The sequence below is a fragment of the Pseudoclavibacter endophyticus genome (assembly GCF_008831085.1).
In the GTDB taxonomy this organism is placed as follows: Bacteria; Actinomycetota; Actinomycetes; order Actinomycetales; family Microbacteriaceae; genus Pseudoclavibacter; species Pseudoclavibacter endophyticus.
This window is the reverse complement of sequence record NZ_WBJY01000001.1, coordinates 115,344-172,326: the sequence shown is the minus strand read 5'-3', so window position 1 is coordinate 172,326 and position 56,983 is coordinate 115,344. Positions and strand designations below refer to the sequence as shown.

Annotated in this window: 56 protein-coding genes and 1 pseudogene (2 of these 57 only partly in view); 26 read left to right on the top strand and 31 right to left on the bottom strand. The window is 70.8% G+C overall.

Annotated elements, in window-relative coordinates; translation table 11 throughout:
• The 13 genes from F8O04_RS00770 to F8O04_RS00710 form a co-directional block, all read right to left on the bottom strand.
• A protein-coding gene (locus F8O04_RS00770) for a metal ABC transporter permease (RefSeq protein WP_225734964.1) crosses the window boundary here: on the bottom strand, positions 1-372 show its 5' end (the start). The gene continues 492 nt to the left of window position 1, outside the view; the window shows 372 of its 864 coding nt (coding positions 1-372); its start codon is at positions 370-372; its stop codon lies beyond the left edge, outside the window.
• Positions 373-374: 2 nt separating this feature from the next.
• Positions 375-1,301 (bottom strand): metal ABC transporter permease, encoded by a 927-nt coding sequence (locus F8O04_RS00765; protein WP_158027423.1) that lies wholly within the window; start codon positions 1,299-1,301, stop codon positions 375-377.
• Entirely contained in the window at positions 1,298-2,230 is a 933-nt protein-coding gene (locus F8O04_RS00760; RefSeq protein ID WP_158027422.1) for a metal ABC transporter ATP-binding protein, read from the bottom strand. Before F8O04_RS00760 ends, F8O04_RS00765 begins: the two co-directional genes overlap by 4 nt.
• A complete protein-coding gene (locus F8O04_RS00755) occupies positions 2,227-3,327 on the bottom strand; it encodes a metal ABC transporter substrate-binding protein (protein WP_225734786.1) in 1,101 nt (366 codons plus the stop codon). Before F8O04_RS00755 ends, F8O04_RS00760 begins: the two co-directional genes overlap by 4 nt.
• A 197-nt stretch (positions 3,328-3,524) precedes the next feature.
• On the bottom strand, positions 3,525-5,003 hold the full coding sequence (locus F8O04_RS00750) for an ABC transporter permease (RefSeq protein WP_158027420.1): 1,479 nt from the start codon (positions 5,001-5,003) through the stop codon (positions 3,525-3,527).
• Positions 5,000-5,791 carry an ABC transporter ATP-binding protein gene (locus F8O04_RS00745; RefSeq protein ID WP_158029022.1) on the bottom strand — a complete coding sequence of 264 codons (792 nt, stop codon included), beginning with the start codon at positions 5,789-5,791 and terminating at the stop codon, positions 5,000-5,002. Before F8O04_RS00745 ends, F8O04_RS00750 begins: the two co-directional genes overlap by 4 nt.
• A 122-nt stretch (positions 5,792-5,913) precedes the next feature.
• On the bottom strand, positions 5,914-6,651 hold the full coding sequence (locus F8O04_RS00740; RefSeq protein WP_158027419.1) for a response regulator transcription factor: 738 nt from the start codon (positions 6,649-6,651) through the stop codon (positions 5,914-5,916).
• Positions 6,648-7,934: a sensor histidine kinase gene (locus tag F8O04_RS00735; RefSeq protein ID WP_188726353.1), complete on the bottom strand. Its 1,287-nt coding sequence runs from the start codon at positions 7,932-7,934 to the stop codon at positions 6,648-6,650. The genes F8O04_RS00740 and F8O04_RS00735 overlap by 4 nt, the downstream gene beginning before the upstream one ends.
• 37 nt (positions 7,935-7,971) lie before the next feature.
• Positions 7,972-9,090, bottom strand: a complete 1,119-nt coding sequence (locus tag F8O04_RS00730) for a Glu/Leu/Phe/Val family dehydrogenase (RefSeq protein WP_158027417.1) — start codon at positions 9,088-9,090, stop codon at positions 7,972-7,974.
• 180 nt (positions 9,091-9,270) lie between these two features.
• The gene (locus tag F8O04_RS00725; protein WP_158027416.1) at positions 9,271-10,716 is read right to left on the bottom strand and encodes a dihydrolipoamide acetyltransferase family protein; all 1,446 of its coding nucleotides are present in this window, start codon (positions 10,714-10,716) and stop codon (positions 9,271-9,273) included.
• Between the two features lie 23 nt (positions 10,717-10,739).
• The gene (locus tag F8O04_RS00720; protein ID WP_158029021.1) at positions 10,740-11,705 is read right to left on the bottom strand and encodes an alpha-ketoacid dehydrogenase subunit beta; all 966 of its coding nucleotides are present in this window, start codon (positions 11,703-11,705) and stop codon (positions 10,740-10,742) included.
• Between the two features lie 113 nt (positions 11,706-11,818).
• The gene (locus F8O04_RS00715) at positions 11,819-12,946 is read right to left on the bottom strand and encodes a thiamine pyrophosphate-dependent dehydrogenase E1 component subunit alpha (RefSeq protein ID WP_158029020.1); all 1,128 of its coding nucleotides are present in this window, start codon (positions 12,944-12,946) and stop codon (positions 11,819-11,821) included.
• Between the two features lie 121 nt (positions 12,947-13,067).
• Entirely contained in the window at positions 13,068-14,177 is a 1,110-nt protein-coding gene (locus tag F8O04_RS00710) for a histidinol-phosphate transaminase (RefSeq protein WP_158027415.1), read from the bottom strand.
• A 133-nt stretch (positions 14,178-14,310) separates the two neighbouring features.
• Here F8O04_RS00710 and F8O04_RS00705 point away from each other — a divergent pair, with 133 nt between their 5' ends.
• Positions 14,311-14,730 (top strand): phage holin family protein, encoded by a 420-nt coding sequence (locus F8O04_RS00705; protein ID WP_158027414.1) that lies wholly within the window; start codon positions 14,311-14,313, stop codon positions 14,728-14,730.
• A gap of 117 nt (positions 14,731-14,847) precedes the next feature.
• Here the strand turns inward: F8O04_RS00705 and F8O04_RS00700 are convergent, their stop codons facing one another.
• The gene (locus F8O04_RS00700; protein WP_158027413.1) at positions 14,848-16,422 is read right to left on the bottom strand and encodes a hypothetical protein; all 1,575 of its coding nucleotides are present in this window, start codon (positions 16,420-16,422) and stop codon (positions 14,848-14,850) included.
• Positions 16,419-16,727, bottom strand: a complete 309-nt coding sequence (locus tag F8O04_RS00695; protein ID WP_158027412.1) for a hypothetical protein — start codon at positions 16,725-16,727, stop codon at positions 16,419-16,421. Before F8O04_RS00695 ends, F8O04_RS00700 begins: the two co-directional genes overlap by 4 nt.
• Before the next feature lie 191 nt (positions 16,728-16,918).
• Here F8O04_RS00695 and F8O04_RS00690 point away from each other — a divergent pair, with 191 nt between their 5' ends.
• The 19 genes from F8O04_RS00690 (at position 16,919) to moaA (ending at position 35,414) form a co-directional block, all read left to right on the top strand.
• Positions 16,919-17,479, top strand: coding sequence for a low molecular weight protein-tyrosine-phosphatase (locus F8O04_RS00690; RefSeq protein WP_158027411.1), 561 nt, complete (start codon positions 16,919-16,921; stop codon positions 17,477-17,479).
• 3 nt (positions 17,480-17,482) lie between these two features.
• Positions 17,483-18,874, top strand: a complete 1,392-nt coding sequence (gene purB, locus F8O04_RS00685; protein ID WP_158027410.1) for an adenylosuccinate lyase — start codon at positions 17,483-17,485, stop codon at positions 18,872-18,874.
• Between the two features lie 14 nt (positions 18,875-18,888).
• Positions 18,889-19,419 carry a hypothetical protein gene (locus tag F8O04_RS00680; protein WP_158027409.1) on the top strand — a complete coding sequence of 177 codons (531 nt, stop codon included), beginning with the start codon at positions 18,889-18,891 and terminating at the stop codon, positions 19,417-19,419.
• 647 nt (positions 19,420-20,066) lie between these two features.
• Complete coding sequence (locus tag F8O04_RS00675; protein WP_158027408.1) at positions 20,067-20,672, top strand: hypothetical protein; 606 nt, start codon at positions 20,067-20,069, stop codon at positions 20,670-20,672.
• A gap of 115 nt (positions 20,673-20,787) precedes the next feature.
• Entirely contained in the window at positions 20,788-21,573 is a 786-nt protein-coding gene (locus tag F8O04_RS00670) for an SAF domain-containing protein (RefSeq protein WP_158027407.1), read from the top strand.
• A gap of 3 nt (positions 21,574-21,576) precedes the next feature.
• Positions 21,577-22,491 carry a hypothetical protein gene (locus F8O04_RS00665; RefSeq protein ID WP_158027406.1) on the top strand — a complete coding sequence of 305 codons (915 nt, stop codon included), beginning with the start codon at positions 21,577-21,579 and terminating at the stop codon, positions 22,489-22,491.
• Complete coding sequence (locus tag F8O04_RS00660) at positions 22,488-24,245, top strand: CpaF family protein (RefSeq protein WP_188726354.1); 1,758 nt, start codon at positions 22,488-22,490, stop codon at positions 24,243-24,245. Before F8O04_RS00665 ends, F8O04_RS00660 begins: the two co-directional genes overlap by 4 nt.
• Position 24,246: 1 nt before the next feature.
• Positions 24,247-25,116 carry a type II secretion system F family protein gene (locus tag F8O04_RS00655; protein ID WP_188726355.1) on the top strand — a complete coding sequence of 290 codons (870 nt, stop codon included), beginning with the start codon at positions 24,247-24,249 and terminating at the stop codon, positions 25,114-25,116.
• The gene (locus F8O04_RS00650; protein ID WP_158027403.1) at positions 25,113-25,997 is read left to right on the top strand and encodes a type II secretion system F family protein; all 885 of its coding nucleotides are present in this window, start codon (positions 25,113-25,115) and stop codon (positions 25,995-25,997) included. Before F8O04_RS00655 ends, F8O04_RS00650 begins: the two co-directional genes overlap by 4 nt.
• Before the next feature lie 76 nt (positions 25,998-26,073).
• Positions 26,074-26,271, top strand: coding sequence for a hypothetical protein (locus F8O04_RS14705; protein ID WP_188726356.1), 198 nt, complete (start codon positions 26,074-26,076; stop codon positions 26,269-26,271).
• A complete protein-coding gene (locus tag F8O04_RS00645) occupies positions 26,271-26,702 on the top strand; it encodes a TadE/TadG family type IV pilus assembly protein (protein WP_188726357.1) in 432 nt (143 codons plus the stop codon). Before F8O04_RS14705 ends, F8O04_RS00645 begins: the two co-directional genes overlap by 1 nt.
• Positions 26,703-26,708: 6 nt before the next feature.
• A complete protein-coding gene (locus tag F8O04_RS00640) occupies positions 26,709-27,152 on the top strand; it encodes a TadE/TadG family type IV pilus assembly protein (protein WP_158027401.1) in 444 nt (147 codons plus the stop codon).
• Positions 27,153-27,156: 4 nt separating this feature from the next.
• Positions 27,157-30,813, top strand: coding sequence for a LysM peptidoglycan-binding domain-containing protein (locus tag F8O04_RS00635; RefSeq protein ID WP_158027400.1), 3,657 nt, complete (start codon positions 27,157-27,159; stop codon positions 30,811-30,813).
• Positions 30,810-31,373 carry a prepilin peptidase gene (locus tag F8O04_RS00630; protein WP_158027399.1) on the top strand — a complete coding sequence of 188 codons (564 nt, stop codon included), beginning with the start codon at positions 30,810-30,812 and terminating at the stop codon, positions 31,371-31,373. Before F8O04_RS00635 ends, F8O04_RS00630 begins: the two co-directional genes overlap by 4 nt.
• 94 nt (positions 31,374-31,467) lie before the next feature.
• Positions 31,468-32,133, top strand: coding sequence for a MogA/MoaB family molybdenum cofactor biosynthesis protein (locus F8O04_RS00625; protein WP_158027398.1), 666 nt, complete (start codon positions 31,468-31,470; stop codon positions 32,131-32,133).
• Positions 32,130-32,549, top strand: a complete 420-nt coding sequence (locus F8O04_RS00620) for a molybdenum cofactor biosynthesis protein MoaE (RefSeq protein ID WP_158027397.1) — start codon at positions 32,130-32,132, stop codon at positions 32,547-32,549. Before F8O04_RS00625 ends, F8O04_RS00620 begins: the two co-directional genes overlap by 4 nt.
• Before the next feature lie 374 nt (positions 32,550-32,923).
• Positions 32,924-33,892: a TIGR03885 family FMN-dependent LLM class oxidoreductase gene (locus F8O04_RS00615; RefSeq protein WP_158027396.1), complete on the top strand. Its 969-nt coding sequence runs from the start codon at positions 32,924-32,926 to the stop codon at positions 33,890-33,892.
• A 118-nt stretch (positions 33,893-34,010) separates the two neighbouring features.
• Complete coding sequence (locus F8O04_RS14700) at positions 34,011-34,160, top strand: hypothetical protein (RefSeq protein ID WP_188726358.1); 150 nt, start codon at positions 34,011-34,013, stop codon at positions 34,158-34,160.
• Between the two features lie 234 nt (positions 34,161-34,394).
• A complete protein-coding gene (moaA, locus tag F8O04_RS00610) occupies positions 34,395-35,414 on the top strand; it encodes a GTP 3',8-cyclase MoaA (RefSeq protein WP_225734962.1) in 1,020 nt (339 codons plus the stop codon).
• Between the two features lie 70 nt (positions 35,415-35,484).
• Here the strand turns inward: moaA and F8O04_RS00605 are convergent, their stop codons facing one another.
• From F8O04_RS00605 to F8O04_RS00560, 10 genes are all read right to left on the bottom strand, one after another.
• On the bottom strand, positions 35,485-36,219 hold the full coding sequence (locus F8O04_RS00605; RefSeq protein WP_158027394.1) for a hypothetical protein: 735 nt from the start codon (positions 36,217-36,219) through the stop codon (positions 35,485-35,487).
• A complete protein-coding gene (locus tag F8O04_RS00600; RefSeq protein ID WP_158027393.1) occupies positions 36,216-37,154 on the bottom strand; it encodes an ABC transporter ATP-binding protein in 939 nt (312 codons plus the stop codon). The genes F8O04_RS00605 and F8O04_RS00600 overlap by 4 nt, the downstream gene beginning before the upstream one ends.
• A gap of 10 nt (positions 37,155-37,164) precedes the next feature.
• Positions 37,165-37,551: a GntR family transcriptional regulator gene (locus tag F8O04_RS00595; RefSeq protein ID WP_158027392.1), complete on the bottom strand. Its 387-nt coding sequence runs from the start codon at positions 37,549-37,551 to the stop codon at positions 37,165-37,167.
• Between the two features lie 153 nt (positions 37,552-37,704).
• The gene (locus F8O04_RS00590) at positions 37,705-38,370 is read right to left on the bottom strand and encodes a hypothetical protein (RefSeq protein WP_158027391.1); all 666 of its coding nucleotides are present in this window, start codon (positions 38,368-38,370) and stop codon (positions 37,705-37,707) included.
• A 92-nt stretch (positions 38,371-38,462) separates the two neighbouring features.
• Positions 38,463-38,708, bottom strand: coding sequence for a MoaD/ThiS family protein (locus tag F8O04_RS00585; protein WP_158027390.1), 246 nt, complete (start codon positions 38,706-38,708; stop codon positions 38,463-38,465).
• Positions 38,705-39,232 carry a DUF6457 domain-containing protein gene (locus tag F8O04_RS00580; RefSeq protein ID WP_225734961.1) on the bottom strand — a complete coding sequence of 176 codons (528 nt, stop codon included), beginning with the start codon at positions 39,230-39,232 and terminating at the stop codon, positions 38,705-38,707. The genes F8O04_RS00585 and F8O04_RS00580 overlap by 4 nt, the downstream gene beginning before the upstream one ends.
• Positions 39,233-39,290: 58 nt before the next feature.
• Entirely contained in the window at positions 39,291-40,160 is an 870-nt protein-coding gene (locus F8O04_RS00575) for a nucleotidyltransferase family protein (protein WP_158027388.1), read from the bottom strand.
• Positions 40,157-40,630, bottom strand: coding sequence for a cyclic pyranopterin monophosphate synthase MoaC (gene moaC, locus F8O04_RS00570; RefSeq protein WP_158027387.1), 474 nt, complete (start codon positions 40,628-40,630; stop codon positions 40,157-40,159). Before moaC ends, F8O04_RS00575 begins: the two co-directional genes overlap by 4 nt.
• The gene (locus F8O04_RS00565) at positions 40,627-41,898 is read right to left on the bottom strand and encodes a molybdopterin molybdotransferase MoeA (protein WP_225734785.1); all 1,272 of its coding nucleotides are present in this window, start codon (positions 41,896-41,898) and stop codon (positions 40,627-40,629) included. The genes moaC and F8O04_RS00565 overlap by 4 nt, the downstream gene beginning before the upstream one ends.
• Positions 41,891-43,240, bottom strand: a complete 1,350-nt coding sequence (locus F8O04_RS00560; RefSeq protein WP_188726359.1) for a HesA/MoeB/ThiF family protein — start codon at positions 43,238-43,240, stop codon at positions 41,891-41,893. Before F8O04_RS00560 ends, F8O04_RS00565 begins: the two co-directional genes overlap by 8 nt.
• A gap of 128 nt (positions 43,241-43,368) precedes the next feature.
• Here F8O04_RS00560 and F8O04_RS00555 point away from each other — a divergent pair, with 128 nt between their 5' ends.
• From F8O04_RS00555 to F8O04_RS14930, 4 genes and pseudogenes are all read left to right on the top strand, one after another.
• Complete coding sequence (locus F8O04_RS00555; protein ID WP_158027385.1) at positions 43,369-43,773, top strand: TOBE domain-containing protein; 405 nt, start codon at positions 43,369-43,371, stop codon at positions 43,771-43,773.
• A 2-nt stretch (positions 43,774-43,775) separates the two neighbouring features.
• A complete protein-coding gene (gene modA, locus F8O04_RS00550; protein ID WP_158027384.1) occupies positions 43,776-44,603 on the top strand; it encodes a molybdate ABC transporter substrate-binding protein in 828 nt (275 codons plus the stop codon).
• 53 nt (positions 44,604-44,656) lie between these two features.
• Positions 44,657-45,484, top strand: a pseudogene (locus F8O04_RS14935) (ABC transporter permease); the annotation flags it as partial.
• A 6-nt stretch (positions 45,485-45,490) separates the two neighbouring features.
• A complete protein-coding gene (locus F8O04_RS14930) occupies positions 45,491-46,648 on the top strand; it encodes a sulfate/molybdate ABC transporter ATP-binding protein (RefSeq protein WP_308420213.1) in 1,158 nt (385 codons plus the stop codon).
• Here the strand turns inward: F8O04_RS14930 and F8O04_RS00540 are convergent, their stop codons facing one another.
• The 5 genes from F8O04_RS00540 to F8O04_RS00520 form a co-directional block, all read right to left on the bottom strand.
• A complete protein-coding gene (locus F8O04_RS00540; RefSeq protein WP_158027382.1) occupies positions 46,649-49,021 on the bottom strand; it encodes an FdhF/YdeP family oxidoreductase in 2,373 nt (790 codons plus the stop codon).
• Positions 49,022-49,120: 99 nt separating this feature from the next.
• Positions 49,121-50,038 (bottom strand): formate dehydrogenase accessory sulfurtransferase FdhD, encoded by a 918-nt coding sequence (fdhD, locus tag F8O04_RS00535; RefSeq protein WP_158027381.1) that lies wholly within the window; start codon positions 50,036-50,038, stop codon positions 49,121-49,123.
• A 118-nt stretch (positions 50,039-50,156) separates the two neighbouring features.
• Positions 50,157-51,272: a bifunctional 2-methylcitrate synthase/citrate synthase gene (locus F8O04_RS00530; RefSeq protein ID WP_158027380.1), complete on the bottom strand. Its 1,116-nt coding sequence runs from the start codon at positions 51,270-51,272 to the stop codon at positions 50,157-50,159.
• 86 nt (positions 51,273-51,358) lie between these two features.
• Complete coding sequence (gene prpB / locus F8O04_RS00525) at positions 51,359-52,258, bottom strand: methylisocitrate lyase (protein WP_158027379.1); 900 nt, start codon at positions 52,256-52,258, stop codon at positions 51,359-51,361.
• A gap of 8 nt (positions 52,259-52,266) precedes the next feature.
• On the bottom strand, positions 52,267-53,799 hold the full coding sequence (locus F8O04_RS00520; RefSeq protein ID WP_158027378.1) for an MmgE/PrpD family protein: 1,533 nt from the start codon (positions 53,797-53,799) through the stop codon (positions 52,267-52,269).
• A gap of 105 nt (positions 53,800-53,904) precedes the next feature.
• Between F8O04_RS00520 and F8O04_RS00515 the strand changes: the two genes are divergently transcribed.
• Both F8O04_RS00515 and F8O04_RS00510 read left to right on the top strand, forming a co-directional pair.
• Entirely contained in the window at positions 53,905-54,711 is an 807-nt protein-coding gene (locus tag F8O04_RS00515; RefSeq protein ID WP_188726360.1) for a PIG-L family deacetylase, read from the top strand.
• A 1,020-nt stretch (positions 54,712-55,731) separates the two neighbouring features.
• Positions 55,732-56,181, top strand: a complete 450-nt coding sequence (locus tag F8O04_RS00510; protein WP_158027376.1) for a hypothetical protein — start codon at positions 55,732-55,734, stop codon at positions 56,179-56,181.
• A 114-nt stretch (positions 56,182-56,295) separates the two neighbouring features.
• On the opposite strand, the gene F8O04_RS00505 is transcribed toward F8O04_RS00510, so the two are convergent.
• A protein-coding gene (locus F8O04_RS00505) for an NAD-dependent succinate-semialdehyde dehydrogenase (protein ID WP_158027375.1) crosses the window boundary here: on the bottom strand, positions 56,296-56,983 show its 3' portion. It continues 677 nt past the right edge of the window; the window shows 688 of its 1,365 coding nt (coding positions 678-1,365); its start codon lies off the right edge, out of view; its stop codon occupies positions 56,296-56,298.

Below are 56,983 nucleotides of genomic sequence, written 5' to 3'. Positions count from 1 at the left end.
CGATACCGGGATGGCGAGGATGTGACCGGCGAGGAACGAGTCGACCTTCACCGGGAGCCACGGGTTGAGCGACAGCAACAGCATGCCGAGCGCGTAGCCGAGGCTGAGCACGACCCCGGCGGCGACCTGCGAGCCCTGCCGGTGGATGCGCGAGAGCCACACCATGAGTGCCATGAGCGCGAGACCCATGACCCCGGCGCCGAGCACGACGTTGACCCCGAGGATGGCCGCGAGCACGCCGCCCGGGAACGTGGCGTGTGTGAGCGCGACCGTGAAGAAGGCGCGGCGCCGAAGTACGACAAGCACGCCGACGAGGCCGCACAGCACGCCGATCAGCACGCCGCAGACCATGGCGGTCGTGAAGTAGTCCATCGTCACACCGCCTCCCGCAGCGGGCCGACGGCGTCGTCGCGAACCGGCTCGACGTTGTGCGGGTCCCGACGCGCGTCGAGATCGCGGCTCCCCCGTGCCCGGCGGACGCGCATGGCCGTCTTCGCGACCACGACGGCGAGCAGGTACATCGCGACGAACACGAGCACGATCACCGACGTCGGGGACGACGTCAGGCCGAGCGTCAGCGAGAGCTCGAACGCCAGCAACAGCCCGATGACCGAGCCGACGAGCGAGACCGCGAGGGCGACGAGGACGATCACGGAAACGCGCCGCGAAAGCAGGCGACCGACGGCGGCCGGAATGATGAGGATCGCCAGCACCATGAGGTTGCCGACGGCGCGGGCGGCAGCCACCACGACGAGCGCGATGGCGAGGTTGAGCGCGAGTTCGTAGAGCAGGGTCCGGTAGCCGGACGCCCGGGCGCCCCGAAGGTCGAACGACAGGAACAGCTGCTCCTTCCACGTCCCCAGCACGAGGACGAGCGCGAGGCCGCCGAGCACGCCGATGGCCACGAGATCCGCCGCGTGAACCGTCAGCGGTTGGCCGAAGAGCAGGTGCTCGAGGCCTGTCGTGTAGGTCGTGGTGCGCGAGACGATCACGATGCCGATGGCGAACGTGCCGGCCAGGACCACGGCGGTCGTCGCATCCGTGCCCGCCCCTCGCCGTGCAGCCCAGGTGAGCGCGCCGGTCGCGATGAGCGACGCGATGACCGCGCCGACGTAGACGCCGTCCATGCCGTTCACGACGAAGCCGATGACGACGCCGGGGAACACGGCGTGCACGAGCCCGTCGCTGATGAACTCGAGACCTCGCAGGTTGAGTTGCACGCCCACGATCGAGCTCACGACCGCCAGCATGATGAGCGCGAGCAGCGCGTGCTGCATGAACGGCAGGTCGAGGGGGTTCACCGCACGGGCTCCGAGCTCCGGCTGGGGTCGCCGCTCGCCTCCGGCTCGACCTCGCGGGGCGGCACTGACGCGACGTCGTGACCGGGTCGGGGAACGCCGCGGAACCCGGTGTCGTGATAGTGCCGGTGACCGACGTTGAAGTGGCCGTGGCTCTCGTCGTCTGCGGTCGCGTGGCCAAACGTGCGGTCGAGCACCTCTGGCGTCATGGTCGATTCCACCGGCCCGGCGGCGATCAGGCAGCGGTTGAGCAGGAGCACGTGCGAGCACGCCGCGCTCGCGATCTCGAAGTCGTGCGTCGAAACGATGATGCCCACCCCGCTCTCGCGCAGGTCCCGCATGAGGCCGAGCACGGCCGCCCGGTTGTGCCGATCGAGGCCGTTGAAGGGCTCGTCGAGCAGCACGAGACGAGGGTTGGCTACGAGCGCGCGCGCGAGCACGCCACGCTGCTGCTGCCCGCCCGACAGGGAGCCGAAATGATGGTCGGCGAGGTCCGTGAGACCGACGCGGGCGAGCGCGGCCTCGACGGCATCGCGATCCGTTCGGCGGGGGAACCGGAACATGCCGATGCCGCGGTAGCGGCCCATCATGACGACCTGTCGCAGCGTGACCGGGAACTCGGGGTCGAGCTCGTCAGTCTGCGGCATGTAGCCGATGCTGCGCGCGGCACGGCGTGGCTCGGCGCCCAGCACGTCGAGCCGCCCGCCGATCACCGGCACGAGGCCGAGCAGGCCCTTCAGCAGCGTCGACTTGCCGGCACCGTTCGGGCCGATGAGTGCGTGCGCCTCCCCCGGCCGGATGCGCATGGTCACGTGCTCGAGCGCCGGCGTGTGCCGGTCGTATGCGAAAGTTGCGTCGTCGATCACCACGAGCGGCGCCGGGGCGCCTCCCGTGGTTAGTCCGTCGTCGCGGCGCTCAGCGGTTTCGGTCATGCGCCCTGAAGCTCCGTCGGCAGTTCGCTGGCGGCCGCGCCCCACGAGTCGAGGATCTGGACCGTGTTGTGCACGGTCGCGCCGATGTAGGTCGCGGCGTCGGTGCCGGGCTCGCCGAGCGAGTCGGTCAGCAGCGCCTCATCGCCCGAGTACACCTTGACGCCGGTCTCGGTCGCGATGCGCTCAGCCGTTGCGGGCGAGAGCTGCGACTCGCTGAACACGGCAGGGACCCCCGACGCCGTGATCGCGGTGATGAGCGTGTCGAGCTCGGCGGCGCTGGGCTCGGCGTTGTCGTCCCAGCTCGGCATGATCGATCCGATGACCGTGATGCGGTAGCCGTCCGTGTAGTAGGTGAGGGCCTCGTGGTTCGTGACGAGGAGGCGGTCCTCCTCGGCGACCTGAGCGACGTTCTGCCCGATCCAGAGGTCGAGCTCCTCGAGTTGCGCCTGATAAGCCCCGGCGTTGGCCCGGTAGGCATCAGCGTTGTCGGGGTCGGCCTCGGCGAGCGCATCAGCGATGACGCCGACCATGAACGAGGCCCCGAGCGGCGCGGTCCACACGTGCGGGTCGGCACCACCGTGGTCGTGGCCGTCCGCCTCGTCACCGTGGTCGTGACCGTCCGCCTCGTCACCGTGGTCGTGACCGTCCGCCTCGTCACCGTGGTCGTGATCTGACTTCCCCGCGCCGCCGGTTGCCGCGGCATGGCCGGCGCCCTCTTGCAGCATGGCGGGATCGAAGCCGTCGCCCGCGTTCACCGTCGCCCCCGTGTAGCCGCCGGCCTCGAGCACCGGCGGAAGCCACGCCTCCTCGAGACCGAAACCGCTCGCGACCACGAGGTCGGCGCCTCCGACCGCGACGAGGTCCGCGGGGTCGGCCTCGAACGAATGCGCGCTTTCGCCAGGCAGGAGGAGCGAGCTGACGGTCGCGTCGGTGCCGTCGACGAGGCGCTCGACGAAGTCGGTGACCTGCGTCGTCGTCGTCACGATCGAAAGGCCGTCGCCACCAGCTTCTCCGGGCGATGCCGAGCATCCCGCCAGCGTGAGCGTCGCGGCCGCGGCAATGCCGAGGGTCGCGGTGAAGGTCGAGCGAAGCTTCACGATGTTCCTGTTCCACCGGGCCGATCAGCGCCTAGGCAATGCGGCGCCACGTGGCGCGATGGCTCGCGTGGGTGCGCCGGGCCCGGCCGACGCACCCAGCGAACGTACCCGAAATGAGAATCAACGTCAATTAGCGGGCTCCGCTCGCACTCTCGGCGCGGGCCGCGCGGCATCGCCGCGGTCCGCGCGGTCGCCGGCTACTCCACCGCGAGCGCCTGGATAGGCGTCACACGCGTCGCGCGGATCGCAGGGGCGAGCGCCGTGATCGCCGCCAGCAGCACGGCCGCGGCGGCGATGATCGCCACGAGCCACCACGGAACCACGAGCGGCACGAGCCCGCCCGTCTCGCCGACGAGCGCGCCGAGCGTCGACTGGGCGCCGGCCCAGCCGTACCCGATACCGAAGACCGCTCCGGCCCCGATCGCAACGATGCTCGTGATGACCGCCTCGAGCGCGATGGATGCTCGCACCTGCCCGCCGGTGGCGCCGACCGCGCGGAGTAGGCCGAGCTCGCGCTGCCGCTGCAGCACGCCGAGCGACAGGTTGGCGACCATGCCGGTCGCGCCGATGATGGCGCTCACGCCGACGAGCGCGACCGTGATCCACGTCAGCACGTCAAGCATCATGTTGGTCATCGCGATGAACGTGGGGTCGTTTCCCTCCCCGAGGCTCGCGGCGTAGTCGAGCGTGACGACGCGGGTGATGGCGATCGCCACGACGAACATGACGGTGAGCGTCACGCCCACGATCATGCCGATCGTGCCTCGCGTCGCCGCCCGCGGCGAGCGGACCGCGTTCGACGCGGCGAGCCGTGCGGCGACCCCGCCGCCCATCGCGCGACCGACGGCGCTGAGGAGGGCAGGGACGAACATCCGGGCGCCGATCACGATGCCGCTGAACGACGCGACGCCGCCGAAGAACGCGATCGGCAAGCCGAACGGCGAGACCGCGCCGATGGCGCTACCGCCCACGAGCAGCAGGCCCCCGCCCGCGAGCGCCACGATCGTGACTACGCGCTGGGCGATGGGCGTGCGGCTGAGGTCGAGGGGCGCCTCGACGCTCTGCGAGAGCGCCTGCACCGGGGAGACGCGGCCGACGGGACGCGTGCCGACCCAGGCGGCGATCGCGACCGTCGCGATGACGATGAACGCGGGCACGATCGTCCGCCCCGAGAACAGCACGTAGTCCATTGGCGGCAGGTCGCCCACAGCGACGAGCCGGTCGATCACGATCGCATAGGCGGCCGTGCCGGCCACGAGGCCGACGATGGTGCCCACGACGCCCGCGACCACCCCCTCGAGCGCGAGCTTGCCGCGCAACGACCTCGCGGTCGCGCCGAGCAGGCGGTACTGGGCGATCTGTCGCACCCGCCCCGCGACGATGGTCGAGAAACTGTTCACGGTGACCACCGCGGCCGAGTACGCGCCGAGCGCGAGGAAGACCAGCGCCGTGATGAAGACGATCAGGCCGGACATGCCGCCGTCGGCGGGGACGAGATCGCTCATCAACTGCGAGCCCTGCACGAGCGCGACCCCGTAGACGGCGATGATGAACGCGACGACCGTCGTGACGATGTGGTCGCGCCAGCGACCCCGGCCGGCACTGCCCCTGCCGGTACGTTTCGCGGTCGCCACGGCGACGGGTCGTTGCTCGGTCACCGCTGCGCCGGCGCTCACTGCACCGCTCCCTCGGCCTCGAGCATGACCTCGGAGATCTCGCGGGCGCTGAGGCCGCGCGCGACGCGGGTGATGCGGCCGTCCTCGAGGAAGACGGTGCGATCGGCGACCTCGGCGGCGAGGGGGTCGTGCGTGACCATGACGATCGTCTGGCCGGCCGTGGCGGCGGCGTCGCGCAAGAGGCGTAGCACCTCGGTGCCGCTGCGCCGGTCGAGGTTTCCCGTCGGTTCATCGGCGATCACGATGCGGGGGCGCGTGCCGAGCGCGCGTGCGATCGCGACGCGCTGCTGCTGGCCGCCCGACAGCTCATGCGGGCGGTGATCGAGGCGCTGGCCGAGGCCGAGGCGCTCGACGAGGCTCGTGACGTGGGCGAGCTCCTCGGCCGTTGGACGGCGCCCGTCGAGCCGGAACGGCAGCAGGATGTTGTCGTACGCCGACAGCGTCGGGATCAGATTGAAGGCCTGGAACACGAAGCCGATCTCTCGACGGCGGAGCGTGGTGAGGTCGCCGTCGCCGAGCCGGGAGATCTCGCGGTCGCCGACGTAGACCTCGCCCGCCGTCGGACGGTCGAGGCCCGCGAGGCAGTGCAGGAGGGTCGACTTGCCGGAACCGGACGGCCCCATGACGGCGGTGAACTCTCCGCGCGTCACATCGAGGTCGACGCCGCGAAGGGCCATGACCTCTGCCGCGCCGGGGCGGCCGTAGCGGCGGGCGAGGCCTCGGATACGAGCGGCGGCGGGAACCGCGCCGGTCTCTGGCAGCGCGTGCGGGTTGCCGTTGGAAACCATGGGTGTCGATGTCATACCTGCAGGCTAGAAACCGGTGTGCTCGAGGTCGTCTGCCGTGCGGGGTGCAGGGCTCTGCCGCGCGACGGATTCTGCACGGCGGATTCCGCGCGTGGGGTGCTCGCTCAGCCCGTGCGCGGTGGGAGGAGCCCGTGCTCGTAGCCGTACACGACGAGCTGGATGCGGTCGCGCAGGCCGAGCTTGTGGAGAATGTGGCTGATGTGCGTCTTGACGGTGCCGGCCGACACGTACGCGACCTCGCCGATCTCGGCGTTCGAAAGGCCCCGTGCCGCGAGCACGAAGATCTCGCGCTCGCGCTCGCTCAGCGTCTCCCAGGCCGGTGGCGGCTCGTGCCGCGCTCCGGGCGCGCGGTCGGCGGCGGCGCCGCGCCTCGCGCCCCCGCGAGCGCGCCCGTCACCCACTGATGCCCCGTGGTACTTCGCGATGAGCTCGGCCGTCGCGTTGGCGGCGAAGAGCTGGTTGCCGGCGTGCACGGTGCGGATCGCGCCGACGAGCAGCGACGGGTCGGTCGCCTTCAGCACGAATCCGCTTGCCCCAGCGGCGACCGACCTCGCGACCGCCTCATCGAGGTCGAAGGTGGTCAGCACGATGATCTTGGGCGCCGCTTCGCCGAACTCGGCGACGATGCGTGTCGTCGCCTCGATCCCGTCCATGCCTCCCATCCGTACGTCCATGAGCACGACGTCGGGGCTCGACTCGCGCACGAGGTCGAGCACACCCTCGCCCGATTCGGCCTCGCCGACGACCTCGAGGTCGGGCTCGGCGCCGATCACGAGCGCGGCGCCCCGCCGGAACAGGGCGTGGTCGTCGCAGAGGACGACTCGGATGCTCGCGTCGCTCATTCAGCGTCCTTTCGCCTCGTGTGGGTGACCGCGCCGACGCCGGCGCTCGTTGCGATGCCGACGCCAGTGCCGGTGGGCACGCCAGTGCCGGTGGGCACGACGACGTCGACCACGAACTCGCGATGCCCGTCGCGCTCGTCGTTGGGCCGGACGTCGATCGTGCCCGCCTCGAGCAGCACCCGCTCGCGGATGCCGATGAGCCCATGCCCGCCCGAGGGGATGGGCGAGGGGTCGGCCTCACCGAACCTCCCGGGCAGGCGATTGCGCACGGTCACCCGCAACGAGTCTCCGCGCCACGTCAGCTCCAGCCGGGCGCCCTTGGTGACATCGCCGTGGCGCAGCGCATTGGTCAAGCACTCGCTCACCACGCGGTACACGGCGAGCGACGCACCCGGCGTGAGCGGGCGCGGCTCGCCGCGGTCAACCCGGTCGACGCTCAGACCGAGCGATTCGACCCGGCTGATCACCGTGGGGAGTTCGGCGATGGTCGGCGCCGCCGTGTCGCTCTGCCCGTGGCGCAGTTCGGCGAGCAGGCGCCGCACATCGGCGACCGACTCCCGGGCGATGTCGCCGATGGTCGTGGCGAGGTCTTCCGCCTCGTCCGGGTCGCTTCGCACCGAGACGCGCGTGCCGTCGGCGAGCATGGCAATCGACACGAGGGAGTGGGCGAGCACGTCGTGCATCTCGCGTGCGACGCGACCGCGCTCGTGCTCGACGGCGACGCGCTCCCGCTCAGCCTCCGCCTGCACCTCGGCGATGCGCTGGGCGACGCTCGCGCGCTGCGCGCGGAGCACGAGGTAACGGGCGAATCCGAGCAGCCACGCGCACATGAGCACGACGAGCATGAACGCGAAGATGAACGCGATCCCGATGACGATCGAAGGGTTGTCGATCTCGACCAGCAGGCCGAGCTGCACGATCGAGATGTGCGTCGCCGCCACGAGCGCCCCGGCGATGGCGGCCCCGAACGAGACGCGCCGCATCCGTCTGGAGCCGAAGGCCGCACACGCGTAGAGCACGAGCAACTGGCCGAGGTTGACGGCTCCGGCGATCCCGCCGGTCGCCATCTGCACGATGGCGCCGAGGCTCACCGCGATGAGGGCGAGCGGTGGCGAGGCGCGGCGCAGCGCGACCCCGCCCGCTGTGAGGATGATGACGACGAAGACCGCGACGACGTGGCTGCCGACCGGCGTCGCAGCGCTCCAGCCGGTCGCGAAGAGGGCGACGCCGACGGCGAGTGCGACGTCGAACGCCCACTCGGTCGCCCGCAATCGCTGGAACATGCGAGCCACCATACGCGGCGGGCGATCTCCCGGGCGGCTACTCCGCGAGGGCCGGGGCAGCACGTCCCGTGGACGCCGAGGGCGCGGCGGGCGCCGCAATCGGCGCCTCGAACCGTTGCTGCGCGAGCATCCGGGCCGCGCGCTCCGTGCTGACCCCGTCGTGCCGTGCGAGCTCGAACACCTCGGAGAGCGTCGTGCCGATGCCCTCCACGTGGGCAGCGACCTCGTCGGGGCTCCAGCCGAGCACCTCACGACCCACCAGGTGGATGCCCCCGCCGCCGTTCGCGACGAAATCGGGGGCGAACACGATACGCCTGCGCGCGAGCGCGTCGGCGGTGCTCGGCGCATCGAGCACGTTGTTCGCGGCGCCCGCGATGACTCGCGCCGGAAGCTCCGCGGCGACGCCCGCGGTGATGACGCCGCCCGTCGCGCACGGGGCGAACACGTCGCACGGGGTCGCGAGCACGGCATCGCCCTCGATGATCTCGGCCCCGAGCTCGCGGCGCGCCCGCTCACACCGCGCCGCGTCGAGATCGGTGGCGATGACGCGGGCCCCGTCGGCCGCGACGCGCGCCGCGAGGTCGTAGCCGACAGCGCCGAGCCCCTGCACGAGCACCCGGCGGCCTTCGAGGTCGTCGAACCCGGCCTCGCGGATCGCGGCGTGGATCGCCACATGCACGCCGTGCGCGGTCTCGGGCGCGCTCGACCCCGGCCCTCCGGCCGCCTCGGTGCGACCGAACGCGAAACCGCCGCTCCGCTCGTGGAGCACGTCCATGTCGGCGGCCGAGGTCCCGACGTCGGGGCCGGTCCAGTACTGGCCCGCGAGGGTCGCGAGATTCTCGGCGTGCACCTCGAGGATGCGCCGCCACGTCGCCTCCGAGAGCTCGTTCCGAGGCGCCGGCAGGGCGATGACCGACTTGCCGCCGCCCATCGGCAGCCCGGCGATCGCCATCTTCAGGGTCATCGCGCCAGCGAGCCTGGTCGCGTCACGGAGCGCCTCGTCGAACCCCGCATACCGCATCGCGCGTGTGCCGCCCGCGGCGGGGCCGAGCGCTCGCGAGTGGATGGCGATGCTGAAGAACGCCCCGGTCTCGTGGTCGAAGCCGACGCAGCCGACCTGGCCCTCCCACTCGCTGATGACCTGTTCGATGCTCACCGCAACAATCCCTCCGACCGACCTTGTCCTGGAGGCATCTTGACGCCGCCGGAACGGGCCCGTCCATCGCCCCGGGAATTTCGGGACGACGCTGCGGATATCGCCGTCCGGCACGGCCATTCGTCTGTCGCGGCGCGGCGGAACGGGGCAGAACGACCGGAGCGAGGGTGCCGCCCCGGGTCAGTCGAGCAGCAGGGCTGGCTCCTCGATGATCGTCGCGACGTCGGCGAGAAAGCGCGAGGCGACGTCACCATCGACGAGCCGGTGGTCGAACGAGGCGGTGAGCGTCGTGACCCGACGCACCTGCACCTCGTCGTCGACGACCCACGGCTTCGGCTTGATCGTGCCGAGGGCGAGGATGCCGACCTCGCCCGGGTTGAGGATGGGCGTTCCCGAGTCCATGCCGAACACGCCGATGTTGGTGATGGTGAACGTGCCGCCCTGCTGCTCGGCCGGTGGCGTCTTGCCGTCCCGAGCGCGGAGGGTGAGCTGCTCGATGGCCTGCGCGAGCTGGTGCAGGGACATGCCGTGCGCATCCTTGATGTTCGGCACGATGAGGCCGCGCGGCGTCGCCGCGGCGATGCCGAGGTTCACGAAGTGCTTGACCGTGTACTCCTCGTCGGTCCACGCCGCGTTCGTCGTCGGATTCCGGCGGATCGCCCACATGACCGCCTTGGCGACGATGAGGAGCGGTGACACCTTCACGCCCGCGAAGTCCGGTGACGTCTTGAGCCGCTTCACGAACTCCATGGTTCGCGTCGCGTCGACATCGACGAACAGCGTCACGTGCGGTGCCGTGAACATCGACGTCGACATGGCGTTGGCGATCGCCTTGCGCACACCCTTCACGGCGTGGCGCTCCTCGCGTACGTCGCCCCAGGCGGGCGTTTCGAGGTTCTTGAACAGGCTCGCCTGCTGGGCGTGGCGAATCACGTCGTCGCGGGTGATCTCGCCGACGAGCCCGGTCGGCTCGACCGTCTGCAGATCGACCTCGAGGTCGCGGGCGAGCTTGCGGATCGGCGGTTTCGCGATGATCGGTGTGGCGGATGCTGCCGGCACGCTGGTCAGTCGCTTCGGTCCTGCGCTCGCCGGCTCGGTCGCGGTCGCGGCGGCCTGCTCCGCCAGCGCCGACTTCGCCGCCTGTGCGCCGGCGTTCTGTGCAGCACCGTCGGCACCTGCGGGGCCCTGCCCGGGGGCTCGCCGGGCGCCACGCCGGCCGCGACGCGAGGAGGGGGCATCGCCGAGACCGTAGCCGACGAGCACGCTCCCGGATGATTCGCCCTCGTGCTGGATCGTCGACGCCGTGTCGGCCCTCGCCTCTTCGAACTCGCGATCGGCCTCCGCGGCGCTGACCTGCTCTCCAGCATCCGCCCCGCGGCCGTCGGCTGCGATCGACACGGTGAGGATGACGCTGCCAACGTCGACCGTGGTGCCCTCGCTCACGAGAACCTCGCTGACGGTCCCCTCGAAGGGGCTCGGCAGCTCCACGAGCGATTTCGCCGTCTCGATCTCGACGAGTGTCTGATTGAGTTCGATCCGGTCTCCGGGGCGGACGTGCCACTGCACGATCTCCGCCTCGGTGAGGCCCTCTCCGACGTCGGGCAGTTCGAAGTTCGTGGTGCTCATGTGTGCTCCTCAGTACTCGGCTGCTAGTACTCGAGCGCGCGGTCGACGGCTTCGAGGATCCGGTCGGGGTCGGGGAGGTAGTGCGACTCGACCTTCGACGGCGGGAACGGGGTGTTGTAGCCGGTGACGCGCAGCACTGGCGCCTCGAGCGAGTAGAACGCACGCTCGGCGATCGTCGCGGCCACCTCGCTCGCGACGGACACGTTCCCCGGCGCCTCCTGCGCCACCACGAGGCGGCCGGTCTTGCGGACCGACTCGAGCACGGGCCCGTAGTCGATCGGCGAGATCGAACGGAGATCGACGATTTCGAGGCTCGTTCCCTCGGTCTCGGCGAGCGCGGCGGTCTGCAGCAGCACGGTGGTCATGCCGCCCCAGCCGACGACCGTGACGTCCGTTCCCGTGCGCGCGACCCGCGAGGCGTGGAGCGGCGCCGCCGGTTCATCAAGGTGGACCTCACCCTTGTGCCAGTAGCGGCTCTTGGGCTCGAAGAACAGCAGCGGGTCGTTCTGCGCGACGGCCTGACGGATCATCCAGTAGGCGTCGTTCGGGGTCGACGGGGCGACGACGCGGAGGCCCGGGGTGTGGGCGAAATAGGCCTCCGGGCTCTCTTCGTGGTGCTCGATCGAGCCGATGTGGCCGCCGTACGGCACCCGGATCACGACGGGCACCGGCTGGCGGCCCTCGTGGCGTCGCGTGACTCGCGACAGCTGCGTCGTGATCTGGTCGAAGGCGGGGAAGATGAATCCATCGAACTGGATCTCGCACACGGAGCGGTAGCCGCGATACGCGAGGCCGATCGCCGTGCCGATGATGCCCGACTCGGCGAGTGGGGTGTCGCGTACGCGATCGCTGCCGAAATCGCGCTGCAAATGCTCGGTAACGCGGAACACGCCGCCGAGAGGTCCGATGTCCTCGCCCATGACGAGCACCTTCGGGTCGTCTTCGAGCGCGTGTCGCAGGCCGAGGTTGATGGCCCGGCCGAACGGCAGCGTGACCGTTCCGGTCCGCTCCTTTTTGGCCTCCGGCCGGTTCGACTCCGCCGATTGCGTCGCGCCCGAGACGTCGGTGGTCGTCGCCCCGGTCGGCTGCTGTTCGATCGCGGTCACTGCGCGGCCTCCTCGGTGAACGATGCCTCGTAGCGGTCGGCCCAGGCCCGCTCCTCGTCGACGAGCGGGTGGGGCTCGCTGTAGATGTGCTCGAAGATGACGGTGCGCGGCGGCGATTGAAGCGCGAGGGTGCCGTCGCGGATCTCGAGGGCGTACGCCTTGGCGGCCTGCTCGACGGCATCGAAGAAGTCGTCTCCGGTGCCCTGGGCTCGCAGGTAGCGCTCGAGTCGGTCGATCGGGTCGCGCTGCCTCCAGTACGCCTCTTCCTCGCTCGTGCGGTATTTGGTCGGGTCGTCTGCCGTCGTGTGCGCCCCCATGCGGTAGGTCATCGCTTCGATGAAGGCGGGGCCGCCGCCCTGTCTGATGCGCTCGAGGTGCGTCCGTGAGGCGGCGTACGCGGCCATGACATCGTTCCCATCGATGCGCACCGACGGCATGCCGAATCCGGCCGCCCGGTGCGCGAAGGGCGTGCGTGACTGCACCGAGCTCGGCACCGAGATGGCCCATTGGTTGTTCTGCAGGAAGAACAGCACCGGCGCACGGTTGCTGGCCGCGAACACGAGCGCCTCGTTGGTGTCGCCCTGGCTCGTCGCGCCGTCGCCGAAGTACACCACGGTGGCCTCGTCGCGCTCGGGGTCGCCCGTGTTGGTGGCGCCGTCGAACTGCTGGCCCATGGCGTAGCCGGTGGCCTGCAACGTCTGCGAGCCGATGACGAAGGTGTAAAGACGGAACCCGGTCTCTTCCGGATCCCATCCGCCCTGCGTCTCGCCGCGCATGACCGAGAGCACGCGGGTGAGGTCGATGCCTCGCACGAGGCCGACACCGTGTTCGCGGTACGAGGGGAACACGGCATCCTGCGGCCGCATGGCGTAGGCCGAGCCGATCTGCGCGGCCTCTTGCCCCTCGAGCGGGGCGTACAGGGCGAGATGACCCTGCCGCTGGAGGTTGGTGGCCTCGTTGTCGAAGGCCCGAACGAGTCGCATGTCGCGGTACGCGGCCCGGTAGTCGTCGAGCGTCAGCTCGTCGAGTGCCGGGAGGTACGTGCGGGCGGCATCATTCGGCCTGACCTCGCCGTCCGGGGTCAGGATCTGCACGGTCTGGTCGTCCAGCACATCGAATCGCATCGACTGGTCGTCCAACGTCACGGGCGGGGCCCTCCTTCACATCGCGCCTCAGCGCGCCTCGTCAGTGTAAGTCGTGCCGGTGATCGGGACGGGTGGGAACCGGTCGGCGGCACCGCCGCACTCAGGCGTACTCGGGCAGGCCGCTCTGGTCGCGGCGCAGGTAGGGGTAGCGGTCGATGACGGCCGCGGTGGCGGTGAGGATGCGCACGACCGAGGCGTCGTCGCCGATCGTGACACGGATGCCGACGCTCTCGTAGGGGCGGGCGATGATCCCGTGCTCGCGCAGGATGCTGTCGGCCTCGGCCGTTCGCTCGCGCGTGGCGAGCCAGACGAAGTTCGCCTGCGAGTCGGGAATGTCCCATCCCTGGTCGCGGAGCGCGCGCGAGAGTTCATTGCGGCGGACGGTGACCTCGGTCACGCGCCTCGCGGCCTCGTCGCTCGCCTCGAGTGCGGCGAGCGCGGCAGCTTCGGCCTGGCCCGTGGTGCTGAGGGGGATCGTGGCCGACCGGATGCCGCGGATGACCTGGGCGTCGCCGATCAGGTAGCCGACCCGAAGGCCCGCGAGGCCCCACGCCTTCGAGAACGTGCGCGCCATGATCATGTTCCGGTACGTGCCGAGCAGCTTCGACGCATCCGCCGCGCCGCGGTCGGTGACGAACTCGACATAGGCCTCGTCGACGAGCACGAGCAGGTCGTCGCGCACCCGATCGAGGAACGCCACAAGATCGTCGTGGGCGATGACGGGACCTGTCGGGTTGTTGGGCGTGCAGAGGATGACGAGGCGAGTCCGGTCGGTGATCGCCTCGGCCATCGCGTCGAGGTCGTGGGTCGCGTCGGGGCGCAGCGGGACCTGCACGCTCGTCGCGCCCGTGACGGTGACCATGCCCGGATAGGCCTCGAAGCTGTTCCAGGCGTAGACGATCTCGTCGCCGGGGCCGGCCGCGGCGAGCGCTGCGGCGTACAGGAGTGCGACCGACCCCGCACCGACGAGGACCTGGTCTGCGGCAACGTCGAATCGGGTCGCGAGCGCACCCCTCAGTCGAGCGGCGGTCGCATCGGGGTATCGGTTCAGCGCGTCGGCGGCGCGCACAGCGGCGAGCACCGAGGGCAGCGGGGCGAACGGCAATTCGTTCGACGAGAGCTTGACGTCGTTCGGCCCGGCGGGTTTCCCCTGCTGGTAGGCGGCCTGCGCCAGGATCGCGGGGCGCAGCACGACTGGGGTTTCGGTCATTGCCTCATCTTACGGGCGCGCGCGGACACGGCCACGCGCGCGGCCCCCTCGGCGACGGGGCCCGTCCGAGCGGCATCGGCGACTTCCGCGCGTCGTCCAGCGGTGATTCACTCATCGCCGAGATGATGTGCGCATGCGCTTTCTGTTGAGCATCGTGGTCAATGCTGTCGCCCTGTGGCTGACGACGCTGATTCTCGGCGGTGTTCGCGTCGAGCCGTACGCCGACACCGTCGTCGCGCTCGTGGTGACGTACGTACTCCTCGGCGTCATCTGGGGTGTTGTGAACGCCACGATCGGTTCGTTGATCCGTCTTGTCGGCTTCTGCTTCTACGTCATCACGCTCGGGCTCATCGCGCTCGTCGTGAACGGATTCTTGTTCTGGATCGTCGCCTGGGTGAGCGAGCTGATGGGCTTCGGACTCGCCGTCGACAACTTCTGGTGGGCGATCGGCGCCGCTATCGTCATGTCGATCCTCACGGCGATCCTCGGCGGCATCGCGAAACGCCTGACCGACCGCCGTTCGAGTGCGGACCGATCCTCCAAGGAACGGTAAGCCCGGCCGTCCGATCGGCGGTACCGTCCCGACATCGGCGCCATCCCGACACCGACGCCGTCTCGATATCGACGCCGTCCGCGCGGCGCGCTCTGCGCCACGCGTGCGGACGATGATCTAGGCCCGCCCGCCCCCGGCGATGCCGTCGCCGGTGCTCGTGACGGCCTCGACGAGACCGTCGCCGTACTGGTCGACAGTGTCGTTCACGCCCTCGACCGCCCACGGCACGGTTCCCGCGACGGGTGGGGCATCGGCTCGCTCGACCGTGATGAGCTGGGTGGTCTCGGCCTCGTACCCCTCGAAGATCGCGGCGAGTTCGGCGTGTGCCGCCTGCACCTGCGGATCTGTCGACGTCGCCAGCGCGTCGGCGCTCGCCTGATATGCGGAGAGCGAGTGGTTGCCCATCGGGCCCTGGTGGGCGGGCTCGGCGGGGTCGAGCACCGGATCGGTCGTCACGACGACGGCGCCGTCATGATCGCCCGGCCGCGGGCCTTGCAGGCCGACGATGGGGTCGGCGCCGTGCTCGACTTCGACCACGGTGAGCCCGTCGGGTACGCCGATCGGGCGAGCCGGGGTACCGATCGTCGAGAGGAACTCGACGTTGTACAGGCCGGAAGCGGCGATCGCCTGCGCCACCATGGCGCCCTGCGAGTAACCGGCCAGGACGACGGTGGCTCCTTCGGGCACCCCCGCCGCCTGAATGGCGGCGAGTGCCGCCGCGACGGATTCCGCGTCACTGCCCGCGTAGGTGCCGACGTTGCCCTGGTTGTCGAGCGGCTGCCCGTCGGTGCCGAACCCCTGGTTGGATGTGCCGGTGATGGCGATCTCGTGGATCTTCTCCCCCGCACGGTTCCCGTGGGTCGTCACCGAGACCTGCGCTTCGCCGTCGCTCGAGGGCGGGATGCCCGAGACCAGCGACCCGATGGTCGGCGGCGTCGTGACACCGGGGGACGGCCCGACCCGGAAGCCTGGCGCGGGGTCGGCGCGGTTGGCGTGCGTCGTCACGTGATCGATCACCGAGTACGTTCCTGGCCGCAGGACACCGAGCTGCACGGCGACCGCATAGGCGATTGCGGCGACGCCGACCGCACCGTTCACGTCGATGAGGGGCTGCAACGCGGGCGGGATGGCGGCGAACGGCAGGCGGCCGGCCGTGCCGACCACGAAACGGATCACGTCTTGCCAGTTGACCTCGTCGACGAGCTCGTCGAGCAGGCTGGGCGCGTGCTGCCCGTGCGTCCCGTAGACGAACCACGCGAGCCCCTGGGTCAGCGAGATGCCGGCCGCGGCCCAGGCGACGAACAGGATCGTCAGAGATTGCCCGGCCGGCGTCAACAGGAGGAACGCGAGCGCCTGCGCGGCGAGCCACGTTGCCATGGCCTCGGCGGCTTCGGCCGCCGCCTCGACGGCAGCCTGGGCGGCGGCCTCGGCCGTCTCGTAGAGCGCGACGGCGGCGCGGAACTGGCCCGCGAGCATCCTGAACTGCGTCGCGTACAGGGTCAGACCCGGCACGATGAGCGCCACTGCGACCGAGCCGGCGGTGATGTCGGGAAGCGAGATGTGGAGCGCTGACTCGGCGGGCAGCCAGGTCACGCCCGCCATGAGCCGCAGCTGTTCGTCGAGCTCGTCGGCGACGACCTCGAGGTGCGCCGCGACGACGAGGATCGCGTCGGTGTCGACCTGCACGCTCACGCCGTCGCCTGAAGCTTCATCGAGGCGCTGCGGTATTGGCTGAGCGCCGCACTCACGCCGTCGACGAGCACCGCCCGCGCGAACTCCGAGCCTTCTGCGATGAGCTCGACGCCGACGGCCGCCGGGCCGCGCCATTCCACCGAGCGCGTTGCGGCCATGCCGGCCGGTGCGTCGGCGGAAAGCACGCGCAGGAGGTCGTCGAGGCGCAGCAGGCACGCCTCCACCTGCATCCGCAGCACGACGTGCTGATCGGCGAACGGCCCCCCAGCATGAACGGAACCGGTTGCCGGTGGCGCGTCGTTCACGGGGTGGCCCCTCTCGTCATCGCACCACCGAAGTGGGCTCGTTGCTGTGCGACGCCATGGTGCACCGTGCGATGCCGTGCGGCTCGGCAGCGGGCAATCGCCTGTGGATGAATCGCCGTCCACAACCGAAAGACGAGGAAGTGTCGTCTTGGTGGAACGCGATGTTCACCTGGGGCTGGACAATTGGTGTTATGTCGACGACCGACCGCCGCCCCATCGTGCGCATCTGCTTCGTGTGCACGGGCAACATCTGCCGCTCGCCGATGGCCGAGGTCATGTTCCGCCAGATGGTCGAAGAGGTGGGCCTCGGCGACGACGTCTCGATCGCCTCTGCGGGCACCGGCGAGTGGCACGTCGGTGAACGGGTCGATCCGCGCACGCGCCAGGCTCTCGACCGTGCCGGCTACCGGGGCGAACTCCAGCGTGCGCGCCAGTTCGAGCTCGCGTGGTTCTCGGACTTCGATCTCATCATCACGTTCGATCGTGGGCAGCGACGCATCCTGCGCTCGTGGGCGCCGACGCAGGACGATCGCGCGCTGATCCGCCCTCTCCTGTCGTTTCTCGACGACAGCGGGCCGGAGGCCGAGATCCTCGACCCGTACTATGGCAACGACGAGCTCTTCGACCAGGTTCGCGACCAGATCGAGGCGCCCTGCCGCGCGCTGCTGCAGCAGATGCTGCCGGTCGTGCGGGCCGCCAAGATGAGCCGACCGCCCACCGCACCGGTGCCCGAGCCGGCGCCCAAGGAGTGATACATGTCGACACTGCCCCCTCAGCTGCTGAGTCCGCTTGACACGCGCTACCGCGCAGCGATGGGGCCACTCGGCGAGCATCTCTCGGAGGCCGCCCTGAACCGGGCGCGCGTGCACGTCGAGATCGAGTGGCTCATCTTCCTCACCGACCGCTCGATGTTCGGCTCGGCGCCGCTCACGGCCGAGCAGAAATCGGCGCTCCGCGCGGTCGTGACCGACTTCGATCAGGCGTCGATCGACGAGCTCGCCGCCGAGGAGGCGCGCACGCGACACGACGTGAAGGCCGTCGAGTACTTCGTGCGGCGCCGTCTCGAAGAGCGAGGACTCGCGGCCGTGGCCGAGCTCACGCACTTCGCGTGCACGAGCGAGGACATCAACAACCTCTCGTATGCGCTCACGATCCGCGCGGCCGTGCAGCAGGTGTGGCTGCCGAAGGCGCAGGAGCTCGTCACGAAGCTCGGCGAGCTCGCGGTCACCCACCGCGACGACGCGATGCTGTCGCTCACGCACGGCCAGCCGGCGACGCCGACGACGCTCGGCAAGGAGTTCGCGGTGTTCGCGCATCGACTGGGCCGCGTGCTCGGCCGCGTCGAGGACACCGAGTACCTCGGCAAGTTCGCGGGCGCGACGGGCAACTTCGCCGCGCACTCCGTCGCGGCGCCCGATGTCGACTGGGAGGCCGTCGCGGCCGAGTTCGTCGGCGAACTCGGGCTCACGTGGAACCCGCTGACGACGCAGATCGAGTCGCACGACTGGCAGGCGGAGCTCTACGCCGGCATAGCGCATTTCAACCGCGTGCTGCACAACCTCTGCACCGACGTGTGGACCTACATCTCTCGCGGTGTCTTCCGCCAGATCCCGCAGGCCGGCACGACGGGCTCGTCGACGATGCCGCACAAGATCAACCCGATCCGCTTCGAGAACGCCGAGTCGAATCTGGAGCTCTCGAACGCGATCCTCGATTCGATCGGCTCGACGCTCGTCACCTCGCGCCTGCAGCGCGATCTCACCGACTCGTCGACACAGCGCAACATCGGCGTCGGCTTCGGGCACAGCCTGCTCGCGCTCGACAACGCGCGCCGCGGGCTCGACGAGATCGACGTCGACCGCGAGCTGCTCGCGGCCGAGCTCGAGAGCAACTGGGAGGTGCTCGGCGAGGCGATCCAGACCGTGATCCGCGCCGAGATCGTGGCGGGGCGCTCGTCGATCGCCGACCCGTACGCGGTGCTGAAGGAGCTGACGCGCGGTCGCCGCATCGGCCGTGACGACCTGGCCGCGTTCGTCGATGGCCTCGAGATCGGTGACGAGGCCAAGGCGCGGCTGCTCGAACTCACGCCCGGGACGTACACGGGCCGCTCGTCGCAGCTCGTCGACCACCTGGACACGTCCGCGTAGGCGACGCCGGAATCGTGAGCTACTCCGCGAACGAGACCGAGGTCGAGTACGGCGGAAGGCGCATCCGGCTCGCGACGAACGCGCACTTCGACGCGCTCGTCGCGGCGTTCGAGGCCGCCGTCCCCGCACTTTCCGAGCCGGATGCCGCGCGTCGCCTCGCCGAGGACACCGACTGGCCCGCGTTCGTGCGCGGGGTGCAGTGGGAGTCGCCAAGCGGCTTCGTGCGAGTGTGGACGTCGCGGCCCGACGTGGTCATGCGCCACGCGGGCAATTCGGCGAAGAGCGTGCTGTGGCTCCTTGTGCACCACGGCATCGCCGCGCGGATGTTCCGGCACGATCCCGCGGCCGCGCTCTACTCGTCGTTGCGCATCGAGGCCCACACGACCAGCGAGCCGGGCACGACGCTCGGCTTCGACGTGCCGAGCGCGCAATTCGCGGGGTTCGAGAGCAACAAGATCAGGCAGGGCGGCGCCGAGCTCGACCGCGCCCTCGGCGACCTGCTCGAAGACCTGGGGCTCCCCCGGCCGTCGGCGCTCCGGCGGTAGCGTCGCCCGGTAACGCGGTAACGCAGTAACGCGGAGGGTGCCCGGCCCGGCCCGGCACCCGCAGGACTCGTCGGGGCGGTAGTCCCCGGCGTGTCGTCGGTGAACGTTGCCCCAATTCTCGGTGGCGCGCTCGAGATGATTCCGGCGGCGACCGGCTGCCGCGAATCTGACGGCACGGGAGCGAGCGGCACCGGGGCGCCGGCCCCCGGGGACACCGGCGGTCGTCGCGCTGCGGCGCCGGGCTCGGTCCTCTGACCCGTCGCGCGCCGGGCGAGTGCCTCCGGGCAAATCTTCGACAGGGCGCCCGTCGCCACGCACGCGACCGGGCGATCATCGGGCGCCGAACGCCGCTTTCCGGCGAGATGTGGTGCCCGAGCCGTGCGTCGCGCCGCCGCCCGGCGGGCGAGCATGGCGATCCCGCGACTCCCCGCTGTGACCAGGAGTTTCGTGAACCATTCAAGAGTCTGACCAAGGGCGGATCTCGACGGTGAGTGCTGACACCGATCCGAAGGGACAGCACCATGTGGACAACCGCCTCCTCGCAGTACTGCGTCACCGACCTCACCTCGCACTGGCAGCGCGCGGCGCAGCGCACCCTCGACTATGGTCCGCTCGGCTAATGGCGGCCGTTCGACCTTCTGCGCGCGGTGCGGAACCCGGACGACTACGCGGAGCGCGATCGGCTCGCCCGCGAGCTCGTGGCGCTCGCGAAATCAGGTCACGCCGGCGCCGATCAGGTGCTGCTCATGGCGATGCTTCCCCGCGTCGTCCATCTCACCCGCACCTGCCGGGGTCTGCGGAACCTCCCGCTGCGTGACGCGCAGGCGATCGCGCTCGGCGCGATGTGGGAAGCGATTCGCGTGCACCCGGAATCGCAGACGACGGCCATCCTTCACCGGCTCGGGATGGACGCGCTCGCGATCGTGACGCGCACCCACTCGTCGCACGTCACGTCGCCGGAGCTCACAACCGACCCCGAGACGATGACGCGGCTGCGCGAAGCCGAGGAACCCGCCCCGGGAGCCGTCGACGAACTCGCCGCCGTACTGCGCTGGGGACTCGAATCGAACGCAATCACGAGCGAGGACGTGCGCGTCATCGCGGCCGTGGACCTCGGAGCCAAGGGCGACCGCGAGCGCCTCGCCCACGAACTGGGGATCGGTGATGCCTCGATCGTGCGCCGTGCCCACCGCGTGCGGGCGCGCCTCAAGCAGGCCGTGGCAGCGGAGGTCGAGCGACTCGGATCGTGGTAACGGAACGACACGGACGACATCAGGCGCATGTCTCGTCACTGGGCCTGTGTAGGTTGACCGCGCTCGGGCCAACGAAGGGGAAGAACCGGGCATCATCACGATCCGGGGGAGTTCGATGATGGACGCTCTGTCGACGAGTCGGGGGACGACGCGAACGGCGGCCACGACAACGGCGGCGACGTCAGCCCCGCGCGCCGCGCCGACGAACGCGAGCGCGCCGCCGCGCGGCGCCCCGCCACGGCGGGTCGGCGGTGCTGCCGACCCGGATCCGGTCAATCGCCGCGACCGCGAGGCCTCGCCCACGCGCCAGCGCCGGCGTCCGCTGCTCATCGCGGTCGGCGTCGTCCTCGTGCTCGTCGCGGCGCTCACGAGCTATGTCACCTTCTCGAACCTCTCGACATCGGTCACCGTCGTGGTCGCCGCCGCCGACCTCGCGAAGGGCGACGTGATCGAGGCGACCGACCTCGGTTCGATCGAGATCGTCGGCGGCCAGCACACCAACGCGATACCCGCCGCCGACGCCGCGACGCTCATCGGCCAGCACGCCGCCGTCGACCTGCCGGCGGGGTCGCTGCTGACGACAGGCACGGTGCAGGGGTCGCTTCCGGTCGAGCCAGGCACCTCGATCGTCGGGGTTGCCGTCGCGGTCGGCCAGGTGCCGTCATCAGGCGTGCGCGCCGGCGACCGGATCCGTCTGGTGTCGACCCCCGTGGCACAGGGCGAGCCACCGGTCGAGGCGCCGCTCACGATCGATGCCGTCGTCTTCGCAACGCGCACCGACGACAGGACGGGTGCGCTCGTCGTCGACGTCGTGGTGCCAACGGGCGTCGCGGCAGACGTGGCGGCACGTGCCGCAACCGGCCGGATCTCGATCGTGCTCGACGGCAGCGGCGAGGAGTGACCCGTGGCGATCATCACCCTCAGCGCACTCGGCCACTCCCCCGGGACGACGACGACGGCCGTCGCGATGGCGATGGGCTGGCACCGGCCGGTCATGCTCGTCGAGGCCGATACGTCGACGACGAGCTCGATCCTGGCCGGGAGGTTGCGCGGACAGGTGCCGCACCTGGCCGGCCTCACCAATCTTGCGAGCGCCGCGACGCACGGCGAGCTCAGCCCGTCCCTCATGTTGGCGAACTCCGTCGAACTCCGCCCTGACCGACGACTCGTGCCGGGCTTCTCGACGCTCGGGGCCGCTCGCGGTGCCGCGACGTTCTGGGCCGACCTGCTGCCGGCGCTGGGCTCATTGGATGCTGCCGGCACCGATGTCATCGTGGATCTCGGGCGCTGCGACGCCGACGACCCCCGTGCGGCGCTCGTCGCATCCGCCGATCTCGTCTTCGTGGCGACGGGCACGACGCTGCCGGACATCGCGGCCACGACGGCTGCCGTGACCGGTCGCACGACGCGCCTCGGTGACCTCGCCACCCTCCTCGACGATGTCGGGCACGGCACGGCGCTGCGCCTGGTGCTGATCGAGCGGGCCGCCGAGAACTACTCGTCCGCTGAGATCCGTCGCGTGACCGGCCTACCCGTCGTCGGCTCGTTGCCGTACGCGCCCGACGCCGCAGCCGTCCACTGCCTCGGCGTACCCGGCGGCACCGTCCGGCGAGGTCAGCGCCGCGCGTACGAGCGCTCCGTCGGGGCACTCATTGACGGTGCGACGAGGGCGATCGCCAGCCGCCGCGAGCTGATCGACCCCGCGGCCGCCTCGGGGGTCGGGCCCGGCCAGAGCGCCGCCGGCGCTGACGCGGGGCGGGATGCACGAGTGGGAGGGCCCGCGGCATGGTCCGTCGAGCGACGGGAAGCCGCCCGATGAAGCAGTGGCCGGACTTCGACGGCGTCGACGGCGAGCGTGCCGGGAGACGGCGATCGCGACCTGCGGCCACGCGCGGCGACCACCGGCCTCCCTCGCCCGCCGGGTCCGCTCCCGGGCCCGGCGGGGACACCGTCGGCGACGCCGCGGCGTCGCCGACGACCTGGCGCCCGCGTTTGCCCGACGGGGGAATCAACTCGCTCCCCCTCTTCATGACGCCTGCGATCGGCAACCGAAGCCTCGACGAGCTCGATCGTCCCGCACCGGACTTCCCAGGCACCGCGGTCGTCGGCACGGACGGCGCTCGCGGTGCGCACGGCATTGACCGCCGCGCGGACCGCGGCTCGCCTGACGCCGCCACCACGCCGGCGGGGCCGGAAACGCACAGAGCAACAGAGCGGGTGGACTGGGACATCGTGCAGCGACTGCGCCGCGCCGTTTCGACCCTGCTCACTCAGGCGATGCAAGACGACCCGGCCATGACCGAGGAGCTGCAGCGCGCCAACGCGCAAGCCCACATCGCCGAGGTCATTCGGAGCCACGTCGACGATCAGATCGCCGTGGGCGGCGCGGCCGCGGCGTGGACCCCGTCGACTCGCACCCTCGTGGCGCAGTCGGTCTTCGACGCCCTGTTCAAGCTCGGCCGGCTCCAGCCACTCGTCGATGACCCCACGGTCGAGAACATCGACATCTACGGTTTCGACACCGTTTGGGTCAGCCACGCCGACGGAACGCGCCGGCGCCACGAGCCGATCGCGCGATCGGACGCCGAGCTGATCGCTGACATCGCCTTCCTGGCGCAGCGCAGTGGCGAGGACGGCCGCAGCTTCACGCCGTCCACGCCAATCCTCGACATGGACCTGCCGGGAAACGCCCGCCTCGCAGCCGTGCACCCGCCGATCTCGCCGCGCCCGAAGGTGGTCGTCCGCATCCATCGGTTCGTCGACATCTCCCTCGACGACCTCGTGGCCGTCCACGGCGCGCTCACAGCCGACGCCGCGTCCTTCCTTGACGCGGCGGTTCGGGCGGGCCTCAGCATCGTCGTGGCCGGTGCGCCCGGTGCCGGCAAGACCACGCTCGTCCGTGCGCTCGCGAACTGCATTCCGCCGCACGAGGAGATCGTGACGATCGAGAAGGAACGCGAGCTGCACCTCGATCGGATGGGCGACCGCCACCACATCGTCACGCCACTCCAGTTCCGACCGGGACAGGGCGAGGGCGGCTCCGCGAACCGCCTGGCCGGCGAAGTCACGCTCGTCGACCTCATCGAGGAGGCGCTCCGGCTCAACGCCGAGCGCATCATCGTCGGTGAGGTGCGCGGCGACGAGGTCGACGCCATGTTCCAGGCCATGCAGGCGGGCGTCGGATCGCTGTCGACCATTCACGCGCATTCGCCAACAGACACGATCGAGCGTCTCGCGGGGCTCGCCCTCAAGTCACTCGGTACGACCGACGCCTATGCCTACCGGCAAATCGCCAGGCACATCGACCTCATCGTGCAGGTGCGCCGCGTGCGGGATCACCGGGGGCGGCTGCACCGCAGGATCACGCACATCGCGGAGGTGCAGCCCGGCGAGGAGAGCCGCGACGGCGTGGCGCGTCCAATCGCCGCCGACATCTACGTGCGCCACCTCCGCGATGCGGCCCTCCGGCCCGTGGCACTGCCGACCGGGGCAACGCTCGAAGCGCTCGAGGAGGCCGGATTCGACCGCGCGCACCTTCGCGGCGATCGGGGCGAGCGCGGCGAGGAGCGCTGACGTGTCCGCGATCCTGGCACTGCTCACCGCCCTCGGCGTGGTCGGTGCGCTGCTGATCGTCGCGGGGTTGGTGCCCGCTCGTGGGGAGGCCGCGGCCGCCGTTCCGCCCCGGGCGGTGTCGACCCGCTGGGCTCTGCGGGCGGGCATGCGCTGGTCGAGACGGCGCAGGATGCTCGCGGCCGGTGGTCTCGCCGCCGGCGCCGTGCTGTGGCTGTCGACCGGCTGGGTCGTATTTCTCGTCGGTGTCCCGCTCGCGAGTCTCCTCCTGCCCGCCGTGTTCGCCAGCGGCGGTGCGAGGGAGCGCCTCGAGCGCCTCGATGCGCTCGAGTCCTGGACACGGAGTCTCGCGGGCCTCACGATCGCCGGGGCCGGTCTCGAACAGACGATTTCGGCCAGTCTTTCGAGTGCCGGGGCGACGATCCGGCCGCACGTGGCGACCCTGGTCGCACGCATCAACGCGAGGTGGCGCACGGCGGCGGCGCTCAGGTCGTTCGCCGACGACGTGGCCGATGCGACCTGTGATCTCATCGTCATGCACCTGCTCCTCGCCGAGCGCATGCGCGGCCCAGGTCTGGCACGGGCGCTCGAGGATCTCGCCGACAGCATCTCCGACGAGGTGCGGGCACGGAGGGCAATCGAGACCGACCGGGCGAAGCCGCAGCAGAACATGCGCATCATCACCGTCACAACGTTGCTGCTGCTCGCCGTGATGCCGTTCGCCGGGACGTTCATGGCCCCGTATTCGTCCCCCACCGGACAGCTCCTGCTGGCGTCGTGGATCGCGGTCTACGCCGCGATTCTCGTGTGGATGCATCGCATCGCCCGTCCGCCCGTGGCACCGCGCATGCTGTCGACGGAGGTCACGGCATGACGCATGCGATCGCCCTCGCCCTTCCAGGCGCCGTCCTGGCCCTCGCGGCCACGGTATTCATCGCCGCCCTTCTGCCGTCCCGGCCAGCGCTCGCCGCGGCCCTCGACCGGCTCGGCACATCGGCGGCGCCCGCCGAGCCGTCCCCGCCCGCGCGGTGGGACGTCAGGGTGGGCACATGGGTGCACGCGCATCTGCCCGATCTTCCCGTGTTCGCGCCCCCGGCGACGGATCTTCGCCTCGTCGGCGTGACACCGTCGACGTTCTTTCGTGACAAGGCCCTGCTCGCGGCGCTCGGGCTCATCGCTCCGAGCGTGTTTGGCATCGTCATGAATGCGCTGGGGCTCCTGCCCGCGCTCGTTCCCGTCGCTCTCGGACCGATCCTCGCGGCTGCCCTGTGGTTTGCCCCCGACCGCGACGTCCGAGTGCGGGCCCGGGCCGCGCGCACCGAGTTCGCCCGTGCGGTAGCGGTCTACCTCGAGCTCGTGGCCGTCGAGCGGAAGCGGGGAGCCCCGGCCGGCCAGGCCCTCGTGACGACGTCCGAGGTCGGCTCGACCTGGGTGTTCGCACGCATCCGCGAAGAGCTCACCCGCGCGCGACTAGCCGGCGTCGCTCCGTGGACCGCGCTCGGCGGGCTTGCCGATGAGATCGGCGTTCCCGAGCTCGCCGACGTCGCCAAGATCGTGCGGCTCTCCGGCGAGGAGGGTGCCTCGGTCGCGGAGTCGCTGCGAGGTCGCGGGCGCACCCTCCGCGGCCAGCTGCTCGCCGACGAGCACGCGAAGGCGAATCAGGCGAGCGAACGAATGAGCGTTCCGCTCACCCTTCTCGCCTTCGTGTTCGTGGGCGTCGTGCTGACGCCGCTCGTGCTCAACCTGCTCGCTTAATGCCCTTCTCGATCGTCGTGTCCGATTTTCCGCCCCATCTACACCCTCTTTTCTACGAGACCACAGGAGCCCGATCATGCGATCCCTCATCACCTACTCCTCTGCAGTAGCAGCGTCCCGCATCGCCGCACTGCGCACCCGACGAGAATCCGGCGCCGAGACGACGGAATGGATCTTCATCGTCGTCGGCGCGCTGGTCATCGGCGGCATCATCATCGCGGCCGTGACCGCCTTCGTCGAGGGCCAGGTCTCGCAGCTCCCCGGAGCGCAGTAGTGACGCCCGAGTTGCACGATCACCCACCGGAACGACACCCGATCATCACCGGAGGCGCGACCTGCGCCCGTGACGAGCGCGGAGCCTCGAGCGTCGAGGCCGCTCTCGTGCTTCCCGTGCTCCTCGTGCTCTTCTTCTCGATCGTGCAGGGCGCGACCACGTTGCACGCGGGCAACGTGGCCCAGGCCGCGGCGCAGGCGGCCTTCGAAGAGGGCCGCCTGCTGGGGGGTTCGGCCGAGGATGCCATTGCGGCGGGGCTCCGATCGGCAGCCGCCTCCGGCACGGCGCTGACCGGCGTCACCGTCGACGTGGCCATCACCGAGACCACGATCACGGTCACCATCTCCGGAAGCGCGCCCTCGCTCGTTCCCGGCATCCCCGTGCACGTCGAGCGGACGGTCTCGGGCCCGCGTGAGCGCTGGGTCGGGTAAGCGCTCGTGCTGGCGAAGGAAGGGGGGCGGGATGATGCCGAGCGAGGCGGCGCGTCGGTCGAACTTGTCCTGATCGCGCCGGTGCTCGTGGCCATCGTGCTGCTGCTGGTCGTCGCCGGGCGCCTGTCGATGACGGGGGTCGCCGTCGAATCCGCGGCTGGAGCGGCCGCTCGCGCCGCGTCCCTCGCTCCGAATGCGGGCGAAGCCTCGGCGATCGCGACTGAATCCGCCCGGTTCACGCTCCTGCAGCAGAACGTGCCCTGCGACGACCTCTCGGTCGCGGTCGACGCTGACGCACTCGACGCGAGCCTCGGGGTCTACGGATCGGTGGAGGTGACCGTCACCTGCATCGTCTCGCTCAGTGACGCCGCTCTCCCCGGCCTCGGCGGCTCCCGCGCCATGGCGGCGAGCGCCAGTAGCCCGGTCGATCCGTTTCGTGCGAAGGAGTAGCGCAGTGAAGCAGCATCGCATCGCTCGTGGCATGTGTGCCCTCATCGCCCTCGCGGGCCTCGTCGTCGGCGTTCCGCTCGCGCTGGTCGCCCTTGCGGGAAACCCGTTGCCCCCTTCACCGGACGCGCTCGTGCAGGCGATCACGGCGCCCGACCTCGGAGGAGCGTTCCTGATGGGCACGCTCGTTCCGCTCCTCGCCTGGGCGGCGTGGGCCTACCTCACCGTCGGCGTCGCACTCGAGGGAATGGCGTTCGCCAAGGATTGGCGAAGCGCCGTGCGTCACCGCGGACACCGCGGACCGGGGCGCCGGTTCGCCGCGTCGCTCCTCACCGCCATCGTCGTGATGATCGGTGGCAGCGCGATCGTCGGCCCGGCGCACGCGGCGGAGGCGGCGTCACCGGCGGCCGGCACTACCGCGCACGTCGGCCATGACCTCCTGGACGGAATAGACGGTGTCCCATCGTCCATGTCCCCGGGCGAGAGCGGCGAGCTGACCCCCGAGCCCTCGACGGGGATGACGGCGGCGGCCGCGCCGAGCGGTCCGCAGACGGTGAACGTGCGCGAGGGCGACTCGCTGTGGAGCATCGCCGACGCCTATCTCGGCGATGGCGCGCGATACCCCGAGATCGTGGAACGCAATGCGGGCGTGCCGCAGCCCGACGGCGACGCGCTGTCCGACGACCTCTGGCTCACGCCCGGTTGGCGGATCCTGCTCCCGCCCGACGCGTCACCGACCGGAGACGCGGCAGACGCCCGCGCCGAGAACAGCGATAAGGCGCGCACCGCGACCGACGCCGGATCTGGCGTCGCCGCCGGGCCCCGCGGCGACGACGCCATCCCCGATCAGGTCATCGTCGAAGGCGGCGACACCCTGTGGGACCTCGCCGAGACCTATCTCGGTGACGGTCAGCGCTACGACGATCTCGCGAACGCTTCCGGCGTCGCCAACCCATCGGCGATCATGCCGGGCGACGTCATCGAGGTGGCCGAGGCGGCACGCGGCGGCGGCGAACCGGGCGCCCCGGGTGACGGTGGGGACGTCGGGGACGTCGGGGACGTTGACGCCAGCGGCGATGAGAACACTTCCCTCCCCGGTGCCGACGACGGTGTGGATGAGGGGACAGACGGCGTGCACGACGGCTCGACCGTCGTTCCCGCGCACCCGATCGACGCGTCGGCCGCACCTCCCGAAGCGCCGACGACCACACCGCCCACCGATGGGGGTGCGACGGGCGCGGGCCAGCCGTCCGCCAGCACGCCCCCGGTCGACGCCGCCGGGGCGGCACCACATCCGGTCGTCGGGGGTACGGCTGAGACCACCACGGGCGGCGGGGGCGACCAGGCCGGTGCGCAGGTCAACGTCGACGAGACCGTCGAGGGCGTGAACCTCCAGACCGTCGGCGGCATCGGAGGGGTGCTGGCGGCTGGACTCCTCGGTTGGCTCGGCGTGCGTCGTGCGCTCCAACGCCGCGTTCGCCGGCCCGGCGAACGAATCGCCATGCCCGAGCCCGAGTTGGCCGCCTTCGAGACGGAATTGCGCTCGGTCGACACGACGACCGCCGTGCTGCACCTCGATCGAGCCATGCGCGCCCTCGCTGCATGGGCGCAAGACGAGTCGAAGGTCATGCCACCCGTGGCGGTCGTGCGCGTCGACGCCGCCGAGGTCGTCTTCTACCTCGACGGACCGACCCTCCTGCCGGACCCCTTCGTCCCCGTCACCGACGATCACAGTGCGTGGGCGCTCGCGCCCGGGCAGTTGCAACCGCTCGTGCGGGAGCCGTCACCGCCGTGCCCTGCGCTCGCCTCGCTCGGGAGCGATGCGAGCGGAGCCATGGTGTTCGTCGACCTGGAACGACTCGGGATCATAACGGTCGATGGTGAGCCGGAGCTCGTGCGCTCGGCGCTACTGGCTATCGCCATCGAGCTCGCGACATCGACGTGGGGCGACGACACACGTCTCACCCTCGTGGGGTTCGACGACGCGCTCAGCGAGCAGCTCGGCAGCGGACGAATTCGCCATGTCGACGCCCTCGCCGATGTGCTGCCCGAGCTCGCGGGGCACCGCCGACACGTCGCGCAGGCGCTGCATCGACTCGATGCCCAGTCTCCGACCGTCGCACGCACGTCGAGTCCGGACGCCGAATCGTGGAGCGCCGAGGTGCTCGTGCTCGGCCACGCCGTCGGTGGCGAGGCACTCGACGAACTCGCCGGGCTAGCGCTCGACGAACCGCGTGTCGGTATCGCTGCCGTCGTCGGGGGCGCCGTCGAGAGCGGTTGGCACGTCGAGCTCCGAGGCCCGCACGACGCGACCCTGCATCTCCCGGGCGACGCGGGGTCGCTCGAGCTCGATCCGCAGCTGATCGCTGAGCCGGAGTTCGACCGACTCGTCGAGTTGGCTCGCGTGGCGACCGGACCTGCACACCGTGCACGGACGTTTCGCGAGGAGACGGGAGACTGGACGCTGTCGCTTTCGCCGGATGGCGCGGCGACCACCCGGACGGGCGACGACCCGGGAGACGCGGCGCGTGGCAGCTTCGCGACAGTGGACGTGACCGACGCCGCAGCCCGCGACGAGAACGCCGACCGGGACATCGACGCCACCCCGGACATCGTCCAGCGCAATGCCGACCCCGCGACGGCGCCCGCCATCGCGGAGGGCGAGGTCAACCTCGACGCCGCGGCGGACGACGCGTCGCCCGCTGTCGACGACGCCATCGCGGGCGTACGGGAGGCCGGTCCTGCGAAACGCGGCGCACACGCCAAGCGTGATCGGCCTGGCCTGCGGCGACGGGCCTCTGCGCGCGGGCAGGCCGATGACCTCGACGAAGCCGCCCGCGACCTGCTCGCCTCACTCGCCCACCGCCCGTGGGTGAGACTGCTCGGACCGGTCGAACTGCTCGGAGCCGCAGGCGACCCGCCCGTGACCCCGCAGACGCACACGATCAACAACAGCACCGTCAAGCGCGCGACCGAGCTCGTCGCCTACCTCGCGCTGCATCCCGGGGTGACGGCCGAGCAATTCCACGCGGCCTTCTGGCCAGGGAAGGATCCTCGAGGCAAGACTGCGGCATCCAACCGCAACGGTCTCGCGACGCGGGCCCGCAAGTGGCTCGGAACGTCGGCCGACGGTCAGCCGTATTTCCCTCACGTCGGCAGCGACGGCTACCGACTCGACGAGAGGGTGACGACCGACTGGCACGTGCTGCTCGAGCTGATCGGGAACGACCCCGCCACTGCGCCGGCTCCGCGGCTGCGGGCCGCCCTCGATCTCGTGCGCGGTCAGCCCTTCGCGGGCGTCAAGGAACGCTTCTACGGTTGGGCCGAGATCACTCGCATGGACATGCTCGCGACGATCGCGGACACGTGTCACGAGCTCGCCGTCCGCGCCCTCGACATGGGCGATGTGGGGGCGGCGCGCACCACGGCGGCCCTCGGCCGAGAGATCGACCCGATCAACGAGATGGCGTGGCGCGACGCGCTGCAGGCCGAACTGCTCGCCTCCGACCACGAAGGTTTCGAGCGCATCGTGTCGCTGCTGCAACAGCAACTCGATGACTTCGAAGACGGCTACGAGCCCGAGCCGGAAACACAGGAACTCATCGACCGCGGGCGTCACCGTGCACGCCGAATGCCGCAGCGCGACGGGGCCTTTGCCTCATGACCGAAGGCGACGCCATCCGCCTCACGATCGCCCTCGTCACGGGGATCGTGGTGAGCGTGACCGATCTGCGCGATCGCCGAATCCCGAACCGGGTCACGTTCCCTGCGGCCGCGGCCGTCATCGCGAGCGCCGTCACCGAGACCGTCTGGCGACTCCTGTCGACGGCGAACTCCGGTTCCGACTCCGGCTCCGGCATTACTGGCACGTCCGCCGACGCGTTCGCCCTCACCACCGCGCTGGCGCCGGTGGCCCTCGCGGTCCTCGGCGCCGTCGTCGCCGGCTCGGCCATGTTCGTGCTCGCGTGGTTCGGCACCCTCGGGTTCGGCGACGTGAAGCTCGCGGCGGTGCTCGGTGCCGCCTTGCTGCCGGTGTTCGGCTGGCATGCTCTCGGGCTCGCATTCGTGCTGAGCTATGTGCTCGCGTTTCCGCACGCGCTCGTGCTGCTCATCGCTCGGCGCCGAGGAGGTGGGAGCAGCGAACTTGCCTTCGGTCCGTACCTGGTTGTGGGCGCCGGCGCCGCAGCAGTGGCCGGTTTCGCATCGTCGTCGGTGCATCCCTAGCCGTCCGACACCGCGCGGCAAACGTCAGCGGCACGGCCGCGATCTCCCCGGAAGCGCCGGTGCCGGCGGGCACCGACCGGTCTACCCTGGAGCAATGACCGCAGCCGATGCTCAGGCCGACGCCCCGCGTGCCACGGTGATCACCGTGTCCGACCGCGCCTCGATGGGGTTGCGCGACGACGAGACCGGCCCCGTGATCGTCGAGGCGCTTCGCGAGGCGGGCTTCGACGTCGCCGAGCCCGTCGTCGTCCCCGACGGGACGCTGCCCGTGCGCGACGCGGTCCGCGCCGCCCACGAAGCCGGCTCCCGCGTCATCATCACCACCGGCGGCACCGGTATCGGGCCACGCGACCGTACGCCAGAGGGCGTCGAGCCGTTGCTCGATCTCAAGCTGCCCCGCATCATCGACGCCATCGCCGGACACGGCGGCGCCCCGGCCACTGCGCTGCTCACCCGCGGCGTCGCCGGTGTCATCGGTGGCGACTCCGCCGCGTATCGCACGATGATGCGGCCCCCGAGCCTCGTCGTGACCCTGCCCGGATCCCCCGGCGGCGTGCGCGACGGACTCGCCGTGCTGCTCCCGATCGTCCACCACGCGATCGGGCAGCTCGACGGCGCCGGCCACGCCTCGCACGGCACCGAGCACCCCGAAGACCATGCAGGGCATCACGCCGCTCCCGCCAACGCCGCTCCTGCGCCGTCCGGCACCGCCCCGGCCAGCTCCGCCCACGGCGGCCCCGACGGCGAGCCCCGCGCATGACCGTCGCCATCGCTGCGATCTCCTCCGAGCCGCTCGACGTCGCCGCGCACCTCGCCGCCGTCGCCGACGCGCACGCCGGCGCCACCGCATCGTTCGTCGGCACGGTGCGCGACCACGACCCCGAGGCCGACGGCACCGTCACCACGCTCGACTACTCCGCGCATCCCGACGCGGAACGCGTGCTCGCCCGTATCGCGGCCGACCTCGACCGCGACGGCGCGCGGCTCGCCGTCACCCACCGCATCGGCACACTCGACGTCGGCGACCTCGCGATCGTCGCCGCCGTATCGACCGCCCACCGGGCCGAGGCGTTCGACCTCTGTCGCGAGCTCGTCGAACGCGTGAAGGCCGAGCTGCCCGTGTGGAAGCGCCAGCACACGGAAGACGGCACGACGCACTGGGTCGGCATGGCCTAGCTGTGGTTCCCCGACACGTTGTGAAGAGGTGACGTACGGGCGAAGGCCTCCGGAACGATGTGCATTACTACACTCACCACCGCCCACGGAGGCCTTCGTGGCCCACGCTAACGCGCCCTTCAGCCCGCGGGAAGGCAACGCCTTGCCCGCCTGATCGTCGATGACGGATGGAGCATCCGACGCTCGGCTCGCGTTCGCCGCGCCCGGCGCGGCCGAGCTCGAGCTGCGCGTGACGAGGGCCGCGGGGCCCTCGGGCATGAGCCGCGCGTCGGCGCTCGCGCACCCCGGCGTCCCAGCCGCGCCTCGTACGCTCGCGGCATGCACGCGTCGAGCATCGAGCCATACCACCGCCGCCGCCTGATGATCGGGGCGGCGTGAGCGCATCGCCCCTCGTGGGCGTGCACATCTCGCACGAGCAGCTCGATCCGCGCACCGCGCTCGAGGTGGCTCGCCGCGCCGACGCGCTCGGCTTCCGCGACGGCCTGTGCTCCGACCACCTCACGCCGTGGAGCGAGCGCCAGGGCGAGTCGGGCTTCGCCTGGGCGTGGCTCGGCGCGGCACTCGCCACCACGTCGATGCGCTTCGGCGTCGTGACGGCCCCCGGGCAGCGATACCACCCTGTGATCGCGGCGCAGGCGATCGCGACGCTCGAGCAGATGCATCCGGGGCGGTTCTGGGCCGCGCTCGGCAGCGGCGAGGCGATGAACGAACACGTCACGGGCGACGCGTGGCCCGCGAAGTCAGAGCGCACCGCGCGCCTCGGCGAATGCGTCGATGTGCTGCGCGAGCTGCTCGCGGGCCGCGAGGTGAGCCACCGGGGGCGTGTGGTCGTCGACCGGGCGCGCGTCTGGTCGCTGCCCGAGACGCCACCGCCGCTCGTCGGCGCGGCCGTCACGGCTGAGACCGCCGCGTGGGCGGCCACGTGGGCCGACGGCCTCATCACCATCTCGCAGCCGTTCGAGAAGCTGCGAGACATCATCGGGGCCTACCGCGAGGCGGGTGGTGCGGGCGACGTTTCGGTGCAGTCGCAGCTGGCCTACGTGCGCCCGGCCAACGGCGGCCGCGAGGCGGCGCGCGCCCTCGCGCACGACCAGTGGCGCACCAACGTGTTCGAGCCTCCCCTGTGCTGGGACCTGCCCACGCCCGAGCACTACGACCTCGCCGCCGACGGCATGAGCGTCGAGCGCGTGGCCGAGAGCGTGCACTGCGTCGACTCGACCACGGCGCTCGCCGAGCTCGTCGACGAGCACGGGCGCGCGGGCGCCGACCGCGTCTACCTGCACCACGTGGGCAAGACGCAGGCGGCGTTCCTCGACGACACCGCCGCGGCGCTGCTGCACTGAGCAGCCTCGGCGGCGCATCACGCGGCGACCAGCCGGGACCACGAGTCGACGAGGAGGCCGCTGCCGAACAGTTCGCGCAGCGCGCGAGGCGGTGCGGGCGTTGAGGTCGCCCATCACCATGGCCGGCGGGTCGCGCTCGGCGAGCCGCCGCAGCACCTCGCGCACCGACCGCACCCGCGAGCGCACCATCGCCGTGGCCGCCGCCGCGGTGGCCGTCGTGCTCATCGTGCAGAACCGCCGCGACGCCCGCGTGCCCGTCGACGCCTGAGCGGGCGGGCGATCGCGGGGCGGCCTGGCCGCGAGCCGCGGTCGCGGCTAGCCTGGAGGGATGCGAGCGCACTGGGCGCCCGCCGACGGGAGGTGCCGCGTGGCCATCGTGCGCCTCCCCTCGCCCTCATCGCGACCGCCCGCCGCACTGCATCCGCCCGAGCCCGTTCGCGACCCCGCGCATCCCGACGCGCCCGTCTCGCTCGGCGGCGGCGCGGCGCCGCTCGGCGACGCCATCGACGTGTCGGCGGTGCCGGCCGAGGGCCAGCTCGTCGACCGCTTCGGGCGCGTGCACCGCGACCTGCGCATCTCGCTCACCGACCGCTGCTCGCTGCGCTGCACCTACTGCATGCCGGCCGAGGGCGTGCCGTGGATCATGAAGGACAACATCCTCACGACCCTCGAGCTCGAGCGCGTCGCGCGCGTCGCCGCCTCACTCGGCATCGACGAGGTGCGGCTCACCGGCGGCGAGCCGCTGCTGCGCAAGGACATCGTTGACGTGGTGCGCCGCATGGCCGCCATCGAGGGGCCGCACGGGCCGCTGCGCGTGAGCATCACGACGAACGGGCTGCGGTTGCCGCAGCTCATGGACGACCTCGTCGCCGCGGGCCTCGAACGGGTGAACGTGTCGATCGACACGCTCGACCGACAGCGCTTCGCCGACCTCACGCGCCGCGACCGGCTCGACGACGTGCTCGAGGGCATCCGCATCGCTCGGGACAGCGGGCTACGCCCGCTCAAGCTCAATGCGGTGCTGCTGCGCGGCGTCAACGATGACGAAGCCTGTGACCTGCTCCGCTTCGCGATGGACAACGACGCCGAGCTCCGCTTCATCGAGCAGATGCCGCTCGATGCCGGGCACACCTGGACCCGTGAGGGCATGATCGAGGGCGCCGAGATCCTGGATCGGCTCAGCGCGGAGTTCGACCTTGAGCCCGTCGACGCGCGCGGCGCCGCGCCGGCCGAGCGCTTCGTCGTGAACGGCGGCCCCCACCACGTCGGCGTCATCGCCTCCGTCACGGCACCCTTCTGCGGCGCCTGCGACCGCGTGCGTCTCACCGCCGACGGGCAGATCCGCAACTGCCTCTTCGCGCGGGGCGAGAGCGACCTGCTGCCGCTACTGCGCGGTGATGCCGATGACGACGCGATCGCGCGCCTGCTCCGAACGAGCATCGCGGGCAAGCGCGCGGGGCACGGCATCGACGACCCGGGGTTCCTGCAGCCCGACCGGCCGATGTCGGCCATCGGGGGCTGACCCCCTCGGTCCGCCCCGCCGGGCCCCGCGCGCCCGCCGGGCGCGACCGGCACGCACCAGGCGTCCGCCGCTACACGACCGCCTTGCGCAGCGTGAGGTAAGCGCCCGCGGCCAGCACTGCCGTGACCCCGAGCCCAATCAGCGTGATGGCGAGGGGACCGACGGCAGCGAACCACCCGAACACGGCCGGCCACGATTCGGTTCGCGTGATGATGAACAGTCCGACGACGAGCGCAAGCGCCAGCACCACCCCGACGGCGGTCAGCACGAGCCAGCCGAATCGCTTGTAGACCGTGGCGGCCCAGAACCCGATCACGTACAGCAGCAGTGTCGCCGTGAAGTAGGTGAGCCACGCGGACGCCCAGCTCGGCTCGAAGAGCCACTCCAAGTAGGCGATGCGACCGTTCATGCCGTAGCCGTTCGTGATCACCTCGAGGCCGGCGAGCGCGATGAACAGGGTTGCGATCATGGCCCCGCCGATCGCGCCGACCACGAGCGTGCCGACGAAGAACTCGCGCCGCGTGACGCTCATGGCCTGCGAGAACGGGAAGGTCAGGGTCATCGCCTGCACGCCGAGCGCGGCGAAGTACCAGAGGGGCGCCTGCGCAGCTCCCGTCGGCTTGACGCCGTCGCCCGGGATCATCGCGAAGACGATGAGGCAGATCGCCAACGTTCCCGCGACGATCACCAGGGGCACCCACACGAACGATTGCGTGCTGATGAGTTGCAGCCGGATGACGTTGAGAGTGCGGTTCCCGGCTCCGCGTCGGGCGGGGATCGCCTCGAGCGTTGTCGCGGTGGTCATCGGAGAACTCCTTCGTGGGTGGATGCTGGGGCCGAGTCGCCCGCACCGTCCGGGCTTGCGTCGCGCATTTCGCGCTGTGTGAGTCGCACGATGAGCTGCTGCAGTGGCACGGCGGCGAACTCGAGGCCGTCGGCGACCGCCGAGGCGCGCTCCTCGCCCGTGAGCTGGCCGAGGAAGGTGACGCTCGCCACACTGCCGAGCGACTCGCGGTGGAGCTCCTCACGGCCGGCGATGTAACGGTCGACCCGTTCTGCGGCGCCGACGAGGCTCGTCGCCTGCGCGCGGGCGTCGTCGACTGACTTGTCCATGATGATGCGGCCCTGATCGATGACGAGCACGTGTTCGAGCAGGTTGGCGATTTCGTCGATGAGGTGGCTCGACAGCACGATGGTGCGCGGATGCTCCGAGTAGTCCTCGATCAAGCGGTCGTAGAAGGTCTGGCGCGCGACTGCGTCGAGTCCCAGATAGGGCTCGTCGAAGAACGTGATGTCAGCGCGCGAAGACAGCCCGATAATCACCCCGACCGCCGACAACTGGCCGCGCGAGAGCTTCTTGATGTTCGTCTTCATGGGGAGCTGGAACTCGTCGACGAGTTCGTCGCACAACTCCTGGTCCCAGTTCGAGAAGAACAGCCGGGCCGAGCGGAAGGCGATCGTGGCGTTCGCCTCGTCCGGGTACTTCTGGCTTTCGCGCACGAAGCACATTCGGCTCAGCACCCGCGCATTCTCGAAGGGGTTTTCGCCGAACACCTGCACGGTGCCGCTGGTTGCGAAGTTCTGCGCGGTGAGGATCGACATCGCGGTCGTCTTGCCCGCGCCGTTTCGGCCCAGAAAGCCGTAGATGCCATTCCGTTCGATGTCGAAGCTGACACCGTCGAGGGCGGTCTTGTCTCGGTAGCGTTTCGTCAGGTCACGGACGTGGATCACTGGATCCATGAGGAGCCTTTCAGTCGGGCGCCGCTGTCGACGACGCCGAGTCGGGGGTCGCGTGCTCGAGGATGAGCCGCGCGAGAACGTCGGGGCCGAGACCCAAGCGGGCGGCCTCGGCCACGAGAGGAGCGATGTAGGCATCGGCGAAAGCGGCGCGACGGGCTTCGAGCACCCGCTCGCGCGCCCCATCCGCGACGAACATGCCGATGCCGCGCTGCTTGTAGAGCACGCCCCTGTCGACGAGCATGTTCACTCCCTTCGCGGCGGTTGCGGGGTTGATGCGGTAGAACTCCGCAAGCTCGTTCTTCGAGGGTGCACGCGCTCCCTCGTGAAGCGAGCCGTCGACGATCTGATCTTCGACGCGTTCCGCGATCTGCAGGAAGAGCGGCCGCGCGTCATCCATATCGCTCCCGGTGTGCGGTGCCACCGCGCTGACGCGGCCGGCAGGCTGTTGAATGGTTGCTTACTCGACTAATCAACCATACCCCCGCGCAGGAGTCAACCACCGTCGCGAGAACGGGTGCGTCGATGGTGAGCAGTTCGGGCCTGCCACGTGTTACGCGGCGGCGGCCTCCGCCCTGTCTTGAACGTGCTTCGTAGCGAGGATCGAGGTGAGCAGAATGAGCTCGAAGGCGTTGGTGACGGCGCCGCTATCCACGGGGAGAGGCACGGCGCTGCCGATCACCATCAGCAGTGTTCCCACCAGAAGCCAGATCCACTTCTGCCGCCGCCACACGAAAAATGCGGCCACGAGCAGGGTCACGGTCACGAGCAGCACCATGAGCGGCGGACCGCCTGCGGCCTCGGCGGCGGAGTAACTCAGGACGCCGTGTTCACGTTCGGCCGTGAGCTCGATTCCGACAACGTGGGTCAGTTCCAATGCCATGAGTGCTACGGCAGCAGCAGTGGCGACAACGCCGGCCCACCGAGTCCGCGCCCACGCCACACCGCTCCGGGCCACAACGTGCCAGGCGAAGATCGCCAGTAACGGCGTGACCAGTGCATGGATCCAGTAACGGGCCAGGTTCAGCCCTTCGAGCAGCGCGCCCTCGCCGATATACGCCCCTGTTGCCAGCACGATGTTGTCGTACACGAGCCCGGCGATGACGAGGACCGGCAGGTTCGCCGGGGTCCACCAGCGACCGCGGGCGGCGAGCGTCAATCCCCAAGCGAGCAGGGCCAGGTAGGCGGCGGCGTACGCGAAGAACAAGATGGTATCCATCTGCATCACCTTTTCAAGGAGTTCTCCATTCGGGCCCGACCGCCCTCAGCCGACCCGATGGCCTTTCGCTCTGGAACCTTGGTCTCTTCCGCCTAGCCGCCCGCGAACGGCGGCAGCACGTCGATCGCGTCACCCGGCGCAATGGAATGCACCGTTTCGACGCGCTCGCCGTTGAGCAGAAACGAACTGCGATCGATGACGCGGCGAAGCTCGCCCCCGAAGCGATCGGCCAGTTGCTCGGCGACGGCGCCGACGCTCTCGAGCCCCGACGCATCCAGTTCGAGGCTCTCCGTGCCGGCCGCGTCCGCCGCGGCGGCGAAGAAGCGGACGGTGATCATGCGGCTCCGCCGTCAAGGTCGCCGACGACCCCAGCGGCGTCGGCCTCTTCGACGTCACCCCTGTCACCGCCGCCGGCCTCGGTGCGCCCGTCGGTAATGCCCGCAGAAGCGGTGTCGCCGGCGTCGGCCTTCCCGTCGGCGATCCGCGTCTCGCCTTCGGCCACGCCGGCCTCGTCGTATGCGACACCACGCTCGGCGTCGGACGCGCTGCTCTCAGCGCTGGTGGCGTCGCGTTCGCTGTCTTTGCCGCCGTTCCGGTCGCTGCCGTTCCCGTCGCCCTGGGCGCGCTGCTCCCACGCCGCGAGCGCCTCGCCGACTGCTTCGACGCCGGCCTCCGGTGAGCCGAGATCACCGCGGCCGAGCGCGAGGCCGACCATGAACGTCGAGACGGGGGCGCCTGGGCGCACGGCACCGTGCGCGACATCGCGAGCGATGTCGAGGACCGCCTGCGTCGGCACGTCATCACCCGTGAGGCCGAGACGCGGAGCGAGCTCGCTGATCCAGGGTTCGAGTTCTGGGGGCATGGTGCTCACGGTTCCTCCGTCGACGCTCCGGGGTTGGCCGCCGTGCTTGTCGGCCGGCTCAGAGGCACAACGGCCCGTTGCCGAGGTGCACGACAGCACCGTACGCCGCCACGTCTGATGGCGTATCAATATCCGGGGTGACGTTCGCGCCGACGGCGTGTCTCGAAAGGCGGAGGCCACCGAGGCGGCCGCGCAACGGCTCGCCAGCCTCAACGCCAGCGAGGGCCGAGTTCAGGGCATCGAGCCGGATGCGTGTGGCCAGCCACTGCTCGCGGCCGTCTTCGTCGACGAGCATGACGCCATCGGCGCCTGCATCATGGGACGCTGCCGAGAGTGATGACGCGGCGCCCCGCCCTTCGTCGCTCGGCGCCTCCAAAGCCGCGTCGAGCGCCGCGACCACGTCGGCGGGCCGCACGAGGTCGCACGGCAGCAGGTCGACGAGAGCGTCACCTGGCACCCCGGCATCGAGCAGCTCGGCCACCCCGGCGGCCACCGCCACCGCCGGTCCCCCGAACCGGTCTTCCTCGATCGCGACGCGCACGACGCTCCGGCGCTCGTCGTCGCCGGCTGTTCCGCCACCGGACGTCGCAGGATCGTGCCGCAACGCCGCGACGACCTCGTCCGCCGGGCCGACGACCGCGATGCTCGACCGATGCGCGGCGATGAGCGCGTCGATCACGCGCGCGAGGGCCGGCCTGCCGTGGATGCGCAGCAGCACCTTCGACGTTCCACCGAGTCGCGAGGCCCGCCCGCCGGCGAGCACGATCGCGGCGGCGACGGCCCCCGTCTCGGAAGCGACGGCCCCCGTCTCGGAAGCGACGCCCGGACTGGACGCGGCGCCCGGACCGGAAGCGGCCCCCGACCAGGGCATACCGCCCGGCCCGACGTTGCCCGCACCGCTGTCCTGCCCATTCCCGCTCGCGCTCATTGGCGCCGCCACGTTCCGCTCTTGCCGCCGGTCTTCTCGACGAGCTCGACGCGCTCGATGGCGACCGACTTGTCGATGCCCTTGACCATGTCGACCACCGAGAGCGCCGCGATCGACACGGCCGTGAGCGCCTCCATCTCGACACCGGTGCGGTCGGCGGTGCGCACGGTTGCCGTCAGCTCGACGCCGTCGTCGGCGAGCTCGACGTCGACGACCGCGCCGTGCACGCCGATGATGTGCGCGAGCGGCAGTAGTTCGGCCGTGCGTTTGGCCCCCGCGATCCCCGCGATGCGGGCGAGCGCGAACACGTCTCCCTTTGGCGTGGTGCCATCACGGAGCGCGGACATGACCTCCGGACCGCAGGTGACGCGGCCGCGTGCCGTCGCCGAGCGCACGGTCGGGGCCTTCTCGGTCACGTCGACCATGCGCACGCGGCCGGCGCCGTCGAGGTGGGTGAATGGCGTGGTCACGGAAGGACCTCCCAGATCGTGAGTTCGTCGCCCACCCGGACGTCGGCGGCGTCGGCGGGCGCGATGGCGAGCGCGTCGGCCCTGGCGAGTCGTGCGACCAGGTGCGAGCCGGAACCGCCGGCCGTCGCCGGGGCGATGGCCGAGCGCCCGTTGCCGTCGACGCCGAGCGTGCGCACGGGCATGAGCTGCAGACGGCCGGGTGGGCACCGCCAACCCTCGGACGCGATGCCGACGCGCTCGATGTGCGCGGGCCCCACCTCACCCGCGAGAGCTCGCAGGGCTGGGCGGACGAAGGCCTCGAAGCTCACGAACACGCTCACGGGATTGCCCGGGAGGCAGAACATGAGCGGACCCGAACGGCCCTCACCGTCGCTGCGTGCGAGTCGGCCGAAGCCCTGCGGCTTGCCGGGCTGCATGGCGACCTTGTGGAACTCGACGCCGCGCTCTTCCAACGCGATCCGCACGACGTCGAAGGCGCCGACGCTCACGCCGCCGGTCGTGATGACGACGTCGACGTCGCGGGCGAGCGCGTACAGCGCGTCGATGAAGGGGCCCGGTTCGTCGCCGGCGCGCTCGACGCGGGCGAGTTCGGCACCGGCCTCGGTGACGAGGCCGGCGAGCAGCGGGCTGTTGCTGTCGGGGATGCGCCCTCGAGTGAGCGGCGCCCCGGCCGGCAGAAGCTCGTCGCCCGTCGAGACGACCGCGACGCGAGGGCGCGGAACGACGACCGCCGTTGTCGCACCCGCCGCGATCGCCGCCGCGACGGCGCGCGCGCCGAGCCGCGCTCCTGCGGGCAGGACGAGCTCGCCCGGTTCGATGTCTTCGCCGCGGCGCCGGATGTGCGCCGCGGGCCTCGGCTCGTTCGTCACGTCGATCGCCTCGGGCGCCGCGGTCGCGATGTCGGTGCCGAGCGTCGTCGCCTCGAACGGGACAATGGCGTCTGCGTCTGACGGCACGGGCGCCCCGGTCATGATCCGCGCGCACTCGCCGTCGCGGAGCGCCGGATCATCGCCACTCCCCGCGGGGATGTCGGCGACCACGCGCAGTCGCACCGGAGCAGCGGGGCTCGCACCCGCGACCGATGCCCGGCGAACCGCGTAGCCGTCCATGGCCGAATTGTCGACGGTCGGGAGCGCGTGCACGGCGACGATGTCGGCAGCGAGCCGCAACCCGAGCCCCTGTTCGATCGGCACCGTGACGGGCGCAAGCGGCCCGCTCTCACGCAACACGCTCGCAAGGTGGGTCTCGAGCGATACCAGCTCACCCACGGGGCACCGCTCCCCCGGTCGGTGCCGCCGGAGCATCCGACCCGGCGGTCCGCAGACCCGCCGTTCCCTCGTCGAGCACGGCGACGCCGGGAACCCCGGCAGCACGCAGCATCGCTGCGGCATGCCTGGCCCGGGGGCCGAAGGCGCAGGCGACGACCACGCGCGTGGCACGCTCGATGGAGCCGGGCAGCTCACCCGCATCGATCGCGCTCGCGAGCGACTCGAGCGGCGCGCGCTCGAGTTCGACGAGTTCGAGCCCACGGGGCGGCCACGGCAATGCGGGCGCGGACGGCTCGCGCACGTCGACGAGCACGGTGCCGAGGGGGGCGGCGACCATCTCGCCGATCGTCGTCAGCCGCGACCGCAGCTCGCCGGCGGCGGCGCGACTGGGAAGCGGGATCGGTCGCGTCACGGAACCCGTGCGCGGAGGGCTCCAAGCGCCCCATTGCTCGGTCGAGCTCGGGCCCGCGGCCGGACGCGCACGGCGCACCCACTCAGGGCCGCGGCGGCCGGCGGCCTCGCCCGCGTCTCCGGGACGTGCGGCCGACTCACCGGGCTCAGCAACCGAGGCAGCGGCTCGCCGCGCGACGAGGGGTATCTCGCGCATCGTCGCGCCGAGCCCGTCGATCACCGCGACACGGCCCACGAGCGGGCGCCCGGCGCCGACGAGCAGCTTGATCGCCTCGGTCGCCGCCATCGCGCCCACTTGGCCGACAACAGGACCGAGTACGCCCTGGGCCGCGCACGACACGGGATGCCGCTGCACGGTCTCGCGATCGACGAGGTCGTCGATCGCCGGGTCGCCGGCGCGCCCCGTGAAGACGGTGAGCTTCGCGTCGGTGCCGATGACGGACGGCCAGACCAGCGGGACGCCGCACTCAGCGCACGCGTCGGCGATGGCGAAGCGGGTGGCCCAGTCATCGGTCGTGTCGACCACGACATCGGGCGCCAGCACGCGAATGATCTCGACGGTGTTCGCGGCGGTCAACCGCACGTCATGCGCCTCCACGCGCGTGGCCGGCGCCAGGCGCGCCGCCGCCGCCGCGAGCGTCGCCGCCTTCGGCCTACCGACATCGGCCTGGGTGAAGAGCAGTTGCCGTGCGAGATTGCTCGTCTCGATCACGTCGTCGTCGAGCAGATCGAGGCGCCCGACCCCGGCTCCGGCGAGATACTGTACGGCGGGCGCGGCGATGCCGCCCGCGCCGATGATGAGCACGCGTGCGTCTCGCAGCCGGCGCTGTCCGATGTCGCCGATCCAGGGCAGGGCGCGCTGACGCGAGGTGCGCTCGGCCTCGGCCGACGGACGCACCCCCGCTTCGCCCCAGCGCTGGTTCTCATCCACCCCACAACCGTAGAGCCCGCCACCGACATCGCGCACGCTGGGTCAGCGCGCGCGACGGCCTGACACAAACCCGGTATGCGGATGCTCCGCCTGATCGTGCACGCAGGTGCGGCGATATGATTGACGTTGTGACGCAGATCAGGATCAAGCATGCGGCCGCGTATCTCGGCGTGAGCGACGACACGGTGCGGCGGTGGGTCGACGCGGGCACGCTCGCGAGCGAACGCGACGGGTCGGGGCGCACCGTCGTGGACTCCCTCGACATGGCCCGCCTCGCCCGCGAGAACGCCGTGCTGCCCGCAGATCCGTCCGAGATCGGCCGATCGGCCCGGAACCGACTCGTCGGGGTGGTCACCGATATCACGATGGACACGGTCATGGCGCAAGTCGAGATGCAGTGCGGCCCCCATCGCATCGTGTCGCTGATGAGCAGCGAGGCCGTTCGCGAGCTCGGGCTCGAGCCCGGCTCCGTCGCGATCGCCGTGGTGAAGGCGACCACCGTCATCATCGAGACCCCGGCCGGAAAGGCCTGATCGTGCCCCGCGCCCTCACACGCCGCGGTCTCCGCGCGAGCGCCGTCGCGATCGCCGCCGCCTCCGCGCTCACCGTCGCGGCCTGCAGTGCGTCGACGGGCAACGGCGCCCCCGGCTCGAGCGACGCGGGCACCACCACGGGAGCGTCCCTCGCGGGCTCGATCACGGTGTTCGCGGCAGCCTCGCTGAACGCGCCCTTCACCGAGCTCGCCGAGCAGTTCGAAGCCGAGCATCCGGAAGCCAGCATCGACGTGAGTTTCGCCGGCTCGAGCGACCTTGTGACACAGATCAGTGAGGGCGCCCCCGCTGACGTGTTCGCGTCGGCCGACGAGGCGAACATGACCACGCTCACCGAGGCCGGCGTCATCGACGCGGATGCGCCGGTCGACTTCGCGACGAACGTGCTGACGATCGCCGTCCCTCCCGGCAACCCGGCCGGCGTCACATCGCTCTCGGATCTCGAAGACCCCGGGCTGCGCGTCGTCGTCTGCGCCCCGCAGGTTCCGTGCGGGGCCGCCACGGAGCGCGTCGAGCGCGAGGCGGACGTCACGCTGGCGCCCGCGAGCGAGGAGTCGGCCGTCACCGACGTGCTCGGCAAGGTGTCGTCGGGCGAGGCCGACGCCGGACTCGTCTACGTCACCGACGTCGCGGGCGCGGGCGACGCCGTCGACGCCGTCGACTTCCCGGAGTCGAGCGCCGCCGTGAACGCGTACCCCATCGCGCCGGTCGCCGCGAGCGGGCATCCCGCGCTTGCCGATGCGTTCGTCCATTTCGTGACCGGGGCGACCGGCCGGGCCGTGCTTGCCGACGCCGGGTTCGGCGCTCCGTGACTGACCGGGACACCGGGCGTGCGGGGCACCGCCGCGCCCCGGGCGCGGGCACGATCGCCGCGGGCACCACGGCGCCCATCGGCGTGCCCGGCTGGGTCATCGCAGCGGCGGTCGTTGGCACGGCCTTCGTGCTGCTGCCGCTCGCGAGCATGGCGTGGCGCGTCAACTGGGCCGAGTTCATCCGCCTCGTCACCGCGCCCGCGTCGCTCGACGCGCTGTGGCTGAGCCTGCGCACCTCGCTCGTCGCCACGGCCCTTTGCGTCGCGCTCGGGGTGCCGATGGCGATCGTGCTTGCCCGCATCGAGTTCGCCGCCAAGCGAATTGCGCGCGCGCTCGTCCTGGTGCCGCTCGTGCTGCCGCCCGTCGTCGGGGGCATCGCGCTCCTGTCGGCATTCGGCCGCCAGGGGCTCCTCGGCCGCAATCTCGAGCTGCTCGGCGTCTCGGTCGCGTTCTCCACGACCGCCGTCGTCATCGCCCAGACCTTCGTCGCCCTCCCGTTCCTCGTCCTCAGCCTCGAGGGTGCGCTGCGGACGGCCGGCACCCGCTACGAGGCGGTCGCCGCCACGCTCGGGGCCGGGCCCACCACGGTGCTGCGGCGCGTCACGGTGCCCCTCGTGCTGCCCGCCGTCGTCTCGGGGGCCGTGCTCTCCTTCGCACGCGCACTCGGGGAGTTCGGCGCGACGCTCACGTTCGCGGGCTCCCTGCAGGGCACGACCCGCACCCTGCCGCTCGAGATCTATCTGCAGCGCGAGACCGACCCCGATGCAGCCGTCGCCCTATCACTCGTGCTCGTCGTCGTCGCCATCATCATCGTCGCGTTCACGCACGGGGTCGGGGCGAGGCCGCTGCGCGGGCATCGCGATCAGCCGCGTCGCGGCCGGCCGTCGATGGCCGACCGCCCGCCGTCTCCCGCCCCGGCCGCCGGCACGAAGCGCGAGACGCGCTCGGGAGCGCACCGGCCGCCGAAGCGGTTCGAGCTGCGCGCGTCGGTGCGCGAGCGCGACGTCGACGTCGAGCTCGAGGTGGCCGCGGGCGAGACCGTCGCGCTGCTCGGGCCCAACGGCGCCGGGAAGTCGACCCTGCTCGCCCTCGCCGCGGGCCTCATCGCGGCCGATTCGGGGCAGGCGCGGCTCGGCGACCGGGTGCTGTTCGAGGTGGATGCCGGCGGCCGCCGTCGAGCACGGCGCCCGCACGAGCGCGGCGTCGCGCTGCTCGCGCAGGAGGCGCTCCTCTTCCCCAACCTCACGGCCCGTGACAACGTCGCGTTCGGTCCGCGCAGTCGCGGGACCACGCGGCGCGAGGCGCGTCGCGTGGCCGACGAATGGCTCGGCCGCGTTGGCGCGGCCGAGCTCGCCGACCGCAAACCGGCCGAGCTGTCGGGCGGTCAGGCGCAGCGCATCGCGGTCGCCCGGGCGCTGGCCGGAGACCCTGAGCTGCTCCTGCTCGACGAGCCCATGGCCGCGCTGGACGCGTCGGTCGTTCCGGCGCTCCGCCGCCTCTTGCGCGACGCGCTCGCCGGTCGAACGACGATCATCGTCACGCACGACGCACTCGACGCCGTGACGCTCGCCGACAGGGTGGCGCTGATCGAAGACGGCCGCGTCGTCGATTCCGGCCGAACGCGCGACGTGCTCGAGCGGCCGACGACCCCATTCGCAGCCCGGCTCGCCGGCCTGAACCTCCTCGTCGGCACCCTCGAGGCCGGCGGCGCGGTGCGCACCGACACCGGTGACCTCCTGCGCGCTGCGCCGTCCGCCGGCGCCGAGGGCTCCGCTCCGGGGAGCCGCGTCGGCGTCGCGGTGCGGCCGTCGCGCGTCGCCGTGTGGAGCGATCCGCCCGCTTCCGCCTTCGCGTCGACCTCCGGGGAAAACGCGATCAGCGGGATCGTGAACGATCTGGAACCCCGCGACGACGGCATCCGGATCCACGCGGGCGCGATCGCCGCCGACGTCTCGCCCTCCGTCGTGGCCGACCTCGACCTGGAGCCGGGCACCTGGGCTCGCTTCACGTTCGCCGAGGCGGACGCGACGTACTTCCCGCTGTAGCTAGTCGCGTCGGCCGGGTGTGAACGCCGTCTCGCGCTGCTCGCGGCTCTCGTCATGCGGCACGAACCGCACGTACATGGCCTTGTAGCCCGGTGTGTTCGACTCCCGGGCCACGTTCTCGCGGTGGACGAGGGCATTGGCCTCCGGGAAGTACGCCGCCGCACACTGTCGCGCGGTGGGGTACGAAACGAGGCGGAAGCGATCGGCGCGACGCTCGGTGCCGTTGAACACCGAGATCACATCGACGAGCTGCCGGTCTTCGAGCTCGAGGCGGTGGAGGTCGTCGGGGTGGATCAGGATGACGCGACGGCCGTCCTTCACGCCCCGGTAGCGGTCGTCGAGCCCGTAGAACGTGGTGTTGTACTGGTCATGGCTGCGCACGGTCTGCAGGATCAGGTGGCCGGCCGGCGGGTCGAGGTACTCGAGCGGGCTCACCGTGAAGATGCCGCGGCCGATCGACGTCGCGAACGAGCGGCTGTCGCGCGGCGGGCTCGGCAGCTGGAACCCGTTGCGCTCGCGCACGCGCCGGTTGAACGCTTCGAACCCGGGCAGGGTGCGTGCGATGTGATCGCGGATGACGTCGTAGTCTTCGGCCATGGCCCGCCAGTCGACGGGGTGGTCGGGGCCGAGGGCCGCCTCGGCCATGCGGGCCACGATCACCGGTTCGGCGAGCAGGTGCTCCGACACGGGGCGCAGGCGGCCCTGCGTGCTGTGCACCATCGACATCGAGTCCTCGACCGAAAGGAACTGCGCGCCGGCCTCGTGCTTGTCGTCCGCGTCGGTTCGGCCCAGCGTCGGCAGGATCAGCGAGGTCTGCCCGTGCACGACGTGCGAACGGTTCGGCTTCGTCGAGATGTGCACTGTGAGCCCTGCACGTTGCATGCCGGCCTCGAGGGCCTCCGTGTCGGAGCAGGCGAGCGCGAAGTTGCCGCCCATCGACACGAACACGTCGACGTCGCCGCGCTCGAAGGCGGCGACGGTCTCGACCGAGTCGTAACCCCACTCGCGAGGCGCGGTGATGCTGAACTCCCTGTCGAGGCTCGCGAGCAGCGCCTCGCCGGGCTTCTCGTAGATGCCCATCGTGCGGTCGCCCTGCACGTTCGAGTGGCCGCGCACGGGGCAGGCCCCGGCGCCCGGCTTGCCGAAATTGCCCTGCAGGAGGAGCAGGTTGATGATCTCTTTGATCGTGTCGACCGAGTGCGGCTGCTGCGTGATGCCGAGCGCCCAGCAGAAGGTGGTCGCGGGGCTTTCGATGAGCAGCTGCGCAACCCGCTCGATCTGTACGCGGGCGAGGCCCGTCGCGTGCTCGGTCTCATCCCAATCGATGCTCGCCCGCGCCTCCGCGTAGGCCTCGAAGCCGTCGGTGTTGGTGTCGACGAACTCGCGGTCGACGACGGTTCCCGGGTTGCGGGCCTCTTCGGCGAGGAGCAGGTGGCCGAACGCCTGGAAGAGCGCGAGATCGCCACCCACCTTGATCTGCACGAACTCGTCGGCGATCTCGGTGCCGCCGCCGACGACGCCGGACGGCGTCTGCGGGTCGCGGAAGTTGAGCAGGCCCGCCTCGGGAAGCGGATTGACCGCGACGACCGTGCCGCCGTTCTCCTTGCACTCCTTGAGTGCCGAGAGCATTCGCGGGTGGTTCGTGCCGGGGTTCTGGCCGACCACGAACACGAGCTTCGACTGGTGGATGTCTTCGAGCGACACCGTGCCCTTGCCGATGCCGATCGTGGGATTCATCGCCGACCCCGACGATTCGTGGCACATGTTGGAGCAGTCCGGCAGGTTGTTCGTGCCGATCGAGCGCGCGAACAGCTGGTACATGAAGGCCGTCTCGTTGGCCGTGCGCCCGGACGTGTAAAAGACGCAGCGATCAGGCGTCGTGTTCCGGATGCGCTCGCCGACGAGCTCGAATGCGTCGCTCCACGAGATCGGCGAGTAGTGGGTCTCGCCCGGCCGGATCACCACGGGCTGCGTGATGCGGCCCTGGTTCCCGAGCCAGTACTCGGTCTTGTCTCGCAGGTCCTCGATCGAGTGCTCGGCCCAGAACTCGGGCCCCACCGTGCGGAGCGTGTTCTCTTCGGCGATCGCCTTGGCGCCGTTCTCGCAGAACTCGGCCGTCTTGCGCTTTCCATCCGACTCCGGCCAGGCGCAGCCGGGGCAGTCGAACCCGCCACGCTGGTTGACGCGCAGCATCGAGGCCGCCGTGCGGGCGACACCCGCTTGCGCGATGCCGCGCTCGAGGGCGACCAGGACGCCGGTCACACCAGCGGCGTGGGTCTCGGGCTCGGTGATCTTGACGGCATCTTCATCGATGTCGCGCACGGGCGCCGGGCGGCCGCCGAGGCCGCGAGGTGGCTTGCTCCGTACTGCCATTTTCGCCTCCAGAGTCGAACGTCAACGGTCCAGCTTATCCGTTTCCGCGTAGCCATGGGGACAGCCGGTGCGGTGCCGTACACGTGACGGCCACACGCGTCACAGAGCGGTGGCGCGCTCGGGTGCCTTCACGGCGGCATCGGTTCCGCGGTCATCCATGCCGCGGGTGTCGGTTCCGTCGGTCTTCGTCAGGTCGATGCGCTGCGCCCCCGCATAGACGTTCACGGTCTCACCGCGCGAGAAACCCGCGAGGGTGATCCCGGTATCCCGCGCCATCTCCACGGCGAGCGATGAGGGGGCGCTCACCGCCGACATGATGGGGATGCCCGCCATGACGCACTTCTGCACGAGTTCGAAGGATGCCCGTCCCGACACCTGCAGGACCGCGTCGCGCAGCGGCAGCCGGCCGTCGCGCAGGGCCCAGCCGACGACCTTGTCGACGGCGTTGTGGCGGCCGACGTCTTCTCGGAGGCAGAGCAGCTCGCCGTCGAGCGTGAAGAGCCCGGCGGCGTGGACGCCGCCGGTTCGGTCGAAGAGGGCCTGCTCGTCGCGGAGGCGATCGGGCAGCGAGAGCAAGGTCGCGAGCTGGACCCGGGGAGCATCCGGCGCCGCAGGCCGAAGGAAAGCGGACGACTTGCGCACGGCCTCGATCGAGGCCGTGCCGCAGATGCCGCACGAGCTCGTCGTGTACACGTGGCGCTCGAGCGAGGTGTCGGGCGGTTCGGCCCCGGCTCCGAGCGTTGCATCGATGACGTTGTACGTGTTCTCTTGGCCGGGCTCGCCCTCGCAGACGATCATGCGCGACAGGTGCTCGGCCGTCGAGACGACGCCCTCAGAGACGAGGAAACCGGCGACCAGATCGAAGTCGTCACCCGGTGTGCGCATCGTCACGCTGAACGACGTGCCGTTGACGCGAATCTCGAGCGGCTCCTCGGCCGCGAGCACATCTTCGCGGCGGCGCTGAGTGCCGTCCGCGTGCAGTTTCAGCACACGAAGCTTCTGAGTGATGCGGGCCATTGCGGGGCTCCTTTGCGGGCGTCCTTCCATCTTCCGCCCGGGGCCGCGCTACGTCGAATCGGTTCGCGGCCAGCGCAGCCGCGCCCCTCCGCCAAGCGCGCCCGACGGCGGGTGCGCCCTACGGCACGTGCCGCTCGTCGTGTCCGTTGTAGACCGACAGCGGGCGGATGAGCGAGTTCGCCGCCGCTTGCTCGCGAATGTGGGCCGTCCAGCCGGTCACTCGTGACGCCACGAAGAGCGGCGTGAACGTCGGCGTATCGAAGCCCATGAGGTGGTACGTCGGCCCGGCCGGGTAGTCGAGGTTGGGCTTGATGCTCTTGCGCTCGCCGAACTCGCGCTCGAGCGTGTCGTAGAGCTCCAGCATGTCCTCGCGACCGTAGTGCGCGATCATGCGCTCAAGCGCGGCGCGCATCGTGGGCACGCGCGAGTCGCCGTTCTTGTAGACGCGGTGGCCGAAGCCCATGATCTTCTTCTTATTCGCGAGGGCGTCGTCGAGCCAGGGCACGACGCGATCGGCCGTGCCGATCTCGGTGAACGTTTGCATGACCGCCTCGTTGGCGCCGCCGTGCAGCGGCCCTTTGAGCGCCCCGATCGCCCCCGTGACGGCCGAGTAGAGGTCGGCGAGCGTCGATGTGATGACGCGGGCCGTGAACGTCGACGCATTGAACGAGTGCTCGGCATAGAGCACCATCGACACGCGGAAGGCGTCGACGACCTCCGGCGCGGCCTCGTCGCCGAACGTCATCCAAAGGAAGTTCTGCGAGTAGTCGAGGTCGTCGCGCGGTTCGACGAGTCCCTCCCCGCGGCGGCGTCGCTGGTCGTAGGCGATGACCGCGGGGAGCGCCGCGAACAGCCGCTTGGCCTTCTCGAGGTCGGCCTCGGGTGAGACGGTGCCGGAGGCGAGGTCGTTGGCGCCCATGATCGAAACAGCGGTGCGCACGACGTCCATCGGGTGGGCAGAAACGGGCAGGGCGTCGATCACGAGGCGGAGGCCTGGGTCGAGCCTGCGGTGCGAGCGCTCGAACGCCACGAACGAGGCGAGCTCGGTGGCGTTCGGCAGGTCGCCGTTCCACAGCAGCAGCGCCACCTCTTCGAAACTGCACTTCTCGGCGAGCTCCTGCACGGGGTACCCGCGATACAGCAATGAGTTGGTCTCGGGATTGACCTTCGAGACGGCGGTGTAGTCGACCGGAACCCCGGCAAGGCCCTTGTGGATCTCGGGCTGATCGTTCATGAGCATCCTTACTCGTCATCGACGGTCGTCACTGCCTGCGGGGCACCGGTGGCCCACCGTTTCGGTGGCCGACCCCCGCCCGCAGGCTATCGCTCGACCGTGAAGTTGAACACGGAGGTGTCGAAGTGGTTGTAGGCCTCGTAGTCGACGAGGTCGTAGAGGTCGGCGCGGTGCTGCATGGCGTCGAGGAGCCCGGTCAGATGGCCCTCGGCGTTCAGGTGATCAAGCGCGCGGCCCGTCGCGCCCATCGCGAGGCGCAGCATGGAGACCGGCCAGATCACGATGTTCATGCCGACGTCGGCGAGTTGCTGCACGCTGAAGAGGTCGCTCTTGCCGAACTCCGTCATGTTGGCGAGCAGCGGTACGTCGACGGCGGCCCGCATGGCCGCGAACTCGTCCAGGGTGCGCATGGCTTCGGGGAAGATTGCGTCCGCCCCGGCATCGACGAGCCGGCGTGCGCGATCGAGCGCGGCGTCGAGTCCCTCTGCGGCTCGGATGTCGGTGCGCGCCATGACGAGGAAGTTCGGGTCGCGCCGCGCATCCACGGCTGCCCGGATGCGCTTGATCGCCGTGTCGGTGTCGACGACTTCTTTCCCGTCGAGATGCCCGCACCGCTTGGGGTTGACCTGGTCCTCGATGTGAAGGCCGGCGAGCCCGGCATCCTCGAGCTCCTGCACGGTCCGCGCGACGTTCATCGACTCGCCGAAGCCGGTGTCGGCGTCGATGATCGCCGGCAACTCGGTCATGCGGGCGATCTGCCGACCACGGCCGGCGATCTCGCTGAGCGTTGTGAGACCGATGTCGGGTAGTCCCAGGTCGGCCGCGAGCACGGCTCCCGAGATGTAGACGCCGTCGAAGCCCTTGCGCTCGATGAGCCGCGCCGAGAGCGGGTTGAAGGCGCCCGGGAATCGCAGCAGTTCGCCCGACGCGAGCAGCTTCCGGAAGGCGCGCCGCTTGTCGACCGGCGTGGTGGTGGCGTACAGCACGGTGCCCCCTAGAACAGCCCGACGGGCGCGGGCAGCAGCGAGCCGTGCGGGGCGATGATGGTGAGCTCGGGGAGCTCGGCGGGCCGCAGGTCTGGCAGTCGCTGCGCCACCTCGAGGAATCGCTCGATCTCGCTCGAATCGAGCACGTCGCCCGCGAGCGCGCGGAACTTCCGCACATACTGTTCACGCCCGAAGGGTCGCGCGCCGAGCGGGTGGGCGTCGGCCACCGCGATCTCGTCGCGAATCTCGGTGCCGTCGTCGAGCGTGATCACGATGGCCCCGCCGAAGGCCTTCTCCGCGACGTCGCGCGAGTGGTAGCGGCGCGTCCACTCGGGGTCTTCAACGGTCGTGACCTTCTGCCACAGCTCGACCGTATCGGGGCGTGCAGCGCGCTCGGGCGCATACGACTCGACGTGGTGCCATCCCCCGTCTTGCAGGGCCACGGTGAAGATGTAGGGGATCGAGTGGTCGAGCGTCTCGCGTGACGCCGCGGGGTCGTACTTTTGCGGGTCGCCTGCGCCGGAACCGATCACCACGTGCGTGTGGTGCGATGTGTGGAGCACGATCTCGGCGATGCGCGAGGGCTCGACGACGAGGGCGGGATGCTCGAAGTGCAGTTTCCGTGCAAGGTCGATCCAGGCTTGCGCCTGGTACTCGGCCGAGTGTTCCTTGGTGTACGTGTCGAGGATCGCTCGTTTCGGCTCGCCCGGGCCCGGCAGCGGCACCGTGTACCGCGCACCGGGGCCGTCGAGCATCCACGCGATGACGCCGTCTTCGCCCTCGTAGACGGGCACGGGACTCGTCTGTCCGCGCATGGCGCGGTCGACCGCCTCAACGGCCATCTTGCCGGCGAACGCGGGTGCATGAGCCTTCCACGTCGAGATCTCGCCCTTGCGCGATTGGCGCGTCGCGGTCGTCGTGTGGAGGGCCTGCCCGACGGCCTGGAAGATGGTCTCCTCGTCGAGCCCCAGCAGCGTGCCGATGCCCGCCGCGGCCGAGGGCCCCAGGTGGGCGACGTGGTCGATCTTGTGCTTATGGAGGCAGATCGCCTTCACGAGGTCCACCTGGATCTCGTAGCCGGTGGCGATGCCGCGCACAAGATCGCGGCCAGACAGCCGCCGCGCGGCGGCGAGGTGCTGGGCCACCGCGATGATCGGCGGAATGTTGTCGCCGGGGTGCGAGTAGTCGGCCGCCAGGAACGTGTCGTGGAAGTCGAGCTCGCGCACCGCGACCCCGTTGACCCATGCGGCCCACTCGGGGCTCGTCCGCGTGCTCATCGGCTCGCCGAAAACGGTCGCGCCCGCACCGTTCGCGCTCGCGGCATGCGCGAGCGCCTGGCCGCGCGCCGCCACGACGGGCGAGCGGCCCAGCGACGCGGCGGCGACTGCGGCGTTGTCGATGACGCGGTTGATGACCATGTCGGTCACCTGGGGTTCAATCTCAACGGGGTCGGTGGCAACCCGGGCGATCTTCCAGGCCAGCTGATCTTCGCGCCCGAGGTCGTCGGCCGAAGGGTGAACGCGAACGTCGTGCTGCTGCATGGGGTCATCATCTCAGGGCGGGCGTCCGGCGCGCCGGTTCGGCTGTTCGGCTGTTCGGCTGGGCCCAGCGCATCCTCGCCCCCAATGCGCGGCTACCATGCCCGCATGGCAGCGCCCGAAGCATCCGACCGCCCCTCTGCACGGGTCACGCCCGACGAGTTCTTCGCATTCGCTCGCCGCGTGCTCTTCGTACACGCGCATCCCGACGACGAGACGCTGTGGGCCGGCAACCTCATGGCAGAGCTCGTCGATCGGGGCGCGCGGGTGTCGCTCGTCACGACCAACCGCGGCGAGCTCGGGCAGGTCGTCGACCCGGAGCTCGCGCACGTCTTCGGCACCGACTCGCTCGGGCCGCACCGCGCGCGCGAACTCGAGGCATCGCTCGAACGGCTCGGGGTCACGGACCACGCGTGGCTGGGCACCGCGCCGGCACGCGCGGCCGGTCTGCCCGATCGCGAGTACCGCGACTCCGGGATGCGGTGGGTCACGGAGGGCGTGGCCGGGCCCGACCTCGAGGCGGCCGCCGACCTCCGCTGTTTCACCTCGGCACCCATGGATGAAGCGACAGCGGACCTGGCGGCCTTCGCGGCCGCGCGCACGCCCGACGTGATCATCACGTACGACGCCAACGGCGGCTACGGCCACCCCGACCACGTGCGGGCGCACTTGATCTCCGTCGCGGTGGGCCGCGCGACCGGCGCACAGGTGTGGGCGATCGCGGGCGACCCTGCGGCGCGGCGGGTCACCGACGCCGACGTGTGGTTCGACCTTCCCCATCAGGCCGACCGCATCCGCTCAGGCCTGGAGCAGTACCGCTCGCAGCTCATCATGCGCCCCGACGGGCGCGTTCAGCACGAAGACGGGTTCTCCCACGAGGTGCCAGTCGGGGTCGGTCTCACCCGCATCGTGTAGGGCTATTGATGTGATGACCGGCCGTCGGCATGGATACGAGATCATGCGCGAGGCTTCGGATGGCGGGAGGACTATGACGGTGGGGCGGGCGCGGTTTGCCCGGCTCCTGCGCTGGTATCCGAAAGGTTGGCGAGAACGCAACGGCGAGGTGCTGCTCGGCGCGATGCTCGACGAGGCCGAACGGAATGGGCGCGATCGGCCGACAGCTGCGGAATGGCGCTCAGCCGTCGTGCACGGCTTGGGCGCCCGGCTGGACCGCACATGGCGTTGGCGTGCGCGGTTTCCGCACTGCTGATCGCCGCGCTCGTCGGAGCCGTCCAAGCGAGTCCCGTGCGGGAGTGGCTGTCTTCCGTCCTTCCTGAGGATGCGGTGCACTGGGGAGCCGCGGTGCTGAGTGCGGCTGTCTGCCCGGCACTCGTGTCGGTCGCGGCGGTCGCTCTCATCCGACACCGGGAGTGGCTCTCGGAGTCCCGCTCCCTACTGGTGCTCATCTTGGCAGGGCCGGGTTTCGTGATCGCGGGGTTGGCGGCAGTTTCATGGTCCGTCGCGTGGGAGACGGCGAACACCAATATGCCCGGCAATTGGTTCTCCGACGCCTGGGCATGGCTCATCCCTGCGGCCTGGGTACTGGGTGCGTCTGCGGTCACGGTGTGCCTGATGGGATTTGTCGGGCGGACCCGCCTGCATCCAGTCGCAGCTGCAGGCATTGCACTGCTGATCGGGATGGTCGCCGCGCCGATCATCGGTGGGATCCAACTCATTCCCCCTGTGGCGCCAATTGCGGCTGCCGGGATCGGAGTTCTCTCCTTGGTGCCGTTGCCATCGGAACGCACCGCGCCGACCGCCCCTGCTCCTCCCGCGTCGAACGGACGGCCTCTCAGCCTCACCAGTCGACGTTGGTCGTGCGCGCTTGCATGGCTGGCCGCGACTGGCGGCGCAGTCGGTCTCGTCTTCGCGCTCACCGGTGCGCACTGGCCCATCGGCACGACCGACGCCACAGCGGCCATGGGGTGGGGAACCATGACCGCGCTCATCGCCGTGTTGCCGTTCTTGACGGCCGTCGGCATTGTGACAACGGCCCACTCTCGACGTTCGCCCGCGCACACGTGGGGCCCGACGCTGCTGCTCGGGCTGGCGTTCCTCGCGGTCGCTCTGAGCTATCTCGGCGCGCCGTCCTGGGACCGAATGTCCCCCGGTTTCATCGCTGGCTCCGCCTTGACCGGAGCAGCCATCGCCTGGTGGTTGGTGACCCGCCTGGCCGGATCGGTCGGAGCACGCGTCGCAATCGCCGTCGCCGTCGGCATCTGCTACACCGCGCTCCAGGGCATGCTTCTCGCGCCCCTCGTGTCCTTCGTCCTTCCGCTGGGTGCCGCCGCCTTCGCCATCTGGGCACCACGCGCACGTGGGCTCGGCATGCGTGCGGACCACAAGGGTCAAGACAGCGACCGAGTAACGCTCCCGCAGATCTGAGGGCGGGCTCTCCGAGGCAAGACTCGGCGAAGCCCCAACGACCGCGGACCGCAACCGGGGGGACGTCGATGCACCGTCCGTCGCGACGGCCGCGACTTCCCCGGCGCCTCGGGGCTACGCCCCGACGCGGATCACCTTCTTGTTGACGAACTCGTCGGCCGCCAGCAGCCCGAGCTCGCGCGACGTGCCCGAGCGCTTTACGCCACCGAAGGGCAGCGCGGCCTCGTCGGCCAGCACGGCATTGATGAAGACCATTCCGGCTTCGATCTGATCGGCGACGCGCTGGGCTTGCTCGGCGTCGGTCGTGAAGACATACGAGCCGAGCCCGAACGGCGTGTCGTTGGCGAGACGCACGGCTTCGGCCTCATCAGCAACCCGGTAGACGGCCCCGACGGGCCCGAAGAACTCTTCGCGGTAGGCATCCATCTCGGGCGTCACACCGGTCAGCACCGTGCCCGGCACATAGGCGCCGTCGCGCGTGCCGCCCACGACGACCGTGGCACCTTGCTCGACGGCGCGGTCGATCTGCGCCTGCAGGCGCTCGGCGGCGGCGAGCGACGAGAGGGGGCCGAGCACCGTGTCGTCGGCGAGCGGGTCGCCGACCTTGGCGGCCTCCATCGCCGCGGCGAACTTCTCGAGGAACGCGTCGTACAGGTCGTCGACCACGATGAAGCGCTTTGCCCCGTTGCAGGCCTGGCCGTTGTTGTCGAGCCGGGCGTCGACGGCGGCCGCGACCACGGCGTCCAGGTCGTCCGCCGACAGCACGATGAACGGGTCGGAGCCACCGAGCTCGAGCGCGACC

What these genes read in the sequence shown, in the direction of transcription:
- F8O04_RS14705 (WP_188726356.1), top strand. Translation starts at nt 26,074, where the DNA reads ATGCGATCCCTCATCACCTACTCCTCTGCAGTAGCAGCGTCCCGCATC.
- F8O04_RS00740 (WP_158027419.1), bottom strand. Translation starts at nt 6,651, where the DNA reads ATGAGCGACGCGAGCATCCGAGTCGTCCTCTGCGACGACCACGCCCTG.
- F8O04_RS00760 (WP_158027422.1), bottom strand. Translation starts at nt 2,230, where the DNA reads ATGACCGAAACCGCTGAGCGCCGCGACGACGGACTAACCACGGGAGGC.
- F8O04_RS00510 (WP_158027376.1), top strand. Translation starts at nt 55,732, where the DNA reads ATGACCGCGCTCATCGCCGTGTTGCCGTTCTTGACGGCCGTCGGCATT.
- F8O04_RS00600 (WP_158027393.1), bottom strand. Translation starts at nt 37,154, where the DNA reads ATGGATCCAGTGATCCACGTCCGTGACCTGACGAAACGCTACCGAGAC.
- F8O04_RS00575 (WP_158027388.1), bottom strand. Translation starts at nt 40,160, where the DNA reads ATGAGCGCGAGCGGGAATGGGCAGGACAGCGGTGCGGGCAACGTCGGG.
- F8O04_RS00590 (WP_158027391.1), bottom strand. Translation starts at nt 38,370, where the DNA reads ATGGATACCATCTTGTTCTTCGCGTACGCCGCCGCCTACCTGGCCCTG.
- F8O04_RS00630 (WP_158027399.1), top strand. Translation starts at nt 30,810, where the DNA reads ATGACCGAAGGCGACGCCATCCGCCTCACGATCGCCCTCGTCACGGGG.
- F8O04_RS00705 (WP_158027414.1), top strand. Translation starts at nt 14,311, where the DNA reads ATGCGCTTTCTGTTGAGCATCGTGGTCAATGCTGTCGCCCTGTGGCTG.
- F8O04_RS00530 (WP_158027380.1), bottom strand. Translation starts at nt 51,272, where the DNA reads ATGAACGATCAGCCCGAGATCCACAAGGGCCTTGCCGGGGTTCCGGTC.
- F8O04_RS00580 (WP_225734961.1), bottom strand. Translation starts at nt 39,232, where the DNA reads ATGCCCCCAGAACTCGAACCCTGGATCAGCGAGCTCGCTCCGCGTCTC.
- F8O04_RS00540 (WP_158027382.1), bottom strand. Translation starts at nt 49,021, where the DNA reads ATGGCAGTACGGAGCAAGCCACCTCGCGGCCTCGGCGGCCGCCCGGCG.
- F8O04_RS00515 (WP_188726360.1), top strand. Translation starts at nt 53,905, where the DNA reads ATGGCAGCGCCCGAAGCATCCGACCGCCCCTCTGCACGGGTCACGCCC.
- F8O04_RS00595 (WP_158027392.1), bottom strand. Translation starts at nt 37,551, where the DNA reads ATGGATGACGCGCGGCCGCTCTTCCTGCAGATCGCGGAACGCGTCGAA.
- F8O04_RS00735 (WP_188726353.1), bottom strand. Translation starts at nt 7,934, where the DNA reads ATGTTCCAGCGATTGCGGGCGACCGAGTGGGCGTTCGACGTCGCACTC.
- F8O04_RS00725 (WP_158027416.1), bottom strand. Translation starts at nt 10,716, where the DNA reads ATGAGCACCACGAACTTCGAACTGCCCGACGTCGGAGAGGGCCTCACC.
- F8O04_RS14700 (WP_188726358.1), top strand. Translation starts at nt 34,011, where the DNA reads ATGGCCGGCGGGTCGCGCTCGGCGAGCCGCCGCAGCACCTCGCGCACC.
- F8O04_RS00745 (WP_158029022.1), bottom strand. Translation starts at nt 5,791, where the DNA reads ATGGTTTCCAACGGCAACCCGCACGCGCTGCCAGAGACCGGCGCGGTT.
- F8O04_RS00690 (WP_158027411.1), top strand. Translation starts at nt 16,919, where the DNA reads ATGTCGACGACCGACCGCCGCCCCATCGTGCGCATCTGCTTCGTGTGC.
- F8O04_RS00670 (WP_158027407.1), top strand. Translation starts at nt 20,788, where the DNA reads ATGATGGACGCTCTGTCGACGAGTCGGGGGACGACGCGAACGGCGGCC.
- F8O04_RS00660 (WP_188726354.1), top strand. Translation starts at nt 22,488, where the DNA reads ATGAAGCAGTGGCCGGACTTCGACGGCGTCGACGGCGAGCGTGCCGGG.
- F8O04_RS00620 (WP_158027397.1), top strand. Translation starts at nt 32,130, where the DNA reads ATGACCGTCGCCATCGCTGCGATCTCCTCCGAGCCGCTCGACGTCGCC.
- F8O04_RS00625 (WP_158027398.1), top strand. Translation starts at nt 31,468, where the DNA reads ATGACCGCAGCCGATGCTCAGGCCGACGCCCCGCGTGCCACGGTGATC.
- F8O04_RS00710 (WP_158027415.1), bottom strand. Translation starts at nt 14,177, where the DNA reads ATGACCGAAACCCCAGTCGTGCTGCGCCCCGCGATCCTGGCGCAGGCC.
- F8O04_RS00585 (WP_158027390.1), bottom strand. Translation starts at nt 38,708, where the DNA reads ATGATCACCGTCCGCTTCTTCGCCGCCGCGGCGGACGCGGCCGGCACG.
- F8O04_RS00520 (WP_158027378.1), bottom strand. Translation starts at nt 53,799, where the DNA reads ATGCAGCAGCACGACGTTCGCGTTCACCCTTCGGCCGACGACCTCGGG.
- F8O04_RS00715 (WP_158029020.1), bottom strand. Translation starts at nt 12,946, where the DNA reads ATGCGATTCGATGTGCTGGACGACCAGACCGTGCAGATCCTGACCCCG.
- F8O04_RS00650 (WP_158027403.1), top strand. Translation starts at nt 25,113, where the DNA reads ATGACGCATGCGATCGCCCTCGCCCTTCCAGGCGCCGTCCTGGCCCTC.
- fdhD (WP_158027381.1), bottom strand. Translation starts at nt 50,038, where the DNA reads ATGGCCCGCATCACTCAGAAGCTTCGTGTGCTGAAACTGCACGCGGAC.
- purB (WP_158027410.1), top strand. Translation starts at nt 17,483, where the DNA reads ATGTCGACACTGCCCCCTCAGCTGCTGAGTCCGCTTGACACGCGCTAC.
- F8O04_RS14930 (WP_308420213.1), top strand. Translation starts at nt 45,491, where the DNA reads ATGGCCGACCGCCCGCCGTCTCCCGCCCCGGCCGCCGGCACGAAGCGC.
- F8O04_RS00605 (WP_158027394.1), bottom strand. Translation starts at nt 36,219, where the DNA reads ATGACCACCGCGACAACGCTCGAGGCGATCCCCGCCCGACGCGGAGCC.